The organism is Sphingobacterium sp. UME9 (assembly GCF_014170215.1).
GTDB lineage: Bacteria > Bacteroidota > Bacteroidia > Sphingobacteriales > Sphingobacteriaceae > Sphingobacterium > Sphingobacterium paramultivorum.
Window position 1 is genome coordinate 749,731 of sequence record NZ_LZZP01000005.1, and the last position, 57,671, is coordinate 807,401.

Consider the following 57,671-nt stretch of genomic DNA (forward strand, 5'->3'; position numbering starts at 1 on the left):
GTTCATTCGACGTTCTTTTCTTAAATATTTCTTGCATCCAATCCACATTAGGATACACATCCGGATCCACTTTATTCACGTACTTATTTATTTCTTCTTGTGTTAATGGTACTTTACCAGAGGCTTCAAAGTTGATATCATTATAATAATCTAACCATTGCGTAGCATTGGCCAATTTCGGCAGTCGTGTAGGCTCCAACATCCCCCGTTCGACACGAGCATTAATTGTTGGTTTGGCACTTTTCTTTCCTCTTTTTGTTGTAATGATCACAATGCCATTCGCTCCCCTTACACCGTACACGGCTGTGGCTGTTGCATCTTTCAAAACTGAAAAAGACTCTACATCCTCAGGATCAACTAAATCCATCGGACGTTCGATACCATCGACTAAAATCAATGGGCTATTACTTCCAGCAAAACTACTAACCCCCCGTATCCAGAACGAAGTTGCGGAGCCCGGCTCTCCCGAACCTTGCACCGTGACAACCCCCGCCATCTGTCCCGCCAATGAGCTACTAAGTTTTGCGACCGGGGTTTTCAATTGCTGTGGAGAAACACTACTAATTGCGCCCACCACACTGATTTTACGTTGTTTTCCATAAGCAACCACAACGGCTTCCTCCAAATCGCTTACTGCAGGCTCCAAAGTGACATTCAGCTGATTTGACGTACTAATATTACGCTCAGACGACTGAAATCCTACCAGCGAAAACTGCAGCACCTTATGCTGATCTTCAATTTCCAAGGCAAATTGTCCCTGCGCATCGGTCTTCGTTCCAATATTTGTCCCCTTAACCGAAACAGTGACACTTTCCAATGGCATCCCCTTAACATCCGACACAACCCCTCTTATTTTACGCCGCTGCAAGATCACCGCGGTGCTGGGAGAAACTGGCAGAGAAGCCGCTTTGGCCATAATCAATACCGTGTTCAGATTCAATTCGTAGGTCAGATTTCTTTCCGATAGAAACTCTTGCAGGACCTCTTTAAAGTTTTTGTGATTTGCTTTAATGGTCACTCTTTTCTGTTTATTGATCAAACTGTTATTGTACAAAAACTCGTACCCCGTTTGTTTTTGAATCTCATCCAGGACGTCCACCAAACGTCCATTTTTTATATCCAATGTCACTTGTTGACCAAAGCTAGATGCATGAACATGCACCATGGAGATGATGAGGATTAGTATGCATACTTTCATCCTGATAAATGCTTTTACAAAGAATTTTTGTGTAAAAAAGCAACTTTTGCTATTCCTTTTATACATTTGTATAGGTTTGGTGTTAAATGGTTTATAACTCAATTAGGTTTATTTAATTGCTAAACTACGATCGGGAGTGTTGCGAGCACTTCCGATTACTTTTAGCTCAAGGTCTCCTTATTACATAACAAGGACCCTCCCATCCTGAATTTTAAATTTATAATTGGATATTTTTTCCAGCTGCCGCAATAAATCCGAGAGCTTTTTGGTCCTCTTTATCATCCCCGTAAATTTATCGCTGGACGATGAATTCACCTTGACTTCCTTGATATCATACCATTCACCCACTTTTTGCAAGACAGTCTCAATATTATCTTCGGTAAAACGAAAGAAGCCATCCCGCCATGCGAGAACCTCTTTTAAGTCGGCTTCCTGTACCACAATTTGTTTCGTATGCAGATTAGTTTGTGCCTGCATTCCTGGGCTTAAAATCTGTTGATTATGCCCCGCAGCTACAGCAACTTTACCTTTGATTAAAGTAGTCAGGATTTTAGTTTTACTGAGATCAGAGGCGATATTGAATTGCGTGCCCAACACTTTAATCTGGGTTTGTTTTGTCTGAACAATAAAAGGTTTGCTACTGTCGTGAGTGACATCAAAATAGGCTTCACCATCCAAGGATACCGTTCGGGTGTGATCATCAAAATGCGTGGGATAGGTCAAACTAGCGCCCGAGTTTAGTTGAACTTGTGTGCCATCAATCAGCTTCACGGTCAATGAACTACCTTTTGGACTAAGGAAAGTTCTCATCTCGGACTTGCCTTTGCCATTATTTCTAATTTGATACACTACTGTGCCATCTGTTGCTTTAACGATGCTCAGATCGTTTTTATCCAAGGTTTCAGGATGTTCTTCTGAAATTGAATATTGATCACCATTTGAAAGTTTAAGTATAGGTGCACCGTTTTCCGGCAAGGCGATTTCCCTTGGCGAGATGGCTTGTTTAGACGTTGTTTCCTGCGCGTTTTGCTGGACCAGAAACAGAATTGAAAAACAAAAGACAACAATTGCAGCTGCAATCGCCCCCCATTTGATGTAGCGCAGCTTTGATTTTCTTTCATCTCCTATCTCTTCATGATGTTCCCCTATTCGACTTGAGATCTGATTTAAAACCTGATCCCTGTTAAACAGCTCCGAGCGTTCAGGAATTCTTTCGCCCATACGTTCAAAAAGATCTGAAAATTCAGCTTCTTCCAGCTGATCTAATTGATCGAGCATCTCTTTCAATTCCGAACGAGAGATTGTATTTCTAAAATAATGGGTTAGCAAATAGCGTAGTCTTTCTTCTTGCATGGTCAAATTGGTTCGTACTTTCTAAGTATTGATTTTAAACAGTACACCGCAAAAACAGAAAAGGACTACACTGAAAAATATTTTTTTAAAAAATTTTAGATCAAGCCGAAATCACCTATGGCCATAATAATTTCTAAATAGATCTTAAGCCTTGCCATAAAAAATGTAAACTGGCGCTTAATATAGATACATCAATAAATGAGATCCTTTTTCAGAAAAAATAAAAAAATAGGGATAATAGCGGATTTCGTCCAGAACGGACTTGTTTTAAATGTTTCGATGCTCTGGCAAGATGGTTTTTTACAGTGTTCTTAGAAAGATTTAGTTCCTCTGCAATTTGATTGTGAGGTATTCCTTCGATTCGGCTTAATGTAAAAACAAGTTTTTGTTGTTCAGGAAGTAGGGCAAGATAATTTTCTATTTCACCAGCAAGTTCCTTTCGTTCTATTAAACCGTCGGCGCTATCCGAATGATGTTCAATATGGTAATATAGAAGTTCAAAGGCCGAATGAGAACGTTTAATACTTCTTAGTTTATTGAAACACTCTCTTTTAGTCAATACATAGAGAAACGGCCAAAGATCCACATCCTGTTTTATACTTTCTCTATTGGTCCACAGTTTCACGAAAACTTCCTGCACGACATCCTCGCTCCAGCCTGTATCTTTCAACAGGTGGAAAGATACATCGAAAATGCGGTCTGCATATCGTTCGTAAAGTTTTGGTAAAACAGCCTGCTTTCCTATAGAGAGCGCCTGGATCAAATTGGCTTCATCGTTTTCTTTTCTCATAACTAAAGCGCCCAATCTTCAGTTTATTGGTCTTTGTGCTTTTCATAGGTAACAATTAGATTACAAGGCCAAGTTAACAATTATTTCAACATATTTATTTTAAAAAATCAAGCATATTAAATTTTTCCAAAGCGATCTTCTAACTAATAGATCGCTTTGGGTTCGGATTTTTCTTGCGCTTCTTTGTAGCGCAATACCTGCGATAGAATTGCTGGATTTTCGATCACTTTAGGTCTAAACTTTGTACTGTTCATATACGTTAAAATAGAGCTCAACAGCTGTCTTGCAACCGGCCTATTGGCTAGATCCGCCTCCAGATCAAACGTAGCGATCATCAGCTTGCCTGACCCTACCGTTCCTTCAAAAAGAGATGCTAATCTTCTATTATTGGCAAAGTTATCAATGAGCTCTACAACTGCATTTCCGCCTTTGACCTGATCCGTAATCATCGTAGTCGATTTAATTTGGAGATCCCACCATTGCCAATCTGTATGATTATCTGTCGGGAAATCGGCAAATACAGGGTGTTTAGGGTCACAAAGCAAGCCCATTGTACCTGCCTGTTTTGGAAAATGTACCGGACTCCAAAAAACAGGAACGAACTTCCCTTCAATACCGTTTATTTTCTTCCAATCGGGATTTAAAAGTACCTTTTTCCCTTCTTTCAGCAAGTGCAATGCTTCCTCCAATTCGCGCGTATAGCTAACTTCCCCAAAATCAACGGCTACCTTTTGAGGATACACCCAAATATTCCAATGATTTTCGTATGAAGTACCCGCAAGTTTAAGTTGAATCGTCAATTTCTTCGCCTGTCCAATTGTTTGTAATGGTATTTCTAAATGCCCCACATTGCCTTGATGTCCCTTTCCAATGGTTGACTGAAAATGTCCTTGTGCGACTATTTTTCCCGCATCTTTCAGGAACCAACTAATCCCCTGATTCTTCAAAATCTCCTGTCCATAATTACTCACATCTATAGAAGCTTTGAACGTTTCATCGTTGGTATATACCGCTTTCGCAAACTGGAGCAAAGGCACTACTGGAGCGCTAAATTGTCGAAATTCGGCCGCTGAGAGAATATGTTTGCTGTCCCAAAAAGCATCTAATAAGCCCACCAACGCCGTTCCCTGACCAGGGAAATCGTGAAGATCAAGGAGCTGATAACCGCTGATACCCGGTGTCTTCAACGCTCTTTCCATCTCCTCTTTGTACAGAATAGCTGCCAATTTCCCCGAGGACATCGTATATGCTTTGGCCTTATGTAATAATCCTTTTTGTTTTAGATCTTCTGCTACAGAAATGAAGTTTAATGGTTTTAAAACACCTTTATATTTTTTGATTTCGGCGAGATTGGGATAGACAGCATATTGTCCAATTTCGTGCGTCACGACCGGAATCGAAATTCCTTCCAAAGAATTGCTGTAGTTTTTATTGAATGTAGGTGCTTCGCTATTAAATACACCTTGTCCCCGCACCCAGCCCTTGGCTGTCCACTGGGTAATCAGATAATCATCATAGGGTTCTTCCTTCACACCATGCCCTTGCTGGAATGTAAAAGAAGTTGCCGTATAAAGATGCCGTTTGTCTTTTTCCTTTACGTATTTTACCAGATCATTCAGCGCATTGAAATCACCACTCAACTCATTACCCATACTCCAAAAACAAAAGGACGGATGATTTCCATAAGTCTGCATTATTCGATTGGCCTCTTCATAGAGAAAATTCATCACTCCCTCGTCTTTACCAAGATTATTCTCCCAGATTGGCAACTCAATTTGAAGATAGAATCCCAATTCGTCGGCAATAGCAAAGGCGGCCTCAGGAGGACACCATGAATGAAACCTCAGATGATTTAGCCCCCATTCGCGTGCTGTCACAAAGACTTTTCTCCAACCGGCCTTATCCATCGGCGGATGTCCCGTTAACGGGAAGATACTGCACTCCAATGTTCCCCTCAAAAATAAAGGCTCACCATTGACTTTTAGCATGGTCCCATCCGTAGAAAGCTCACGCATACCTATTGAGGTACTCAATGTTGATACGGCATCTATGGTTTTCAATTCCAGACTGATGTCGTACAAATGCGGTGAAAATTCGCTCCAAAGTTTCAGTCTGTCACCAAGAAGGTAGTTTAGATTGATCGCTGAATCCCCTGGCGACAGCTGAATGGTTCTTTCAACGGGTGGTAGGGAACCCATTTTGTCTTTTACCTTTATTTTCAGTTTACCGACAACGGCCTTTGCAAGTTTATTACGGAGATTGATCTGCAGATTGATTTCCTTTTTCGCTAGATTAGGGCTCGCATACACAGACTTCAGACGCACCGCATCGTAGGCCTGAATAGCAATCTTTCCAAGAATGCCATTCCAAATAATTTGGGTGTGATCGGTATAAGCATGCGCCATATCATCAACGCTGATTGGGAGCTTCTTCCTGTTATCTACGCGGATTGTCAACCGATGCTTCTTTCCTGTTTTCAGTAGTGAACTTAAGTCAAACTCATGCGGACTGACAAGGCTACGTTGCTTTTGTACTACTGCTATCCCGTCGATCCAAACCATAGACTCCCAAAGAACACGCTCGAGGGTTAAGATCATCTCCTTACCTGCCCAACCTGCCGGGATTGAAAGTTCCCGTGTATACCATGCGGCCCCCACATAACGATGTGTTCGCGTTAGATGCGAAAGCTGAGGTTTGGCAAGAGCAGGTGTCAACGTATTTACGGTTCCTAAACCCGCATCATCTGTTGTTCCTGGTAATTTAATCGATGTTTCGAACGATTTACCAGCCCAACCATGCTCGATACCGATATCTTCGGGATCAAGCCGAACTTTCCACTCTCCTGCAAGATCAAGACGATTTAGTCCATCTGCCCAGACGGTATAACTTTGAAATAAAATGACGAATACAATGATATAGCGATACATACTGAAATTAATTCTTTAAAGAAGTTTCACCTAAGAAAGAATGTATAATGGCTTGGCTCCCTTGGTGATTTGGATCTAACTGCTGCACTTGTACCAAATAATCCATTGCCAAAGCACGATCTCCATTCCCCAAATACCCCAATCCCATGACATACAGACAATGTATTTTATTCTTATGATCCAGATTTTCCTCCCAAATATCCATATCAGGCAAGGAAACTGCAAAATAATCTATTTTAAAGGGCTTGTCAATAAATAACTTTCCATGATCTATTAAACATTGAAAACGTTGTTCAGCTCGCACCGGATCACCAAGCTCATGCCAGGCTAAACCTTGATAAAATATCTTATCTGGTTGTGGATCATTATAGAAAAGGGCTTGCTGGGGTTCATCAGCACCTTCTGTTGCTTTATAGAAATAAACCTTAGCTTCTTCGTCCATACCCAATAAACGATGGACAAGTCCCTTATAATAGTGAATATCGTTTTCTTCCATTGTAATCAGCTTACCTTCACCAAGGTTATGTGGATAATAATCAATCGCCTTTAGTAAGGAAAGCGCCTGCTGCAGTTCATTTTGCAGTATCGATTTTTTAGCCAATTCCAGCTGACATATGGTATATTGACGAGAGACCTTACCTTCTCCTCCTTCCCAGGGCTTAAACTGCCGGGAAGCAAGCAACGTTTTCGCGCTCTCGTATTCACCCAAGAGATTAAATAGGGTGATGCGCTCCAAGAATAGATCATCCCTAAGCGTCACCAAATCCGGATATCGATCGAGTAACGCCAACCTTTCTTTGTAAGAGCGTCCCTCCTTCTTGTAGAGCTGATGAAGCTCCATGAGTAAACGTGCATCAGTTTCATCCAATGAAAATGCGCTCTCCAATAGGGGTACAGCTTCTTTCTTCTTGTCTATCCGATTATAATAAGCTAGGGCCAAATTACGATAAACGGTAGGAAACTGTCCATCCAATTGGATCGCATGCTCCCAACAGTCAACAGCATCCTGATGCTGTCTTTTACCATACCAAAGATTGCCCAAATAATACGAGGCCTTTGCGTCAGCACTATTTAAAACTATGGCATGTCGGAGAATTGCAATCTCTTCCAAACGATTTGGAAAACAATAAGTCGGATCCATAACGACGGCTTGGTCACAATAAGTTTTTGCCTTGTCATGCAAGCCCAAATGAGTTGCGAAATAACCTAGTGTATAATATACCATAGGGTAAACTAAGGTTACGTCTTCAATGGTTTTTTCCAGGAGTAAAGATGCTTCTTCATATAGACCGGCATGAGCAAAATCCAATGCATACTCTATCGCACTATGAATATTAACGCGCGCTAAATCGAGAATAGGAGAAAATATCGATTCTTCTTGTGTTAACAGGTACCATTCGAATCGACAGCCCATATTAAACGGATCCAATTCCATTGATTCTTGAATACATGCTAAAGCGGCATCTTTTGCCCCGAGTTTTCTTAAAATAGAGGCCTTCAGCTGCCTTCCTTTATGGTGATACCAGTTTCTGCTCAATGAGTGATCTATTTTCTCCAAAGCAGCTTTCCAATCGCCTCTCTTCGCATCAATTTGTGCCAAACCAAAATAGCCAGAATCCTTCCATGCGGCATTCCATGTTGCTTTGTAGAAAGCTGCATAAGCACCATTCAGATCCCCAGATAATTGCAGAGCTACACCAAGGTTGTAATAAGGTTCTCCATCATAAGGATTGGGATTACGCTCGGTAGCGCGAGCGATCGCGGTCTCAAAATAAATAATGGACTCCTCTATCTTACCGTTCCGCAACAAGAAAGCGCCCATTGCATTATTACATCTGATGTCGCTCGGTTCACGTCGCAGAGCTTCCTTATAATAATCCAATGGGTTATAAGTTGCATGTCGGTACTGCTCCAGATGCTGTCCTGTCAAAAACAATTCTTCGATAGAACAAATATCTTCGGGCAGCAATGCTGCCTGTGCTGGTTTGGGTATATCTTTGGCATCCTTCGGCTGTTCTTGCTGGTAGACCAATATTTCATGGTTATTTTTATCATACACGGTCAATATGAGTTCGGTTGGTACACTGTCCAATCCAGCAACACTTTGGGTATAAATATTCCGAGGAGAACAAGTCACTTGTTCGTCCAAATAGACTTTACCGGCCGTATTACGTAACAAAACACGTATACTTTCATACGTCCCTGTTGTATACAGGACAATGTGAGCGGTCTGCTCCCGAATCTCCATATTGAGCACCGCATCTTTTGTTGCATTTTTCACCTGTCCGACTTCTGCGTAAGGCATAAAATACTGCGACCAGGATTTCACTTCGTAGGGTTGTAACCAAGCAAAATCAGGCTGATTATCTGTATATACACCAGCCATCAATTCAATATACGGTCCATTTTCATCTGTCAGGTTTCTATCCCAAGCGACACCAAAGTCACCATTTCCCCAGGTCCACTGTTTTTTCCCCGGTGAAATGTGATGGTCGGCCACATGTAACATCCCCGCATTGGTAGCACCAGCCTCATAGCCGCCAACGAAGTTGTATTTCGATTGAATGGCCATATAGGATGTCGGAACAGGAATATTCTTGTATTGTGCAATATCAACACCTGCCGAGTAATCGTACTTGTAATAGGTCCCCGTAGCAATCGGGAAAGAAGAAACCTCTCGCTTTCCATGATCAAAAACGGCATTGACATCGGGAGGGAACACGGAATAATAGTCGTCATTCACAACAACAGCTGGATTGGCCCACCACAGAAAAGTTTGTGGCAATGCTGTCCGATTATACACCTGAACCTTGATTTCCAGATACGCTTTGTCGGGATGCAAAGTAAATCCCTGCATGGCCTTCGTCCGAAACATACGCTCGATTTCGTTGCACCAAACCGTAATACTTCCATCGCTGTTGTGTTCGATTAAATGCTCTGTTGGCATAAAAGTAGTCGGTCGATGATGCTGGGGCCAATTAAATTCAATCCCTCCGGAAATCCAAGGACCAGTGAGCCCAACCAAAGCGGGCTTGATAACTTCATTATAGTAAACGAAATGTCGTTCTCTAACTTTATCATAAGCCATATGAACCCGTCCACCTAAAGCTGGAAGAATCATCACCTTGATATATTCATTTTCAAGAAATAGCGCTTGATAGATCTTGTTTCGCTTTTGATCGCTAATTTTCTCTATGATAGGATAGGGATATACTGCCCCCGAGCTACCTTGGTATACGCGCTTTTCGGCAAATATGGGATTCTTCTCCATCGTCCCAATCTCGTATGTTGGAATCGCAACCTGCTCCTCCCATGCTTTTACGATCCCTTTCTGGTCAACTGTTGATTTTATGAGGTTACGCGTCAATTCTGTCATTTTCTTAATACACTAATAGGTTTATATAGGTCGAGTTGATTATCCTGGTGCCAATTATCCTTCCAGTTCTTGTTCAATTTCTTCTAAGCTTTTTCCTTTGGTCTCTTTCAGTCGGCTCCACAGAAACAGATAGCCAATAAAACAGACTCCACCATACAGCCAGAATGTACCAGCTGCGCCCAAATTTTGATTCAGTAAAGGAAAAGTATAAGTGAGCACAAAACATGCAATCCATAATAACGATGTCGCAATCGCCATGGCCTGCGCCCTTACAGCGGTAGGGAATATTTCGGCGATGATTACCCAAGTAACAGGTGCCAAGGTCATTGCATACACCGCAATTCCGGCTAACACAAGCAGAAGCACGAAAATTCCACTGCAATTGAAATAATAGCAAGCTCCTAAGGCAATATAAATCACAAAAAGTCCTGCCGATCCGAAGAGCATCAATGCACGACGACCAATACGATCAACCAGATACATGCCGATAAATGTAAAAATTACATTGATCACTCCAGTGATAATAATATTGAAAAGCATCCCCGAAACTGTATATCCAGCAGCCGTAAAAATTTCTTGGGCGTAATTAAAAATAACATTAATCCCACACCACTGTTGAAAGACCGCAATAAAACTCCCTAGCAACAACAAGCGCAGCAACTTGCCCTGAAATAAATTTCTTTTTCGAGCTTTACCCTTACTTAGCTCAGCCGCCTCGGCAATAGATCGTATATTTTCTGCTGCATATTCATCTCCACCCATGCGTAAAAACACGCGCTTTGCCTGTTCGTGCTTCCCTTTCGTATACAACCAACGGGGGCTTTCGGGAATCAGGAAAAGTAATACCAAAAAAAAGACCGCTGGGATCGCTCCTGCCCAAAACATCCACCTCCAACCCTCTTGCCCATTCCAGGTTTCTAGAATAGATTCTCCAGCTAAAACCGGCTTAGCAATGAGCCAATTAACCACCTGTGCTGTAAGTATGCCCAGTACAATGGTTAATTGATTGACTGATACAAATTTTCCCCGACTTTCTGCAGGGGCGATTTCCGCGATATACATCGGAGCCAAATTGGAGGCTACACCAATACCTATCCCGCCCAAAATCCGATAAATAATAAAGGTGTCAAGTTCGGACGCCATGCCGGTTCCCAATGCAGAAATTATAAATAAAATTGCGGCTGTATAAATCAGTGGTTTTCTACCATAGCGATCTGCCAGTCCCCCGGAGAGCAGTACACCAACAAAGCTTCCCACAATCGCCGAAGACATGGCCCATCCCTGCAATGCAGGATCGGATTCCAAATGAAAATAAGCCTCATAAAATGGTTTTGCACCTCCAATAACTACCCAATCATATCCAAATAGAAATCCACCAATAGCAGCCACAAAAGTGATCAATAGCAGATAGGTCGTCGCAGTCTTTTGCATAAGAGTTTACATATTTAGATTTACTTAGGTAAAATTAATGGATTACTTGGGGAGAATCATGTAAGTGAACACGATAAACATGTAAAATATTACTATTTTTATAAGGATAACCAAAAACAAGCTCGATTTATGAAACAAAACCAAGATGTCATCGCTGAAGGATTCAAAGGAGAAAAGGCGATTGTCCTTCCCTATGCCGTATGCAATTACTTGGCAGACAATAGCATTACATCAAAATTACACATCACACATATCGGCTATTATCCCAATGCAAAAAAACACTACCGTGATCGTCAAGAAGGATGTAAGGAATATATTCTGATTTATTGCGAAGAAGGAACTGGTTGGATAAAACAGGATGAAACAACGCACAACCTTAAAAGAAACGATGTATTTATAATACCGAGAGATTGTGCACATTGCTATGGCGCAAAATCAAATGATCCCTGGAGCATCTATTGGATTCATTTCATCGGGACAGATGCGGCTCTTTTTAAACATATCATGGGCGAAGTGATTCATATAGATGACGCGGATTCAAACAAACATGCCAACCGCATCCAGCTCTTCGAGAGCATCTACAAAAACCTCGAGATGGGATACAGTCCAGAAAATTTGGAGTATACGAGTTTTTGCTTTCAATATTTTTTAGCTTCCATTCAATATCAGGCACAGTTTAGAGAAAGTAACCGAATCCAAGTAGACAATATCATACAGGACATTATCATATTTATGAAAGACAATCTGGAGACCAATATCAATTTGGATGATATTTCAGCACATTTCAACTATTCCAAATCACATCTTATTAACTTGTTCAAGCAGAAAACATCTTACCCACCCATGGTATATTACAATCAACTCCGTATGCAAAGAGCTTGCTCTTACCTACAATTTACACTACTTAAGATTAAAGAAATCGCATTCAAACTCCACTTTTATGACCCCTTTCATTTTTCAAAAGCGTTTACACGAGAAATGAAAATGTCGCCACAAGAATATCGCAAAAAATATCAAAAATAAAGTCGGTTAAACCCTTCGGATTCATAAGCCATCTAGACCAGCTACCTCTAAACGATTGGTTATAAGCGATTAGCTCTCCATTCGAACATCTTTTCTTGGCGCTATCTCTCACTCTTCATCGACACTCAAACCTGCCAATACACAACGTATAGCGTTTAGCGAAGTATTGCGGCATTATTCAAAATTGGGTGTCCTTTTCCCTAAAAATGCTGAAACACCTTCTTTGAAATCTTCTGTTCCGAACAAATGTCCGAAGGCATCCATTTCCAACTTATTTCCGTTTTGTTGTCTATCCTCAGCAGCATTAATAGCTGCAATAGCATTTGCCACTGCAACGCGCGAGCGCGTAAATATCTTTTGGAGTATTTCCTCCGCTCGGGCAATTAGTTTATCCTGTGCGATCACCTCATTGACCAGTCCTAGTTCATAAGCTCGCTGCGCATCAATCATATCGCCCGTTAAAATCATTTGCATAGCCTGTCCTTTTCCGATCAATTTGGGCAAACGCTGTGTACCTCCGTAACCCGGAATCAGGCCTAAAGAAACCTCCGGAAGTCCCATTTTGGCATTTTCAGAAGCTATACGGATATGGCAAGCTAAAGCCATCTCCAACCCTCCGCCTAAAGCATATCCATTTATAGCAGCAATAACTGGCTTCGGAGAACCTTCGATAAGATCCGTAAAGATAATATGCCCTCTTTCACTAAGCCATCGCGCCTGAATCACAGACAAATCCATAAATTCCTTGATATCCGCGCCCGCGGCAAATGCTTTATGTCCGGCGCCAGTCAGAATAATACCCCTTACATGATCATCGGAATTGAAATGTTTGAAGATATCTTGCAATTCATCAAGCGTTTCCTGATTTAAGGCATTCAGTTGCGGCTCGCGATTAATGATGACATAGCCAATACTATCTTTAATGGCATACTTTAAATTTGAATATTGAACCATAATTGCTAAAAATTAAAATGTAAGGATGCCGTAAAAGTATCAGAAGGAACTCCTTCTCCGCCTTTATAGCTTAATCTCTTTTTATACTCTAATCTAATCAATTTAAAGATATTATCCACCCCCACAAGTCCTTCTACATAAGGTTTATTTCGCACGGCTTTTGTTTGAATAATACCATCTTTGTCCGCTTCAAACTGAATATTTTCGGGCGTAACAAAGGGATTGTTGGCATCGCTTAACTTTCCATAAAAAGCCTTGAATCCTGTTACTTCACGCCACTTTAACCGTCTGAACAAAGGAATTCTATTAAAAAAGAAACCATTCCAATTGTGGTAATAAGTCAATTTCAAAAACTGGTCTGAAACAAATTCCGAGGTAGCCATCAAGTCAAAATTCACCAACGGGCCCTGCTTATCTTTAGTGACTTCTGGAAGTTCCAGTAAGGTATAAGGCAGGTGTTTCCCCCAAATTCTCCCGCCTGAGAATTCAAAATCAGCCTGTCCTGCTGGCGATAAGAACAATCGTTTGAACACACTGAACCGCAACGCATCATAACTATAATCTGCACCCCAAAATCCTTTCAGGCCTTTATTATATTGCAGGGTAAAAATGGGATATTTATTTTCTACTGTTCCTCTGTCGAGATTATGATAAGTAAATTCTTCATTCGGAGCCCAACGTAAAATCAGCTGTAGATCGTTTGTATTTACTTGGCGGACTGTATCCGGTATAGGTAGACTATTGATATAAAACAAATCACCGCGAGGCTGTCTGCGGGTATGTGTAAATGCCGTTCCTACACTAATATGGTTCCCAAATTCGATCAGATGATCGAGACGATAGATATCATTAAACTGCCATTTATTCGGTCTGTTTTTCCCAAAAGAACGGAAGAAACCATCTCCTTTTAAAAAACCCAAACCTCGCCCCGGTTCCATAACGTCGTGCTGTACAGTAAAACGTAAATAATTTGCCGGAAACTGAACAATACGTTCTCCATTTAAAGTAAATGCCGTACTCAAGTAGTATTTTAGTGCTTTGTCTTTATCGCCATAGGCTGTGTATCCTTCAATGTAGGCCTTTTCCGAAAACAAGCGTGTTGTTCGACCACTCATCCTAAAACGATTCCCTTCGTAATTATTACGGCTATAAAGATATTCCAGAGGACCAAACTCAACTTTCCCGGCATTATAATACCCCTTTGCCAATAAATAGCCCAATGCTACTAACTGATTAAAAGAACGCATATTCTGTACCGAATCAACTTTTTGATATGCCCCTAATTCAGCATGGCTTAATGGGCTTGGTCTGACCCCTACTATGGGTACATGCGGTGCGGACTGGAGGAGATACCTTTTTTCAACAGGTACACCCGCAAAATTCTCATTCGAAATAGAATCGGTGCGATGTCCTAAGTATTGGGTTTCCCTGCGCCCATACAATACATCCGACTTGCTCCCGCCAAATAACATTTTCAGGTCTGCATGAACGGGAAGCATGCTACCGTTTTTAAATTCGCTATAGCTGAGATCTATCTGCACGTCATTTATCCAATTGATATTTGCGGTACGTCCGATATTCAATGTCGCGCGATGAACCGCATACCTTGTATCATCTGAGATTAGTAGATCACCATAGAAGAGCAGATCAATTTCCGATTTACCTTCAAAATGGAGCTCAATATAATCCTTCCCCTCGATCTTTATCGTATCTTGAATTTTGTACCTATAAAACGCTGTAGCACCGGAAGCAATTGGACTTAAGACACCCTTGTTCGTGATCTGAATTGTATTATCATAGAGATCAACATCACGGAGTATCGTCTGGAAGCGTGTCTGCCAATTATCATTGTTAAAAAAGCGTGGATTTAATTCGGTCTGATTGTGGCTGATGACAATCTTCTTACTCCGATCTGGATTATGGGATGAATAGATATTAGCATAGTTTTCTTCCAAATAAAAGGGTGCAATGGTCTGCCCCCGAAAAGCTGTAGAATCGACATTTTCAAAGAGGAATCGGAATGGTTTCGGAAATTTTTTTGCTTTATCCTCAGGATTGACAAAACCAAATTGCGTCTTCTCGTATTCGTCAAAACGAATTTCAGGTATTCGGGTATAATGATTTTGTGGTCGATGCGCTATCACCTGTTCGATCAGTGCAATAGCTGGATCTTTAGGCTTTTTGTTTTTTCGATTGACCACGACCTCCTCTAATGTATTATTCGAGGCAATTAAATGCACCGTCAGCATAGAATCTTGTAAACGACGAACATCCACCGTCCGCCGCTCATATCCCACTGCTCCAAATACAAGTTGTCTGTATTTCTTGATGTCTAGAATCTTAAAATACCCAAGGGTATCACTACTACCACCACTATCTTCCCCAAGCCAGTTGATTGAAACCCTTGAAATGCCCTTGCCTGTTTGTGCATCAACAACCTTTCCACGAATAAAGTCCTGTGCAATTACTTGTCCGCAGATAACGAAGAAAAGTAACACACATAAAACATGAATCGAAAAAGATTTAACACACACTTTAAACGCCATCTGCAATTTGATAGGATTTCTTTTTTACAATATACAATTTGTATGCAAGAGTTATACCAATAAAAATAAAAAAAGCACAGCGAAATCGCCATGCTCTAATAAACAACAAGTATTTTAACAGAAACTTTATATTAATTTTAAAAGGCAGTCTGGATATACCCCAATTAAGATGGTAAGCATTACGGCAAGGAATAATACCAATGAATAATTCCACTGCACATTGACACAGGATTCGTCACTGTCTCTAAAGTACATCGCAACGACAACTTTTAAGTAGTAATACACAGCAATGCCTGCATTGATTACCGCCAATACGAGCAAAACAATATGATAATTTTCCATAACAGAAGAAAACATCATAAACTTACCGATAAATCCAGCTGTCAGTGGTATTCCCGCAAGAGAAAGCATGGCTATCGTGATGGCAAATGCGAGCAAAGGATTTCGTTTGCCCAAGCCATTAAAAGCCTCAAAATGCTCGGAGCCCGTCGTTTTCTTGACAAGGATCAATCCCGTAAAGGCAACAATGGTTGCTAGCGAATAGGCAAGGCCATAAGCAAAGATACTATTAGCCGAAGTAGCCCCAACTGCTACAATCGCAAATAACATATACCCAGCATGCGAAACACTTGAATAAGCAAGCATACGTTTGAAGGAAGACTGCATTAATGCAGAAATATTTCCAACAAATAAGGTAAGAATGGCGATCACTAAGAAAACCGGAGTCCAAAAATCTTGTAAAGGCAATAGACTATAACTGAATAAACGTAACAATCCAGCAAAAGAAGCAACTTTAACGACCGTACTCATATAACTCGTAATCAGTATCGGAGCTCCATCATAAACATCTGGTGTCCAGAAATGAAAGGGAACAGCCCCCACCTTGAACGTCAGTCCCACAATGAGGAGCAATATACCTCCATAAAACAAAGGCGAAATTGCCTGCGGGTTATTGACAACATAGTTTTTGATTTCACCTAAATCAAATGATCCTGTAGCACCGTACAACAGGGCAATACCAAACAGTAGAAACCCAGTAGAGAAAGCTCCCATCAAAAAGTACTTTAATGCAGCTTCATTTGATGCTTTGTCTCTTTTACGTATACCGACCAAAATATAAAGCGCTACAGACATAATTTCAATACCTAAAAAAAGCATTGAAAAATTATGATAACTATTCACAAGAACAGCACCTGTGAGGGAGAAAATCAATAACGAATAATACTCCGCAATTTGTCCCTCCTCATCAAAATATCCCTTTGAGATTACAAAGATGCACAAGGTAACCGCGATACATAAGACCGAGAAAGCAATAGCATAATGATCAAAATGAACCATCCCACTATAGAGAGGTCCGCTGGTAGAAGTCCAGTCATTCCATAAGAAACCAATAGCGACCAAGAAGCCAAGAATAGAAACAGGCAGCAGCATAGATTTCATCTTGAATAAACCAAGATAAAGGACGACTAATGCTAATATCGAAAGTGTAATTATTGCACCCATACAATTAAATATATCTATTATCTGCCTAAAAATGTACTTAAAACTTCCACAGAACCTGCAGAAAGGTTCAATAGGAAATTAGGGAATATACCAATATAAAGGATCAATACAGAGACCACTGTCAATACAATAAGTTCCGTTCCTTTTACATCTTCAAATTGTATAGTTCTTTCGGTCGTTTCTCCCAACATCGTTCCTTGATAAAGCCTAAGGATATAAACTGCACCCAGAATTAAGGTTAAACCCGCGAAAACCGCAAACCAAAATCCATATTGAAAGACGCCTTTCAATAATAAAAACTCACCAATAAATCCATTCGTTAATGGTAACCCCACTGCTCCCATACAAATAATCATAAAGAAGATGGCCAACCGAGGCGCCTTGCTTGCTATTCCGCCGAGCTCAGTGAGACTACGTGTCTGTGTGCGTTGCTGTATAATATCCAACACATAAAAAAGCCCTATCACAGAAATACCGTGATTTAACATTTGAATAGTTGCACCACTCAGGCCATTCGTATTCCATGTGAAGACACCAGCACTAATTAAGCCAACGTGGGCTATTGATGAATATGCGATCAATCGCTTCACATCATCTTGTTTAATTGCAATAATGGAAGCATAAACGATCCCAATAACGCATAAGATCATTGCAAAATGTCCGTATAGAGCAACACCAGCTGGTGCAATAGGCAATAGCCAACGCATTAAACCATAAACCCCCATTTTGAGCATGATACCCGCCAACAACATCGTACCTGCTGCAGGTGCGTTTGTATACGTATTGGGTTGCCAGGTATGAAAAGGAAAAATTGGTATTTTGATGGCGAAAGCAACAAAAAAAGCCCAAAATAACCATCTCTGTGTATTTTCCCCCAAATCTAATGCTATAAATGAAGTCCATTCAAAATCACGATTGGGCACTTGTTGATAGAGATAAAGAATACCGATCAACATCAAAAGGCTACCCAAAAAAGTATAAATAAAGAATTTCAAATTTACGCGAATACGATCTCCTTCACCCCAAAGTGCACAAATAAAATAAATCGGAATCAAGGCAATCTCCCAACCCACATAAAAAGTAAACGCATCCAAGGCCATAAATACGAGCAATAAGCCCGCTTGCATAAAAGCCATTAATGCATAAAAGTTTCCTTTATAATCCTTCTTAAAGGTTGTAGCAATAATTAAAGGCATCAGTCCATTCGTCAATAATATCAGCGGCAAGCTAATTCCATCAACGCCGATATGAAAATGAATATGCAATGAAGAAATCCATAGCCAATTTTGTTCAAATTGCATTCCGCCATTTGCGTCAAAAGTACAAAGGAAAGGAATAGTCAAGGCCAAAGACAGTAATGATAAAATCAAGGCAATAGACTTTGCAGCATTGGTCTTTAAGAACGTTAGAATCAACGCGCTTATTAACGGCAATAAAATAAGTAAAAACAAGTTATCCATCGATTACACCAAAATTAAAGACTCAACAATCCATAGATGAAAATGGCAATCACCCCAATTACCATCATCAATAAATAAAAACCAACATTACCATTCTGGAGCAAACGCAATACTTTTCCTGTATCAAATGTTGCTTTCCCGGCACCATTAACAACACCGTCAATGCCACGTTGATCCACAACATTCCCGAAGAAAGCCGAGAGCCAATTGATGGGACGTACAATGATGCTATCATAAAGTTCATCCACGTAAAACTTATTGTAAGATAGATTCGCCAAGAAACTTCTGGTACCTTCTCCCGCTTCAGGTAACTGTTGTCGTTTAACATACTTATTAAAGGCTAAAGCAACCATAATCAATACTCCAACAACAGAAACGGCCATTAATAAATATTCAGTACTGTGTTCCAAATGATGAGTTGCAGGCATTATTGCTTTTCCCTCTGAGAACACCGGCGCCAGGAAATCCTCAAGCCAATGATTACCACCCAAAACAGCTGGTAAGTTGATCACACCTCCAACCACAGAAAGTATAGCCAATACAATGAGTGGCATTGTCATACTCTTTGGAGATTCATGCAAATGATGTTTTTGCTCTTCCGTACCACGGAATGTTCCAAAAAAGGTCATAAACAGCATCCTAAACATATAGAATGCCGTCATTAATGCACCAATAAAACCTAAACCCCATAAGACCGGACTAGCGGCAAAAGCCCCTGCCAATATTTCGTCTTTGGAGAAGAAGCCAGAGAATGGTGGAATTCCTGCAATCGCGATTGTCCCCATCAACATCGTCAGATAAGTAATAGGCATTGCTTTCTTCAAGCCGCCCATTTTACGCATATCCTGTTCCTCACTCATACCATGTATAACAGATCCGGCCCCTAAGAATAGTAATGCTTTGAAAAAGGCATGAGTCAATACATGGAAAAACGCTCCCGTAAATGCTCCGACACCGAGGCCAAGAAACATATAGCCCAATTGTGAAACTGTGGAATAAGCCAATACTTTCTTAATATCATTTTGTGTCAATGCAATCGCGGCAGCTAACAGGGCTGTACAGATAGCTATGACAGAAATGAGCTGCAAGGTAAACGGTGAAAGAATAAACAATACATTGGAACGTGCAATCATATAAATACCGGCCGTAACCATCGTCGCCGCATGGATCAGGGCCGACACGGGGGTCGGGCCAGCCATGGCATCTGGCAACCAGGTAAACAAAGGTATCTGCGCCGATTTACCTGTTGCAGCAATAAATAACAAAATGGTAATGCTAACGACTGTGATATCACCAACAGCAAAATTCTTGGCCGCTGGAAATACAGTCGAAAATTCTAAGGAGCCAAAAGTCCCAAGTATTAAAAATACCGCAAGCAGAAAACCTAAATCCCCTATTCTATTCATCACAAATGCTTTTTTTGCTGCATTTGCATACGAACTATTTTTATACCAAAAGCCGATCAATAAATAAGAACATAGTCCTACACCTTCCCAGCCTATGAACATGACCAGGTAATTGGATCCCAATACCAATAGCAACATAAAAAAGATAAAAAGATTCAAATAAGCGAAGAACTTACCAAATCCATTATCATGATGCATATAACCAATAGAATAGACATGGATAAGGAAACCAATTCCCGTAACGATTAAGAGCATAATCGCACTTAACGGATCTACCAAAAAGGACAGACCGATCTTGAGATTGCCCACTGCAATCCAATCAAATACATGTTGTTCAATGATGCCTGCTTGTCCAGCTTGTCTCGCTTGGTAGACTTCGGAGAAAAGAAGGCAGCTACATACAAAAGAAATAAGCACTACAGCACTGCCAACAGCGCCTATCATACCTTTGGAAAAGGTATTCCTACCCAATCCATTCACTATAAACCCGATTAAGGGCAAAAGGGGAATCAACCAAACTAATTCACTCATCGTATTTATTTCTTAAGTTCTACCAACGAAGTTTATTTAAGGAATCGATATCCACAGACTTCGTATTCCGATATACCATAATAATAATCGCCAGGCCAACGGCAACTTCTGCCGCCGCCAATGCCATGATAAAGAAGACAAAGACCTGTCCAGACGCATCGCCATGCTGCACGGAAAAAGCAGCTAAAAGAAGATTCACCGCATTCAGCATCAATTCAATAGACATCATAATAATAATGACGTTACGGCGAATAAGAACACCGATAACACCAATAACGAAAATAATCGCACAAAAAATCAGATAATGATTTATTGGCACCCCCTGCAACTGTTGAACAACTGTTTCCATTAGATTTGTTTAGGTTCTTTCTTAGCTAATAATATTGCTCCAATCATTGCCGTCAATAACAATAATGATGATAACTCAAAAGGAAGCAAAAATTCGTTAAACAACACCTTACCCAGATTCTTAACCAACCCGATTTCTGGATTAACAACAGTCAAGGGATTAGAAATATCAAATACGCGGTATACACCGAAGAAAGTCACCAATAGGCAACAGCCGGCGATAACCCCCATAAACTTAACCAAGTTGGATTTCATGGGTTCGGTATCCTTATTCAGGTTGAGCAGCATCAATACAAATAAAAACAAAACCATGATGGCTCCCATATATACGATGAAATTCACCACAGCCAAAAACTGCGCATTCAAAAGAATATAATGTATTGTAAACGTAAAAAACGTAATGACCAGATACAGTACACTGTGTACAGGATTTTTTGTAAAAATGGTCAGCAGCGCAAAGAAAATAGACAAGAAGGCTACAAAATAAAATACTGTCATAATTTCCTGTTTTAGCTCTTTAATTTGGTAATATCAAAAGTTGGTTCTACCAATTTATCTTTTCCATAGATAAAATCCTTACGGAGATAATCTGCTGTCACATGCGGTCCATCCAGATAAATCGCTTCTTTCGGACAGGCCTCTTCACATAGACCACAGAAAATACAACGCAACATATTGATTTCATATACCGACGCATATTTTTCTTCGCGGTAAAGATTTTCTTCACCTTTTTTCCGCTCGGCAGCAGTCATTGTAATCGCCTCTGCAGGGCAGGACAAAGCACATAATCCACAGGCTGTACATCGCTCACGCCCTTCCTCATCACGTTTGAGCGAATGTTGCCCCCTGAAGTTTTTCGAATAAGGTCTTATTTCCTCAGGATATTTAATGGTTGGAATTTTCTTGAAAAAATGCCTTAATGTAATGCGTAAACCTTTGATAATAGCCGGAAAGTAAATTCTTTCCGAAAATGTCATCGGTTTTTGTTCAATTACTTTTTTACGATTGGTTAGTTGCATAAAAAGTCCTTTCTTATGAGAAATAAGTATCTTTAATCAATGTAAATACACCTGTAAGTACAATATTGGCAATCGCCAATGGAATCAACATCTTCCAGCCCAGATTCATCAATTGATCGTAGCGGAAACGTGGTAAGGTCCAACGCACCCACATAAAGAAAAAGATAAACAGCAATATTTTAATGAAGAATGCAACCACCCCAATGATCGTGATCATATTGGCCGACCATCCCAGATCATTCATAAAAGGGAAATTGTATCCGCCAAAATAAAGAGATGCCATCAGCGCGGAGGAAACAAACATATTGATGTATTCGGAAAACATATAAAGTCCCAATTTCATGGAGGAGTACTCCGTATGGTAACCACCAACAAGCTCCGTTTCACATTCCGGCAAATCAAATGGAACCCGATTACATTCGGCAAAAGCACAGACCATAAAAATGATAAAACCCAAGGGCTGTGACCAGATATTCCAATTGACAAAACCAGACTGTTGAGCAACAATTTCTTCCAGTGTCAAGGTACGCGTCACCATCAACAGAGCGATAAGCGACAATCCCATTGCAATCTCATAGCTGATACTCTGTGACGCTGCACGAATTGCACCCATAAGCGAGAATTTATTATTGGAGGCCCAGCCACCCAACATAATACCATATACGCCAAGTGCAATCACACCAAACATATACAACACCCCAACATTGATACCTTGCGCAACCTGCAAAGAAATTGTGCGATCTCCAATCTGCAATTCCTGTCCCCAAGGAATAACGGCTGAACTAATACATGCCGTTATAATCGCAATTGTAGGCCCCAAAATAAAGAGCACCTTGTGTGCGCCTGCAGGGATAATTTCCTCTTTAAAGAAAAACTTCCCCCCGTCACATAAAGGTTGTAAGATCCCGAAGATACCTGCCCGATCGGGGCCATATCGATCTTGCATAAAGCCTGCAATTTTACGTTCCGCAAGTGTCGAATACATCGCGATCACCAAGGTGATAACAAAAATAACAGACACCAGTATTAATTTTTCTATGACAAAAGACCACTCCATATTTGTGATTATTTCAATTTTTCTGTTCTAGCCAACTGTTCGCGATTTTGTTCCTGTAGTATCGGATTCTCCTTAACAACTTTCGGCGGATTAAATAACTCGTAGTGATTGGCAGAAATGACGGAATGTCGGTCTATTTCTGTCGGTTCCTCCAACACCCAATCGCTTGTTTTTTTCTGATCAAAGCGACAGGTATTACAGATAAACTCTTCCACTTCACCAAACTCATCCTTTCGAGCAGTAACCCGAATGACCTCTTCTCCCTTATACCATAAGGTTACCTTACCCGAACATGTCGGACAATCGCGATGAGCATCGACAGGCTTCGTAAACCATACCCTGTTCTTGAAACGGAAGGTTTTATCTGTCAATGCCCCCACAGGACATACATCAATAACATTTCCGGAGAAATCATTATCGATTACATTTTCAATATAAGTCGATATCTCGGCGTGATCTCCTCGTCCTAAGATACCGTGTACACGCTGGTCGGTCAACTGATTTGCGACATAAACACAACGGTAACATAAGATACAACGGTTCATATGCAATTGGATCTTATCGCCCAAATCAATGCGTTCGAAGGTACGTCGATCGAACTCGTAGCGTGTATTGGCACTGCCGTGTTCATATCCAAGATCCTGCAATTTACATTCACCAGCCTGATCGCAGATTGGACAATCTAAGGGATGGTTAATCAATAAGATTTCAACGACACCTTTTCTCGCTTCCACCACCTCTGGCGAAGTAATATTTTGTACTTCCATACCGTCCATCACCGTTGTACGACAAGAAGCCACCAATTTCGGCATCGGTCTTGGATCTTTTTCAGATCCCTTGGAGACTTTTACCAAACAGGTACGGCATTTACCGCCACTTCCCTCCAGTTTGGAGTAGTAACACATTGCCGGAGGGACTATATCGCCGCCGATCTGTCTCGCTGCATTTAATATGCTTGTCCCAGGAGCAACCTCTACCGGTATACCATCGATGGTGACCTTAAACTTTACATCTTCCGCTTCTGCCATGATATGATTAATTTATCGTTACAGCTTCTATTATGATACTATTGGTTGTAAAGGATCAGCATAATGTGCCAGTCCATAATTTCTTGTTTGTGACTCTTCCGGATGCAGGATATGCCATTCAAATTCATCCCTAAAGTGTCGTATTGCAGCTGCCACAGGCCATGCCGCAGCATCCCCCAATGGGCAAATCGTATTCCCTTCTATTTTTCGTTGAACGTCCCACAGTAAATCAATATCTTCCATAGCACCATGACCGCTCTCGATCTTATGCAGTACCTTCTCCATCCAACCCGTTCCTTCACGACAAGGCGAGCATTGACCACAGCTTTCATGATGATAGAATCGAGCAAAGTTCCAGGTATTACGCACCACGCACTGATCCTCATCAAATACGATGAAACCACCTGATCCAAGCATTGTACCAGTTTGGAAGCCACCATCAGCCAATGACTCATAAGTCATCAATCGGCTATTTCCAGCAGCAGTTTTCAAGATTAGATTAGCCGGTAAAATAGGCACCGAAGAACCTCCGGCTACGACAGCTTTCATTCGTTTCCCATTGGCAATACCACCACAATATTCGTCCGAGTAAATAAATTCTTCAACGGGCAGACCAAGTTCGATCTCATAGACCCCTGGTTTTACAATATTTCCGCTAGCGGAAATTAATTTTGTTCCGGTACTACGCTCTACACCGATCTTAGCATACTCTTCACCACCCAAATTAATAATGGGAACTGTCGTTGCAATAGACTCCACATTATTCACCACTGTCGGGCAGTTATATAAACCCGCTATCGCTGGAAAAGGGGGTTTAATACGTGGGTTACCTCGTTTACCTTCTAAGGACTCTAATAAAGCCGTTTCCTCACCGCATATATACGCTCCGCCTCCCGGTTGAACATAGATCTCTAGATCATACCCCGAACCCAAAATATTTTTACCCAAAAACCCTTTCTCCTTGGCTTCAGCAATAGCACGCTCCAGAATTCTGATCTGTGGCATCATCTCTCCACGCACATAGATATAAGACGTGTGAGCCCCCAAAGCGAAGCTGGATACAATCATTCCCTCAATAAGTGCATGCGGAATATGTGTCATTAGATAACGGTCTTTGAATGTCCCTGGTTCAGACTCGTCGGCATTACAGACCAAATAGCGCGGCACCCCCTCAGGTTTGGCCAAAAAGGACCATTTCATCCCCGTAGGAAAACCGGCTCCGCCACGGCCACGTAATCCAGACTTCTTAACCTCTTCGACAACATCCTCAGGAGACATTGTCTTTAATACTTTTTCAACAGCAACATAACCACCTTTTTGTCGATAGACCTCAAAGGTATTGATGCCCGGAACATCTATATGAGTCAACAAAAGTTTACGTGCCATATTATTCTGTTTTAGCTTTTAAATTATCAATCAATTCGTCGACTTTATCTTCTGTCAGATTCTCATAGAATGTATATTCAGGACCGATCTGTAAGACTGGTCCAAAACCACAGGCAGCCAAACATTCTACACCACGCCAAGAGAAAAGCCCATCGCTTGTGACCTGCCCCTCCTTTACACCTAGCTTTTGTTCTAAATGCCCCATGATACGTTCTGCACCGACCAAACAACAGGGGCCCGTACGACAAATCTCCAGTACATATTTTCCTTTAGGTTGCAACAGGAACATGGTATAGAAGGTTGCCACCTCATATACCTCAATCGGTAATATATTCAGGTAAACAGCAACCTTATCCATCGCATCTGCGCTGACCCAGCCGTATTCCGCCTGAACCAAATGTAAAATGGGCAATAAGCCTGATTTCTGCTTTCCTTCGGGGTAACGGCTTACCACTTCTCCAAACTTGGCTAACAATTCTGGAGAAAACGTTACATTTTCATTATGTTGTTTTACACTAAGCATCTAATTCTCCAGCTATAACGTTAAGACTACTCATATTTATAATGGCATCTGAAATCAGCATTCCTGCACTCATTGGTGCAAACATCTGATAATTGACAAAAGAAGGTCTCCTAAAGTGAAGACGATAAGGTGACCGCCCACCATCGTGAATCAAATAAAAACCAAGTTCGCCATTTGCACCTTCGACCGCATGATAGACTTCTGCTTTTGGTGTGTCCACCTCACCCATGACGATTTTAAAATGGTAAATTAAAGCCTCCATATTGGTATACACCTGTTCTTTCGGAGGTAAATAGAAATCAGGCACCTCTGCATGGAAGACGCCTTTAGGTTCTTTCTCAATTTTCTCTAATGCCTGTTCAATAATCCGAAGTGATTGCCACATTTCGGCATTCCGAACCATGAAACGATCGTATACATCACCTGTCGTGCCAACAGGTACATCGAAATCAAATTCTTCATACGAGCAATAAGGGTTCTGTACACGAACATCGTAATCTACACCTGTCGCCCGTAAAATAGGGCCAGACCAGCTATAATCCAGTGCATCTTCTGCTGTTACAGCAGCAACACCCGACGTTCGTTCTATAAAAATGCGGTTACGAACAAACAACTCTTCAAACTCTTGCAATACCGGAGGATAGCGTTTCAGAAATTCACGTATTTTCTCAAAGGCTATAGCATTGAAATCACGCTCGAAGCCTCCAATACGACCAATATTCGTTGTCAGACGAGCGCCACAGATTTCTTCAAAGATTTCATAGATAAACTCGCGTTCCTGCATCACATACAAAAAGCCCGAAAAAGCACCCGTATCTACTCCCAAAATACCATTACAAATAATATGATCCGCAATACGGGCAAGCTCCATGACGATAACACGCATGTACTGCACCCGCTTAGGAATCTCTATCTTGAGTAGTTTTTCAACGGTCATATGCCAGCCCATATTATTGATTGGAGACGAGCAATAATTTAGACGATCAGTCAAAGGCGTTATTTGATAAAAAGGTCGATGTTCAGCAATTTTTTCAAATGCGCGGTGAATATAACCGATCGTGGACACGCCACTCACAATACGCTCGCCATCGATTTGTACTACGTTCTGAAATACGCCATGCGTAGCTGGATGCGTGGGACCAATATTAAGGGTAATCAACTCGTCTTGCGGATCGTTGTCTTCGAAGACTGGCTGATTAGATGTTATCTTGCTTATAAATTCGCTCATATCGTATAAATTAACGGCCGAAATACAAATCTTTCTTATCTACGCGATTTGGATCCTCTAAAGGATATTCCTTACGCATTGGAAACACCTCCATATCATCTACATTCAGAATCCTTCTCAAATCGGGATGCCCTATAAAATTGACACCAAAAAAATCAAAAGTCTCACGTTCCATCCAGTTCGCACCTTTCCAAACAACGGTTGCCGTTGGAATTTCAGGATTCGGTCCATGCAAAAAGACCTTTATCCGAATTCGAATATTATGAACGAGACTATGGATATGATAGACGACAGCAAATTCCTTTTCTAAATGCGGATAATGCACCGCCGTAATATCGGTCAGATGGATAAACTGCAACTCCTTATTCGATTTCAAGAAACGAAGTACTTCGATCACATTTTCCGTATCCACGACAATCGTCAATACATTGTGTGCATCTTGAATTTCGTTAATCTGTGCCGGAAAATTTCCTTGGAGCTTATCCAATAAAAAACTGTTTTCCATCATCTATTTATTTATATGTATTCCGTACTTTTCAAGCAGCGCTTTGTATTCGGGTGTATTTCTCCGGTTCAATGATTCATTCTTTACAATATCCTGTAGACGCAACACGCCATCCAAAATTGCTTCTGGACGGGGAGGACAACCAGGTACGTACACATCAACCGGTATGATTTCGTCTATTCCTTGTAAGACAGAATACGTATCGAAAATACCACCACTAGATGCACAGGCCCCTACAGCAATTACCCAGCGCGGCTCAGCCATTTGCACATACACCTGCTTTAACACCGGAGCCATTTTCTTAGCAATGGTACCCATCACCAATAGCATATCGGCCTGACGCGGGGAAAAACTAGGGCGCTCGGCACCGAATCTAGCCAAATCGTAAGTAGAGCCCATCGTTGCCATAAACTCGATACCACAGCAGGATGTGGCGAAGGGCAAAGGCCATAACGAGTTGGCTCGGGCCAAGCCAATGGCTTTGTCCAAACTTGTCGCAAAAAAACCTGCGCCTTCTACTCCCGGAGGAGCTTCTGCCAATTTTATATCACTCATGAAAAGTCGATTTTATAAAGGTTTAAGTATCATTGACCCCAAAGAGCCAACCATCACGGGAATATCTAATCCCAACTCAATGCTTTTTTCTTGATCACATAGATAAAGCCCAGCAAGAGCAGTCCCATGAAAATAAACATCTCGATCAAGCCCTGTAGCCCCATTTCCCGGAAGTTGACTGCCCATGGATACATGAAAATAACTTCAACATCAAATATGACAAACAGGATAGCGACCAAAAAATATTTTATGGAGAAAGGCTGCCTGGCATTTCCGACAACTTCAATTCCCGACTCAAAAGCTCCAAGCTTGTTTTCTGTACGGACTTTCGGTCCGATAAGATGTGTAATAATTATGGTACCTACTCCAAATCCTACAGCTACTAAAAGCTGTATAAATATAGGCAAGTAATCTATCGGCATACTATTGGCTTGCTCCATCTCAATTAAAATTTATATTGGTAACTGTCTCTAAATATAGAGATTCCAAGGTAAAAAACAAAACAAAAAAGGCGTAGATATTACTATCTACGCCTAATTTAGAATGATTTTACTTAAGCTTATTTCAATGCACCAAGGTACCCTTGAACAGCTTCATTCGTTGGATCAATTGCCAATACTTTTTGGAAGCTTTCCTTCGCTTTAGGAAGATCTTGCTTCACATAATAGTAGAGACCGATATACGTGTTTGCATCGATCAAATAATTCTTATTCTTCTCTTGTGCCCCACGTTGATTGATAGCTTCGATCAATTTTTGGAACGGCGCCACGAAATCACCTTTAGGTTGCTCCAAGTTGTCCGCGGTTAAGGCAGCAAAAGCTTTATAATAAAGTGCATTGATCAAATATTTATCTTGTGCTTCTTTATTGTCTGTTGTTTCAATAACAGATAAGAAAGTCTGTGCTTTTAGCAAATCGGCAATTGCTTTGTCTCTCAATTCTTGATTAACTACCACTTGTTCCTCATTCTTGCTACCAGCATCTTCTTTAGCTCCGATTTGGTAATAGGCTTCTCCAGCATAATAGTTTGCATCAAACAAATACGTCTTATTGTCTTTATAAGAAGCTACCAATTCAAATAAAGAGGCTGCTGTCTGCAATTCTTGCTCTTGATATTTAGCAAATGCCAACTCAGCTGTTTCTCCCAACAATTCTTTGTCTAAATCAATTGCTTTCTTAATATCGGCAATACCCTTTTGAATATTCGCTGTATTCTCTGCTGTCAACACGCCAGCCGTACCATCAGCCGCTGGCTTAGGACTATTTGCCGCGATTTCAGACATACCTAGATACATATAATCCAATGGAATTACACGATCCTTCTCCATTTTACTAAACATCTGGTTTAAGTATTCCAAAGCCTTCGGATAATCCTTTGCTTTTTGGAAAGCGATATAACCCAAATAACGATAGATTTTTGGATCTACAGAAGGGTTTTTAGCTAATTCCTCAGAAACTACCTTCAAATCGTCATATTGACGCGCGTAAACCAAGAAATCGGCGTAACGGATTTTAGCTTCCAATGAATTATCACCCGCAACTTCAAGATATTTCTTGTATTGTTCAACACCTTTCTTATTTAACTCGACATATTTCTCGTCAGAAGTACCCGGTAATCTAGACCATTGATTGTATGTTTCAGCCAATTCACGGTAAGTCGGCGCGTATGCCGGAGTTTCCGCCGCAATAGCTTCCAATTGTGTGATAGCCTCATCAAATGCTTGCGCGCCACGTACGATCACAGCCTGTCCAACTTTCGCTTGTACTGAATTTGGATCGATATCAGTCGCTTCACCATAGCTTGTATAGGCTAATGAACCTTCTTTTAAACCACGGTATGCATCACCTAATGCGATAGGAACTGCAACATCTTTTTTGTTTTTTTCTTTCGCTTGCGTTAGGTATTCCAAAGCTTTCGCATAATCGGGCTCAGGCGTTTTTATATATGCACGACCGATTTCCAATAATGGTTCATAATCTTTTTTACCTAATTTTGCGGTTGCCAAAGCAAATTTAGATTCAGCGCTCGCTTTATCCTTTTTCATTAAGTCAACATAGCCCAAACCTACATTATTGATTGTAGCCTTTGGATCAGCAGCCAAACCTTGGTTGAAAATCGCAGCGGCAGAATCCGCTCTGTCGTTTACCAAATAAATTTGACCCAAATAGAAATAATTATCTCCATTCTTAGGTTGCTTAGTCACTAACTGTTGAAGGATAGTTTTCGCTTTACCATAATTCTCAGCCTCGATGGCTGCTCTAGCATCTTTCAAACTTTGTGCACTTACTGTGCCCACAGATCCCGCCAATAAAAGACTAAATAATAATTTACTGTTTGTCATAATCTATTTTTGTACTATTTATTATCTATTTAATATAACTTTCATCTCTAATAATGATCTCCCGTCCAGGCATTGTGGCAGGAACCAATCCAGCTTTCAATACAATACGTTGTCCACGATCTCCTGTCAAAAAGGCACTGAAGCCCAAACCTAAGCCCATATTCGGCTGATAGTTCATAATGTAGACAGGTCTTACAAAAGGATATAAGCCGTCGGCGATAGTCGATTGGGACGGTCGATAAAAACTGACCTTTTCTCCCTCCTTACCAACACTTTCGATGCTCAATGTACGAATTTTCTCCAATAAATTCGAATTTTTTTCTACTGCTTTTAAATACCAATTATAACCAATAACACCCACTGTATTCGCATTCTCGCTCACATATTTCATCACATCTTCACTATCTTTCAAAGCAGAAACAGCTTTCGGATCGATTTTGTTCAATTTAAAATAATCTTTCAAATAGCGCAGTGTACTTGAATTGGCGTTGTCAAAGATCAATCGTTGTCCTGCTAAGTTACCTTCCAACAAAGACTTAACGTCCTTTTGAGGCATTATAGTATCTGCACTGTTACGATTATTGATCAATACAACTGCATCCGACGCCATTTGGAATATTTTGGGTTGAATCCCTCGCTTTTTAAAGTAGCTATCTTCCTCATTTGTCAGCTTGCGCGTCAAAACAACCACATAGGCCGAATCGCCAAGCAATGCATTCACCGCTTTAATTTCAGGACGAGCGATAAGCTCCAAATTCGAGTTTGGATAAGAGCTCTCAAACACATCCGCAGATTCCTGGACAATAGGCAACAAAGTTTGATCCACAATAACAGGTAGCTTACCTGTTAAAATATCATCGCCCTCTTTCGCTTGCTTTGTTTTATTTTTGCAGGAAACAAAAATGCCCATACAGATGCCAAGCATCACAAGAACCATTTTATATTTTCTCATATGATACATCATAAAATAAGACAGTTTAATTAAAAAATAGTTTAATTTTTGAAGAGAGAATTGGTTGTAGCCAAAAAGAAGAGGGCAGTTAATTAAAAATTATTTTGCCAAAGCCGTACAAACCGCATAAAAGAATACAGAATCAATACGACACCAAAGATTGTTTTGTAAGTTGGATTAATTTCAATGGGAAAATTATCCCAGAATATAATCAAAAGGCCCAAAACAAAATAAAAGCCAAACATAAATAGTCCCAAAATAGACAGAAACCGCTTCAGAGGCGATTTCTGTCTATAATTTGAACTATTATTCGAATTAAAATCTGTCATTCTAATTTTGAAGGTTCAATCGAATTGGTAAAGTATACGCTACACGAACTGGACGGCCATTTTGAATACCAGGCTTCCATTTCTTCGCTTTCTTAAGCAACCTTACGGCTGCATCACCAGTACCATATTTCAAATCGCGTTTGATATTGATGTCTGTCAGGCTACCATCTTTTTCTACAACGAAGGATACCTCAACGACACCATTTACACCATTTTCAGTTGCAGCAGCTGGATATTCGTAGTTTGAACCAACCCAAGACATAAATGCAGCCATACCACCGATAGGCATTGGTTGAACCTCAATGGCATTAAATGGAAGAATTTCATCTCCATTACCATTTGGATCGCCTTTTGCAGCCCCAGTGATTGCACCATCTTGTTTCTTCGAACCAAATTCACCACGTGCAACAGAAGTACCAGTCGGGCTACCTTTCAAGGTAATACGTGCTGGCGTTTTATTTGGATCTTTCAATTCTTCCTGAGAAGCAACTTCTTCCACAACTTTGTTTGCAGGAGCTACTTTAGGTTCAGGGAAACGAACCAAATCTTCTTTCGGTACATCCATAGCCACTTGTTGAGGTTTTTCTTCCGGTTCTTGTGGAAGCGGCTCCTCTTCAGGCTCTGGTGGTTTGATTTCTTCAAGGTCTTCCAAAGTAACTTCAGTTACTGCTGGAGGTGCCTCAACGGCTTTCTTCGGGAACAGCTTACTTCCATAAACACTAAGGAAACTGGCTATGACTACAATGCCGATAACGACAAGAAGTCCCCTGTTAGTCGCTTTAGGCGCTAGCTTACGAAGCTCATAAGCTCCGTACTCCTTATTGCGGCCTTGAAAAACGACGTCAAGCCATTCTTTCTTAAAAATATCTAATTTTGACCCTATCATCTTATTTTAGTTTTTTGTGTCAATCTAATAACTAATCATTATAGATATTGTCACGTTTTAACACTTCCACTTCCTCTGGAGTAATCTTTCCGATCATATAGCGTTTTACGTCTACAATTTTCATCTCGTCAAGAATGTCAACAAGATTACGTTGTGTACATTTATCACTAGGTCTTATGATTACGATCATGTCTTTACCGCCTGAAACGCGAGGTATATATGCCTTTTTCTCCATTAAGACCTTACGAATCCCATCCGCACCGTAACCGGCAACAGTAGGACCTTCGATCGGACGAGCAACTTGACCATACACCCAAGAGACTTTATTGTCAGAACCCAATAAAATTGTAAGTGAACGATTATCTGCTGTAAGCAATTCATCGCTTTGTTGCTCCTTAATTTTATTTTTGTCTGGCATAGCCACATCCATCGCTTGCGGTTTATTTAAGGACGTAGTCAACATGAAGAAGGTAATCAACAAGAATGCCAAATCCACCATCGCCGTAAGGTCGACCTTACCGCCATTCTTCTTGGATCTTACTTTCCCGCCTTTGCCTTTTTTACCACTATCCTGATTTAATTCTGCCATTGTTTGTTCTTATTAAATCGTCAATTATTTCTCCTCAGCACGCATGCCTGTTATGAAACTAAATTTGTTTTGCTTTTGATTGCGCAACGTTTCAATAACTAAATTAACCGAAGGATATTTTTCATTCGCATCTGCTTTGATAGCCATCTTTAAAGGTCCTGGATGCACGAAGTTTTTATCAGATGCCTCCTTTTCTTTATTTACTTCCTCAGCTGCAAGACGGGCATTTTGAACCCAGTAATACAACTCATTTGAAGTATTCTCTGTACTATCAACCGGGATACCAGTTTGCAGACCTTTTTCTGTACGCTTACTTCCATCCAAGGCCAATAATCCTTTCAATTTAGACATTGGTACACCAAAGTTTTCCATCAATTTGAAACGATCATAATCTTCTTGTGAAAAGCCAACGCCATATTTTGCTGACATTCTTTCTAGTGCTTTTACGCGAACTTGTTGATCAGTCGTACCGAAGAAAACTTTACCTTGATCGCCTATTGTGATCATACCCACATTTGAATCAGGTAACTTATCTTTCGTAGTCGATGCTGGGGTATCCACCGTCAATGCTTCCGGTTGGCGCGCAGTCGCCGTTAAGACGAAGAACGTAAGCAGTAAGAACGATACGTCACACATCGCTGTCATGTCGATCGACGTACTGGCTCTTTTTACTTTTGCTTTACCCATTTTAAATTCTTCTTTTTAAATTAAAAACTCAATCTTCTATCCTATGATGCTTTTGATTTTTGATTTCCATAAAATAAAATCAAAAACTTTCATCATAGTTCTTATTTGTGGTTTGCAGCGTATGTTTGTACGATTGAGAAACCAGCTTCGTCGATAGAGTAAGTTAATTTATCGATTTTTGCAGTAAAGATGTTATACAATACGATAGCGAATGTTGAAGTCGCGATACCAGTTGCTGTATTGATCAAGGCCTCAGAGATACCGTTTGCCAATTTAGCTGAATCTGGAGCACCACCTGTTGCCAATGCCGAGAAGGCTTTGATCATACCTGTTACCGTACCCAATAGACCACATAATGTACCGATAGAAACTAATGTAGCGATAACGTTTAAGTTTTTCTCTAACATTGGCATTTCTAATGCTGTAGTTTCTTCGATTTCTTTTTGAATTGCAATAGCAGCTTTTTCAGTGTTTACTTCAGGATCTGCAGATACTGATTTGTATTTCAATAAACCAGCTTTTACAACATTTGCTACTGAACCTTTTTGTTTGTCACACTCAGCGATCGCTGAATCGATGTTTCCGCCATTGATTAACGTTTGGATCTTACGAACGAAGTTCCCTACGTTACCTGTACCAGATGCTTTGTTGATAACGATAAAACGTTCTACGGAGAAAACCCATACCATTAAGAATAAACCAAGCAAAACAGGAACGATAGCACCAGCATGGTAAACCATTCCTAAATAGTTACCTGGATTTGGAGCATTTTCATTATTGTTGTCAACAAAGTTTGTAGGGTTACCCATTACAAATTTCCATAAACAGAAACCAACGATGAAACAGATGATGATTGCAGCTTGAGCGAAGAAAGATCCTCCGTTGTTGCTCTCTTGTTTTGCAGCAGTTTTAGGTGCGTTTGCCATTTTTCTAATTTTTAGTTTTTTACTGTTGTTTAAATATATAATGTTGTTTAAATTATATGCACTCTTATTCGCTTTTGAAACCAATTTTGCAAAGCAAATTTAATATTTAATGTCAAATTTAAAATATTCCTCTTAAATATATAAAAAAAATCAAATTTGTTTTTAAAACTGAATACACCATTAATCAGTGTTATTTTTCTCAGCAGTTCCCGTTATATAATCATTGTTAGTTTATGCTAAATCGCTTATTCGCAATAATTATTTTACAATGAAAGCCATTTTTTTTTTGATATGCAAAAAAATCAAGGATTTTAAACGACAAAAAGTAAGTGATTACTCATGTTTTTGAACAATCAGACATCCTACACCTAAAGCATACTTGCCTAATAGACAATTCATTAGATTTGCCACTATTATCCCTGATATACTTGTTTAACCACCAACTAATTTTACGCGATACCCCTCTTTAAGTAACAAATCATAGATCTTTTGTTTAAACTCTCCCTGAATGATGACCTCCCCGTCCTTCACTGTTCCACCAACTCCACACTTCGTTTTCAACAATTTACCTAAGTTTTCCAAGTCTTCTACTTTTCCAACAAATCCCGTAACCAACGTAACAACTTTCCCCTTCCGCATTTTCCGATCAAGCTGTACTTTTAAGTTTTGCTGATTTACAGGTAACGTATCAGTTTCCTGAAAAAAATCAGCCAGCTGATAGCTGAAGCTGTCATCTGTTGAATATACAACGCCCTCATAGGACTGTTTCTTATTTTTACTCATGATCTTAACAAATTATCTTTAACGCTTTTGGCATAATTGAAATATCCAATTTATCGCCAAGTTCGATCGGCTCCCCATCTACATGAACCGGTGAAACCTTATCGACCTCAATCTGTATATTTTTTCCCGGAATAATTTCGACATAACTGGATTGATCTGCCGATTTATTAAAAAGATGGAAAATCATCTTTGGCAAAATGTAAAGCGGGAATTTGTGCACGATACAGACATCTAAAATGCCATCGTTAACCGAAGCCTGTGGTGCGATATAGGCATTATTTCCATATTGGGGAGAGTTCGCTACACTGATCATAAACGCTTGCCTTTCGTATACCTTTCCATCAATCGTCAATTTGTAATGTGCAGGCTGATACTTGCTGAGCACATTAAAAACGGACTTCATATACCCCAAAGGTCCACGAATATTTTCATTGGCAAAATTTTCACTTACAGATGCATCAAAACCTAAACCCGCGATATTAAAAAATCGTCTATCATTAATTAGACCACAATCCACCTCTATCGATTCAAAACGATTAATCCGACGGATAGCAGCAGCTTCATTCATTGGAACCCCCAAGTAGAGCGCCAAGCCGTTACCAGAGCCTTCAGGAATAATACCCAATGGAATTCCAGATCCTACCAAAGCGGATCCCAGTTCATTGATCGTGCCATCACCACCGACCGCGATAACTGCATCATAACCCTCTTTGACCGCTTTCAGCCCAATTTCGTAAGCATGGTTCGGTCTCGCGGTCTGCTGAAAAGTAGGATCAAACTTCTGCAAATCAAGCACATCCAGCACTTGTTTTTTAAAGGAAGTTTTATTTTTCCCCCCTGAAATAGGATTAATAACAAACAGTATTTGTTTACGTTCTGACATATCCAAAGATAGCGGAAATTACCAATTTCTTAAAATAATGTAATCTTTATACTAATTAACGCACTTCCCTATGCTTTTAAAAGTTAAAATATAAATTTGATTTTAAATAATCCTTAAAGTATTGTAGCTTTGTCGCACAAAAAATAGAATGTGGACTGATTTGCGTGCTGTTGCGTTACAAGGCAACGACAAGGAGATTGCAACCACAGTAAAAAAGTGCTAAAAACCCTTCGCTATCACGGCTCTTATCACTTTGCTGTTATTTCATTCTAGCGCAAATCCAATATTAAAAATTACGTAAAGCATGGCTTATTTATTTACGTCAGAATCTGTTTCTGAAGGGCATCCAGACAAAATTGCGGATCAAATTTCAGATGCATTAATAGACAATTTTTTAGCATGGGACGAGGATTCTCGCGTCGCTATTGAAACACTAGTAACCACAGGACAGGTTGTCCTTGCCGGGGAAGTTAAATCAAACATATACCTCGATGTTCAGAAAATAGCCCGTTCGGTGATCCAAAAGATTGGCTACACCAAATCTGAATACATGTTCGAGGCAAACTCCTGTGGCGTTCTTTCGGCGATTCACGAGCAGTCTGCTGATATCAACCAGGGTGTAGACCGCAAGACAAGGCAAGAACAAGGTGCGGGCGACCAAGGAATCATGTTCGGTTATGCAAACAACGAAACTGAAAATTTTATGCCTTTGGCATTGGACCTATCGCATCGCTTACTTTATGAATTGGCCGAGCTACGTCGCGAAAATAACGAAATCAAGTATTTGCGCCCGGACGCAAAATCTCAGGTTACCCTTGAGTATAGTGACGATCACAAACCAAAAAGAATCGAAGCAATCGTAATCTCCACACAACATGACGACTTCGATACGGAACAAGTTATGTTGGATAAAATTACACATGACATCAAAACGATCTTAATTCCACGTGTTAAAGCACAATTGAAACCAGAACTTCAGTTGTTATTTAACGATGAAATTAAGTTTCATATCAATCCAACTGGAAAATTTGTTATCGGTGGACCTCACGGAGATACAGGACTTACCGGCCGCAAGATCATTGTAGATACCTACGGTGGCCGAGGCGCACATGGTGGAGGGGCTTTCTCAGGAAAAGATCCATCTAAGGTAGACCGTTCAGCTGCATACGCAACGCGCCATATTGCTAAAAACTTAGTGGCAGCAGGTGTAGCAGATGAAATTCTCGTACAGATTTCCTATGCAATTGGTGTAAAAGATCCTATGGGAATCTATGTAAATACCTATGGAACGAGCAAAGTAAATTTGACCGATGGTCAGATTGCTGAAAAAATTGCTCATTTGTTTGATATGACTCCCTACGGAATTGAAACGCGTTTGGGTCTGAGAAATCCAATTTATTCAGAAACGGCTGCCTATGGACACATGGGAAGAACACCAAGAAAAGTAACCAAGGAATTCGAAAGCTCAACCGGCGAGAAAAAGCAAATTGAGGTTGAACTTTTTACTTGGGAAAAACTGGATTATATCGATAAAGTGAAAGAAGAGTTTGGGATATAGCATTCAACATCTATCAAAATATAAGAGGGAGGCATAACGTCTCCCTTTTTGTTTGCTGAAAACGTCTATTTTTCGCTAACCACAAAAACCCTTCTCTCACGATAAGCGTCATTGCTATTGGTGAATTCACGAAGGTTTTGTATCTTAAAGCTTCTAAACCGTTTCAATCATGAAAAGACGCAACTTTCTTCTAGCACCCATGGTGCTCGTAACTGCTCCCACATGGGCAAATACAGTTCAATCGGATGAGAATATCGAGTCCAGCACCATTGTACACGTTGTTAATTTTTGGCTAAAAAAAGATCTCAGTGAAAAAGAAAAAAAGAATTTTGTTGGATTTTTTGACGACCTTCGAAAAATCGACGTCATCAAAACGCTTAATTATGGCGTTCCGGCGCAGACAAACCCGAGACCTGTCGTAGACAACAGTTTTGATTATACGTTGATAGTCACTTTCAAAAACCTTAAGGATATTACAACGTACGAGACGCATCCAATCCATTTAAAAGCGATCGATAAATATCAACATCTCTGGACAAAAGTAATGGTTAAAGATACCTCCATCATTAAATAAGGCCGCGTGCCTTAATTTCCAAATATTTATTGATGGAGTTAATGGTCAGGTTTTCCGGTGCTGTATAGATTGTCTGAAACCCATTGCGAATCAGTTCCTGTACGATAAGTTGTTTCTCATAGATAAACTTTTCAGCAATGACCTGGTTGTAAATATCTATTGTCTTTTTCGGCGTACTCTTCGCTAAATCCTCTATTTCTACGTTTTTAAAAACAACAACGACAATAATGTGGCTTCTATTTAACATCGACAGATAATTTATCTGACGTCTTAAAGAATCTAAGGTCTCAAAATTTGTATAGACAAAAATCAGCGAACGTTTGTTAATATGTGCATTGGCATAACTATATAATCTTCCAAATTCCGACTCCTCAAATTTAGTCGACACCTGGTATAGTGCTTCCGAAATCTTGTGCATTTGATTATTCCTCTTCTCAGCGGCTATAAATGCATTGATATCATTCGAAAAGGTTAATAACCCGGCTCGGTCCTGCTTTAAGATGGTCGCATTGGAAAGAACGAGTGCTGCATTGATCGAGTAGTCCAATAAGGTAAGACCGTTGAATGGCATACGCATTGCCCGACCTAGATCAATAAAAGAATAAATTGGCTGAGACTTCTCCTCTTCGTACTGATTGACCATCAGCTTCTTTACTTTTGCAGATGCCTTCCAGTTCATGTGTCTATAATCATCCCCCTGCACATACTCTCTAACATGGTCAAATTCCATAGCCGAACCAATCCGTCGAATACGCTTTATACCCAGTTCATTCAACCGATTACTTGTTGCCAAAAGCTGATATTTTCGCAGTTGAATATAGGATGGATAACAGGGTATTTCCTGTTCTTGATTGGTAACAAACCTTCTTTTGAAAAATCCAAAACGCTTAACCAAAGCCATACAACGACCAAACTGATAAACTCCCCTTTGTGTGGGTCGCAAGGAAAACGAAATTTCCGAGCGCTGAAAGGCCGGCAAGCTTGTCGCAAAATCTTTATCTCGAATTTGAAGCTGTACCGGAAACTCCTCCAAAATATCCACTTTTGTCCCAAACGGGTAAAAAGAATTCACAATCAGTCGCATCGGGTTTTCATCGCCATTGGATAATTTTTCAGGATATATCCTTGTGATCTCAATTCGCCCCTTTCCTGAAAACAAGACAATAAAATCAAAAGCCAAAACAGCCAACCATATCCAAAAAACAATCCATGCCACAATCAACAATCCTTTAACGAAAAAAGAAAATGTAAAGAGTGTTGCTACACCTAATAGGGAGTAGAAGAATTGATTTGTTAGAAAAAGCTGCTTTAATTTCTTCATTATCTTGGAATTTCTACAGAATTAATGATTTGGTCGATGACATAAGCGGTGGTAAATCCTTCCATTTCCCTTTCTGGAGTCAACATGACACGGTGGCCCAATACGGCAGATGCTACCCTCCGAATATCCTCAGGAGTAACAAAGTCTCGACCTGTCAACGCAGCTGAAGCCTTTGCTGATTCCAATAAAGCAATAGAAGCCCGCGGTGATGCCCCAAGGGTCAAACTTGGATTAGTTCTTGTCTTTATAATAACTTGAGCAATATAAGTTAACAACTCCTCGTGAACAAAGATAGATTTGATCAATTTCTGGAATTCTAAAATTTCTGCGGCCGAGACTACAGCCTGAACCTGATCCTCTTTATTCTGTGCTTTTTGGGCATGGTGCTCCTTTAATATTTCCAGCTCCTGTTCAAGTTCAGGATAATTCACATTGATCTTAAACAAGAAACGATCGAGCTGAGCTTCCGGCAATCGATAAGTACCTTCGTGTTCGATGGGGTTTTGTGTCGCAAAAACAACAAACGGTCCTGGCAATCTATAAGTCGTTCCATCGACCGACACTTGTTGCTCCGCCATACTTTCAAAAAGTGCAGCTTGTGTCTTTGCCGGAGCACGGTTGATTTCATCGATTAAAACAATATTTGCAAAAATAGGTCCTCTACGAAATTCAAATTCATTACTTTTCAAATCGAGTATCGACGATCCTGTTACATCCGAAGGCATTAAATCCGGTGTAAATTGAATCCGCTTGAATTCACTGTGAATAGTTTTGGCAATCAATTTTGCGGATAATGTTTTTGCTACCCCAGGTAAACCCTCGATCAAAGAATGCCCTGAAGCCAAGATCGAGATTAAGAGCATATCAATCAATTGATCTTGCCCAACGATTACTTTTTTCACCTCCGACTTTACCTGCGCCATTTTATCGAATAAAACTGACACATCTATTCGGTTTTCAAAAGATATATATTTATCGAAGTCACTCATATCATTTTTGCTTTATGTTTAAACTCTTCTATTGTATCATTAATCAATTTGAGATCAGCCACATCATGTTGTTTAGCATCTTCCATACGAACAATCAGCCGGATTAAAGATTGTGTCTCTGCGAGCGAAACCCCAGAACGCTCAGCCAGCTCCTCACTGAACTCTTCTTCCCGCAACATCAGCGTGTCCAAATGAAACCGCATCCGAAGATCGTGCAGGAAGTAATCTATTTTTTTTGCGACCATATTACCTGGTGCACCATTTTCATAATATAAAGTAGCGATGGTTCCACAGAACTCCTTCGAGAGATTTGGTTCCGGGCTCACTACCGCCACAGCCCGCTGCTCACGTCTACTTCTAAACACAAGCAAAAGGACTAGCCCCGCTAACAAAACATACCATGCTTGCCTAAGACCGTCATTCATAAGCAATACACGCAAAGGAGTCCGATATTGCCCCATATTCGCTTTAAAATCATACCAAGCGATCGGCTTATCATTTAGATAAGATAACGACTTAGCAACATAGGCATATTGCGAGGCGGAATTCAGCAAGTAATAGTTCCCAAATAAATCAGGGGTCAGGTGAAGATAGAACGTTCCTTTACCAAATTGAACCGCGATGAAGTTCGGTAGCGCAAATTCCTTATAGGTGATCGAGCCCAAAATGGTCGCATTTTTAGGAAGTTTTTTAAATACTTCGCCAAGATCTGATTTACTGTAATGAATTTTATTGTTATCGTTCATCAACCGCACGCGCAACTGACTTTTTATATTTACACCTTTTTTAAAACCATAGAAATTATCTGCTTCCAAACCCAGGGAATCCAATAGATAATTATCAATATCCTCGGCTACAATCATTGCTTTCCCACCCCGGTTTACATAATCCAGTAACTTATCTTCCGCTGCTTCACCCATCGAAAAATAGGACGTATAAAAAAATAAGTTAGCGTCTGTTTTCTTTGTGCTATCCAGATACTCATACAATGGTCGCTCAATCGTTGTATTCTTTTGATCAATGATATGCTTCAGTTCTTGACGCAATACATAAGCTCCAAAGGGATTTTTATCCTTTGCATCAAAAGTCCGATCCCAGATAATAGGTTTCTTACTCGTTGCATCGATAAGAGCTATTAGCACTAACACAACAGTCAATAATATCAATCCAAATTTTACCGATCCCTTCATTTAATCTGTTTTTGATATTGGTGAAACAATTGCTGATATTGACTAAAATTGTCTTCTGTCAATTCAAATTGACCAAACCAGACATAATCAAATATTCTTGTACATTCAGCAAATCCACGACGGAGCTCCTCGTTTTGAATCTCTTCTGCAAATTCAGCATTTGTTTTGCTCAGCTTCCATTTTATATGATCTGATTGCGCTAGTTTTTGAATATTCAATAGCTGTAAGTATCGGATTCCCAATGCATAATTCCTTTGGGCAATAGCCTCTTGAATATAAGGTTCTAGGTTGCTATTCATCAGATTACGCTCCACATAGGCTAAAACGTCAAGTTCACTCTCCTCTTCACTATGTTTAATAAAATATTGTTTCCTGTTGTAGAGTACTTTATAGAGGATAAACGCTAATGCAATAACAGCTAAAAAGGCAAATACGTAGCCAAACTCTTCCCGAAATTTATAGGGATTATCTGGCATGATGCTTCCAATCCAATCCGCGAGTCGGGCAAGGATTCGCTGTAATGCTCCTACCCGATCTTTAATATTTTCAGAATAAACAAAATCGTCCGTCTCGTATCTTTTGATGATATCCTGATAAGGATCCATTTTAAACGAACGTTCTTCGGTATATTTTGGAATCGAATCAAATAATGTTGGATCCCACAGGTCAATTTCGTCCTTTTCCTGTTGCCCATTAGGTGCCTTTACGGCTATTGAGTCAATAGCGACAGAATCGGCTACCACTAAGGTAGAATCTATTTGCACATTAAGTGAATCAATCCTATCGCTGTTGGATTCTGTATTCCTTGGTTTGGGATCACAGGCATACATAATCGACAAACAGGCAATGCAGAAAAAAGACAAGAGTTTATTCATCTTTTCCTCCTATCTTTTCGATCATGCCATAAATACGTTCTCCAAATTTGAGATCCTTGGCCGTTTCGTAAATAATACCGTTGGCCAAAACACCGGACATATAAAGAAATAGGGTAAATAGTGTGATAAATAAGCCCCCAAATGTCATCAGCAGTTTTCCCCAGGATGAGTCAAAGAAGGCAGCATCTATTCCAAGGAAGTTGAATGACAAAAGCCCCATGATAATCAATGGCACAATGGAAATCATCATCACAGCCATTTGGAAAATAAAATTCACGATATAGGTGGCAATACCATACTGAATCAATTTTTTGCTCAGCATCACATAGGCATCCGTAAAACAACTGCCCAGATCCGAATAGCCTTCACGATAAAATAAAAATGAGCAAAATAACCAGATGCCAACCATGGACCCCAAAATACCGATCGCAAAACTTCCGACGAAAGGGATAAAAGCACAAATTGCAGCGACGATGGCCAGGGGAATAAAGACGACAATTAACGCCAATATCATGGCAATTAAAAACATAAAGTATTTCCCGAGGTTTGATCTGAAATTCTTCAGCACCTCCGCGCCCGAAAATGCTGTACTTTTGCGTTCTTTGAGCAATACAAAATATTCGATAGAAATACCATAAACGTACAGCCCTAAAGCTATCAGCGCCAGAATGAGTAATCCAGCCCAAGTAAAAGCATCGATATCCTCAAAAGAATCACTGTTGGCAGAGAACGTGATTTTTGTAGACAGAAAATAATAAACCAAGGCAATCCCCGCCAGTGGCAGAGCAGATAAGCCAAAAATAGTAGAAACAAAGTGCCTATAGATCAATTTAAAAAGGTCTATAAAACTTTGGACAAAGTCCCCTATCTTCCGTTCTTTTTGAAATTCAAAGTCTATTTCCATTGAAATCGTTTTGCTAGTCGATAAGGATTAATAACATAAAAATAAAGGATAGCCAGTAAGGATAAAACGATTATCAATAAACATAACCAAATTGACACATTATAATACCGTGTTACAAAACCTTCCAATGTACCAGCGATAATAAAAAAAGGAATTGTGCTGACGAGAACTTTCATCGCAATCTTTGCTGTACGGACAAAAGATGTCAAACGTGTAAACGATTTGGGAAATAGAATGCTATTACCGATGGCCAACCCGCATCCTCCAGCCACAATAATTACCGAAATCTCAATAGTGCCATGAATCCAAATCGCTGACATGGCTTTCCCCATAACGCCATACTGGAAAAACATATGGTGAAATGCACCAAGCATAATACCATTGCTAAACAAAACATAACCTGTACCTACACTGAAAAATAGCCCAGCAGCAAAGGCCATAAAAGCAACCCGAACATTATTAATCGTAATCCAAATTGCTGACCCAAAGTTACTTCCCTTTCCATATACCGCAGCAGGATCTCCTGCTTTTATGCTTTCTATCGTCGAATCGACATAGTAGTCACCTAAAATAAGCCGAATAAAATCCATATCGTATACAGACGATACAAAACCAATGACCGAAGCCAAAACAAAAATTAAGAATGAATACAGCAAGGGTCGGCGAATCGACCAAATCGCCTGCGGTATCTCTTCATTGATAAAAGATTTAAACTTATTATTGGAAGCTTTCTGATCTTTATAGATTTTCTGATGGACGGTTACGGCCAGTTCATTCAGATAAGCCTTTACCTTACTTTCAGGATAAAAGGTTTGTGCATACGCCAGATCATTTGTGAGCTCAATGTAATTTGAGGCCAATTCATCTGGATCAACCTGCATATTAATTGATAAATTATTTTCAATTAACGTCCATTTTTCTTTATTTCGTTCTACAAAGGATGCTTCTCTCATTAATTTTTTTAACTGGCATAACCAAATATAGGAAATATCCATGATTGAAAAGCACAAATTAGAGCTAAAATGACCTAGATATTCTATATTACATTAAATTCAACTAATTTGCATATGAATAAGCTTGAGATAAATACGGCACAAAATGTAAAAATCGAATATAATCTTGCCAGTCTTGGCTCAAGAATGATCGCATTTGCAATAGATTATTTTATTATAGTCTGTTATTATTTCTTTTGCTTTTTTCTCTTGGACAGCATAAACATGAACGCAGGAGATCCCTATCTCTTTTATGGGATTATGATGGCATTGACCTTACCTGCATTTTTTTATACTTTGATTACCGAAACAGCTTTCGGAGGCCAAACAGTAGGCAAGAAAATAATGAAAATAAAGGTCGTCAAACTTGACGGCTCACGTGCCAACTTCTATCAATACTTGTCCAGATGGAGTCTATCTATCGTGGATATCTGGATGACGATGGGTGGTGTCGCCATTACTTCGATCGTTTTATCCAAAAATGGACAACGCATTGGAGATATTGCTGGTGAAACTTCTGTTATCAGTCTCAAACCCACCTTAAAATTGAGCGACACAATCTACGAAGAGACATTCGACAATCACCCTATCCTATTTCCACAAGTGATTAAATTGAGCGACAAGGATGCTAATTCGGTCAAAGAGATCTATCAAACAGCTTTTGATAGAAGAGATGTAGGAATTTTAACTGCTTTAGTACAACGCCTGGAAACGGTGATGGAGGTTAAACATCCGGAAAAAATGACCCCCAATGATTTTGTCCTGCAAGTCATGAAAGATCATTACAGTATGTTTAAGGATAAATAGTTTTTAAGCCCATAGTTGATTCGGCATTCTCTCGGTTAAAAAACGGATATCGATCGGAGCTCGTTCGGTGTTTCTTCGCTTGCAACCGAAGAAGCACCGAGTAATCTCCGAAAATGATCCCTACGTCTTATCCATTTTTACAGGGAATTCTTGATGTGATTCCGATTTTTCGTTCATAAAAAATGCCCTCAAAAAGTTGGACACTTTTTGAGGGCATTGCAAAATAATTCCTTTTTTATACTGAATATTTTGTTACGCGGTCACTGATGCTGCGGAAGTCTGAACTTGACGGTCGACCTTCTTAACCAATCCCTGCAATACATTTCCTGGACCAACTTCTACAAAAGCTGTTGCACCATCGGCCAACATATTTTGTACTGTCTGCGTCCATCGTACAGCGCCAGTTAATTGCGCAATAAGATTTTGCTTGATAATCGCTGGATCTGTCTGTGGTTTGGCATCGATATTTTGATAGATCGGACAGCTAGGCGACAAAATGTCTACAGCTTCTATAGCCGCTTGCAATTCCACTTTGGCAGATTCCATCAATGGTGAGTGAAATGCTCCACCCACGTTTAATTTTAATGCGCGCTTAGCACCAGCCTCGGTCAATAAAGCACAAGCTTTATCCACACCTTCAATAGATCCCGAGATAACCAATTGCCCAGGACAGTTATAATTTGCAGCTACCACGACATCATCAACCTGAGCACAGATATCTTCCACTATAGCATCTTCCAGACCTAATATCGCAGCCATCGTTGAAGGTTGAAGCTCACATGCTTTTTGCATCGCATTAGCACGTTGTGCAACCAATTTCAAGCCATCTTCAAAGCTCAATGCACCGGCTGATACCAAAGCCGAAAACTCACCTAATGAGTGGCCTGCAACCATGTCCGGTTGAAAAGACTCTCCCAAGGCTTTCGCCAAAATAACCGAATGCAAGAAAATAGCAGGTTGGGTTACTTTCGTTTGTTTCAATTCCTCATCTGTACCGGAAAACATGATATCCGTGATGCGGAACCCTAAAATATCGTTAGCCTGTTCGAACAAGGCTTTCGTTTCATCATTTAAATTATACAGGTCTTGCCCCATTCCAACAAATTGGGCCCCTTGACCAGGAAATACATATGCTGTTTTCATCCCTTATATTTTTTATTCATTTATTTGTCTGCTACCATAGGTATTGAATCTGCCTTCGGCAGTCAATGGTTGAGAAGAACGAATTCCCGTAAGCGCAAACTTAGATAAATTGCTTTTTATATGCAATATAAATTCATGTCAGCCAGCTATTATTCCCATCGTCGGCCCATCGATCTCATATTATTCATCTCCTCTGAAGAGCCTAAATCGGTCCTTAAATTCAGTCTTCGGGAACAAAACTTAGCGACAACATCTTCTTCGGATCAAATACATCTTGTGCTATTTCCAGCAGCCCTGTATTCGTCAAATCCTGAATTTTTTCAATTACTTCGTCCAATAAGATGACACGATCATAGTCCATCACGTTTTTCGCGGCAGAGATAATCATACTCATACGGTTCTCTTCGGTCAAAGCAATCTGCCCAATAAATTTCTGCTTCGCCTTTTTTACTGCAGTTTCGGATAGCGGTTGCTCGCTCAGCTTCGCAAGTTCTTTAAAGACGAGTTTTTTAGCTTTTTCAACTTTTTCTTCATCGGTACCGAGGTAAATACTAAATAACCCTGTATCCGAAAAAATAGTATAATTAGATTCAATGGTATAGGCTATTCCATATTTCTCCCGTATGGAAAGATTCAGGATAGATCCCATTCCCATTCCACCAAGCATATTATTTAAAAGCAGCAGCCCCGTCTTACGGTCATCTCGATAATTATAAGCTAAAGAACCGAGCATATAATGCACCTGATTGATTGGTTTGCCTACGGCAACATGCTGTTCAATAAGCGGTCTGACATCATTGCGGAGACGTTCTATCGTATTTGAAGGCACCGTCCCAAACACTTTGTGCAACAATCGCTCAACTTCTTTTAGTGTATAATTTCCCGTGATACCAATGACCATTTCATTTGTATCATAATTTGCCCGCATAAAATCGACAATATCACCCTTTTGCAGCGCAAGAAGCTGATCTTCCAGGCCCAAAATATTATGCCCTAAACCCGATCCCTGAAAAACCAGATCTTCAAAATCGTCCACAATAGACTCTTCCGGGCTATCCAGATAAGATGCCATTTCATCTACAATGACAGATTTTTCTTTATCCAATTCTGTGTCGGGAAAAGTGGAATGAAAGAAGATATCTTCAAAAAGATCTAACGCACGATTTAAATAAGGCTGAAGAATAGAGGCATGCACACAGGTATACTCCTTCGTCGTATAGGCATTTAAATCTCCGCCAACGGATTCCAAATGATTTATAATCTGTTGTGTAGAGCGTCTTTCAGTACGCTTAAATAAAAGGTGCTCAATAAAATGGGCTACACCATACTTCCCCGCAGACTCGTCCCGAGACCCTGCGTTGATGACCATGCAGACATGTGTAACCGGTAAATTTTGATATTGAAATACTACGCGTATTCCGTTTGAAAGTCTAATAATTTCGTATTCCATGCAGTACAAACTTGCTGTAGCTTCTTTTAGTTTATCTATTTTTTGTGCCCATTAACCTTGACAGTCTTCCCTAAAACAAAAAATATAAAATCTTACATTTTTTGTTACGTTGCTCTATCTTCAAAATCGTATGGGCATATGAAGTCTTCACAAAACTAGGCATTTTTAAATGCAAAACGGTCATAGCGAAATCACTATGACCGTTTTTATATCCTATAGGAATCAGATTACATACGCGGAGGTCTCATTCCGCCCGGAAATCTATTCTCTCCTTCTGGATTTCCCATCGCAAATTTTTGGAATTTATAGGTAAACAGAATCATAAAATATCGACCTAAACGGTTGGTACGGCTATCTGTAATCATAGACTCACTCACCGTTCTTGAAACATTCGTTTGCTGATTTAACAAGTCAAATGCTTGTAGACGTACCGTACCACGTTGTTGACTCAAGAACTTCTGCTCCAAGTATGTGTTTATGACGAAAGGATTTGCATTAATGCCGGCGCCATAACCATTATTGAATTGCTTGGATAGATCCGCTCCGAAAATGGTTGTTTTTGTTATGTTAACAGAGCCAATCAATGTTGGTGTCCAAGAAGAAACATTCGTCGTACGATTTGTCAATGAATTCTCTGTATGATTAAATTGGTAGCGTACTCCCGGATTTATTTCTAAATTCTCGGAAGGATTATATCTAAACATTAAACCTTGATTTAATACAATATTCCGGGCGACGTTCTTTTGACCGATGTTATCATCTTTCTCCGTGGAAACATATCCAATATTTTTATTGTAGGACACACCACCCATTAACATAATATTATATGTTTTTTCTTTCAGTGATTTACCATAATGATAGAAAGAACTCACATTAAATGGCTTATCGCTTGTTTCATTCAAATAGCGGGTTTCGGAAACTAGCGTTGAATTTGTCTGTCCTGTTTGATAATCCATTAGATCATCAAAATAGCTTTTGCTCAAGCTCACAATCTTGTTGTTAGTCAAACCGGCATTAACGAACGCAAAAAAGTTGTTTCCCTTTTGAAAATCATTCTTACGGAATCTTACATTCAATTGATGGCTAAACTCCGGATTCAAATTTGCATTACCGATCACGATACTGGTCCGGTTTGTACTCATATCAAACGGCAAGATCTGCGTTACTGAAGGCTCATTCGGTGTTCCCGAATAATTGACAGAGATATTGGACTGTCTCGAAAATTTATACTCAAAACGTGCAATAGGCATCCAGTTCATGTTGTTCCGATGAATTGGAACCACTAATCCTGAACTGATCGCATCGCCTCTTAATTGAGAAGGCTGAGCCGCTGCTCCAATGGAATAGGTTATTTTATCGCCACTATACAAATAGTTTGCTCCGATTTTATGTGTTGTGAAGGAATAATCATAATTATAATCAAAATTCAACTTGGGATCTTCTGCAATAAGGTTTCCATCGCGATCAAACCCTTGTTGTTTATTCGAATTGTCATACTTATTTTTGTTGAAATCATAGGTAAACTCTACTTTTCCTTTCTCGGAAACAGGTTCAGTATAATTCACCGAAGCCCCCCCATTCCAACTTTTATTATTTGCTTCCAGAATCGTTTTTTCATAAATCGAGTCTAAAGGAGCATTTGCATTGTTGGGATCAGCCAATAGCCTATCTAAAATTGCATTCTGATCCTTCGTTGTTTTTGCATTATTGAAGTTCATGTTTACAAAAACATTCCTTCCTTTATCATTAAATTTATGATTATACAATCCGCTAATCCCAAATCTCGGTGCAGTAGAATTTGCAACAATATCTTGGGCCTGTGAATTATTAAATACGTTACTACGGTAAGTTAGCGAATTAGTACCTGTCGTTACATCACTATTGTCGTAACCAAACTGAGGAGAAATTTTTATATAGTCTTTCGTTGTAGGCTTCCATTCAACATTTGCTTCAAAACGGTGGCTTGCTCCTACTGTATTGGAATTAGATTGAACACTATCCGTTTGCATAATATTAGGCAGTGTATTTTCCTGAAAGCGCTGCGAGATTGTTGTATTGTTGCTATGGCTATAACTGTAACTACCGTAAACCGTCAATTTATCATTAAAGTCTTTACGATAATTCAGCCCGATAGAACCGATTTTAGTTAAACCGTCCGATCCGCCAAACATGCCGCCGCCACGACGGCCGCCGCCACCTTGGCCACGACGCGCACCGCCACCTACAGTACTAAAATCAAATAAGGGTGCATTGGTATTGTTCAAATTTCCCAATACAGAAATTTGTTCACCTTCGCGCATTCCCATCCACATCCCTGTAGCTTGGTAACGATCTTCGGTTCCCACGCCTGCCCGGAGGGTAGTCATATGTCCTGTATTGTATTTTGGGTCAATCTGAATATTTAATACTTTTTCTGAATCACCCGTTTTATTACCGGTGACATTGGCCATATCGCCATAGTCATCGATGACCTGCATCTTTTGGATAATATTTGCCGGTAGATTTTGTGTTGCTGTCTTGACATCCCCACCGAAGAAATCTTTTCCATTTATACGAACCCGCTTAACAGACTCCCCTTGTGCCGTTACATTACCATCCTTATCGACTTCGACCCCTTGCAACTTTTTCAAAGCGTCCTCGGCAACCGCGCCATCGCGGAGTTTTAGATCTTTCATGGTATATTCGAGGGTATCACTTTTGACAACGACTGTAGGAACACCATCAACAACAACTTCTTGTAGCATCTGTGAGTTCTGTTGTAAAGTCAAACTTGGAATAATATGCTTTGATTCGCCTTTAGGGATACTAAATTCCTGTTCAAAACGTTCGAAACCAAGGTTTGAAACCGTAATTTTAAAGGTGTCCGCCTTGACTTTATCAAAGATAAAAATCCCGGCCATATTAGATCCTGTCGTCATGGAATCCAATTTTGACGTTAATTTCACTGTTGCACCGGCGACAATTCGATTCTTGTCGTCCTTCAACATTCCCTGTACGCTCTTCGTCTGGCCATAAACGGTCCATCCCATCAGCATACTAAACAAAAAAAGCACAAAGCCTCTCATAATACGTATTTTTATATTTCTATAATTGATAAATCTTTGACTCTAAAACTATTGCTCAAGTTTAATTTGAAACAATATGGCCTAGACAAGAACAAACTTTTATTTTGTTAATGGAAATTATTCCAACGTTTTAATAGTCTAGCGCTCTAAATCTTTACAAAAGAAGACATTATTAGTGTTAATTAATGTAAACGGTCGATATTCACACAGAAGTTACAATAGATAACTCTAAATTTATTTGTATTTTCGGCTATTTTAAAGAACTGAACATGCTATTATCATATTATCAGGAGCAGTGGATAGAGGCCGGCTGTGACGAAGCGGGAAGAGGTTGTCTGGCAGGGCCAGTTTTCGCTGCAGCAGTGATTTTCCCCACAGACTACCATCACGAGCTTCTTAATGACTCCAAACAACTAAGTGAAAAAAAGAGGATGGCTTTACGCCCCATCATTGAGCGCGAAGCCCTTGCTTATGCCGTTGCGAGCGTCTCAGCAGAAGAAATAGATCGCATAAATATCCACAAGGCGAGCTACCTAGCGATGCACAAGGCACTTGATCTCTTAAAGACCAAAGCCGAGTATATTATTGTTGACGGGAATAAGTTTATTCCTTACCAAGAGATACCTTATTCATGTATTGTGAAGGGGGATGGGAAATACCTATCCATTGCCGCAGCTTCGATTCTGGCTAAAACTTACCGGGATGAATACATGGACAACATCGCCTTGGATTATCCCGATTACGACTGGCTCAACAACAAAGGGTATCCGACAGTTAAGCACAGAACAGCCGTATTGGCACACGGCTCCACTCCACATCATAGAAAGAGCTTTAGAATAACCGATCCGCAGCTCAAATTATTCTAAAGCTCTAAAATGCTTCGAAAAGAAACAGCTTTAAGCCGCTGTTTCTTTTTTATTCCCTCTAAAGGAGAAATATGTCGCCGCTCCTATTCCCAGTACAAGAACAATAGACGAGATTAATGTCAATAAATTACCAAATTTGTGCGATTCAGGATCAAAGATAAATTCTACCTTATGTGTACCTGCTGGCAACTGTAATGCTCTTAGGATATAGTCGGCACGAATAATTGGCGTTTCCTTTCCATCCACATAGGCTTTCCAACCTTTATCATAAAATACTTCAGAAAATACCGCAAATGCATCACTAGCCGCTGTATATTCATATTGCATTTTATCCGGGTGGTATGATGTCAGTTTAATCTCGCCTGATGTCGACGCATTCGAAGTCTTCGCTTTTACTTCATTTTGATATTGCTGGTTGACAAAAGCTTCTTTATGCGGATCAAACGAGCTGATAGCCTGCATCTCCTCGGCATTTCCTTTCACAAAACTTACCCGATCCACAAACCAGGCATTTCCTGCCGCGGTACTTCTGCGCACAATACGCTGTGATTGATTTTGAGGATCTGTTGTAATCAGATAACGCACATTAAACATATCCAACACATCTTCATTGAGCGCACCATTAAATTGATTTTCCAGAATTTCCTGGAAGCGCATTAATTTTGCAGCATGGTATCCACCTAGAGATTTATGGAAGTAGGATGGACGGGCATCCGAAAACGGGTCCGAAGTCAAGTCTAGTACGCGGTAGCTTGGATCTTTATCCATTAAGATCAATTGATCCACTTCACGTTGTTGGAATACTTGCTGTGCAGTAGCTCCTTTTTCCATAAAAGATTTATCATTCAAGGAGCGTTTATCTATGCTCCATAAGTCAAACAGGAACAAGACCAATAAAGCCCCCAGTAGTACACCCTCACTCAACTTTTTCTTTAAAAAGACCCAAACGAATCCGAAAGTTAAGAGGACAATGAAAAAAGAACGATAGGCATCTTTGCTTGCGATATCTTTGCGATCTAAGACCAATTGATTTGCTAATTCGGTCGCAAAAGCCTTGTCGCCTATCTGGTGCTCAAAAGTTGCTACTAAATTGCTATGCTCCGCATTCCTAAAACTTAAAAATAGATCTGGCATTACAGCAATCAACAGACAGACTCCACCGACTCCAATAAAGGTATACAGGACTTTTTTATCTAAGTTTGGTATCTCCTTAGCACGTGTCAAAAGCTCGTTGACAGCCAGAATTGCCATCATAGGCACTGTAATGGAAACCAAAACAAGTATAGATTCAACAGCCCTAAACTTATTGTACATTGGGAAATAATCAAAGAACAGATCCGATACAAGTGTAAAGTTTTTTCCAAATGACAAAAGCAATGCTAAGATGGTGGTTGCCAAAATCCACCACTTGATCCGATCTTTGACAATAAAAAGGCCTAAAACAAATAGGAAAAAAACACCGGCACCAAAATACCATGGTCCCGAAGTAAAACGTTTGTCGCCCCAATAGGTTGGCATGCCTTGAGCCATCTGACCAGCTTGAATCTCCGACGCACCTCCTCGTTCCATTAGGAATTTAGCGACATGTGATTTTTCGTCCAATTGTCCGCCAGTTGAACCGCCATACGCATTGGGGATCAAAAAGGTAATGGTTTCACCAATCCCTTGGCTCCACTCATAGGCATATTCTTTATCAAGCCCTTTCTCTTTACTGTTGTTATTATCAACCTTCGTGATATTGGCATGTCCACGCGTACTCAATTTACTATATTCCCAAGTTGGTAATAAAATTGATGCATTTACCATCAAAGCGATGACCACTGCAAGAATCTGCCTACCCGAAGCAATAAAAAAACCTTTTAATTGTTTTTGTTTAATTGCATCTACGAAAGTGAAAATCACATATACCATCAGGACTATCAACAGGTAATAGGTTGTTTGCAAGTGATTTACACGAATCTCCAGCGAAAGAAATAGAGCCAATAATACAGGGCCCCACAATTTACTTCCCCGATAACACATAATAACCGCAGCAATAACGGGTGGAATAAATGCAATTGCATTTGCCCGGGTAATATGCCCAGCCTCAATATAGATAAAATTATAAGAGGTAAAAGCGAAGGCTATTGCGCCTACCGCAGCAAGCCAGGGTTTGATCCGTAAGACACTGAAAAGAAAATAAGCCCCCAGCAAATAAAATAGCACCGTATCCATAGGGCTTGGAAAAGCAAATTTAACCGCTTTTAAGAAATAGGTACCAATGTTATTCTCATTTTCCTGCCAAATTTGATAAGTCGGCATTCCGCCAAACATAGAGTTAGTCCATAAGGGCGCTTTACCATCCTTTGCCTTAAAATCAAATAATTCCTTCTGTGCCGCCTGCGCTTGTACCACATCCGACTGCGCCAGCGTTTTTCCTTGCCAAACAGGGGTAAAATAAAAAAATACGAGCGCAATGAATATCGCAATAACGATCAAATGTGCCGAATTCGCCTTAAACCAATTTTTCATCCGTATAAATTTGTCATTTAAAGGTGATGAATATATCTAATTTATTCAACTTACCAAATAATCGTTCATTCATAACTTGCCTTTCGTTGTATTTATGAACACATTACACGCGGTTTGATAAAACTCGATGATTTCATTTACCTTCTTAGGTTGTTTAAAAGTCTTAAAAGCCAAACTTAGATAAATTTGTTTTTATATACAATTATAATTATCGCTCAGTGCCCTGTTAACAGAAAGTTTATAATAGGTATTAAATACGATCGATCCATGTCACGTCTTTTAAGCACTAAAAAAGCCCTAATGTTATTTAGGGCTTTAGGTAATTAAGATCTCATTTTTACGGCCGTTCCCGTTGCGCCTACCATCATCATACCCCCTGTTCCTACGGTTTGAAAGTCCAGTCGGACGCCAACGACCGCATCAGCCCCCAAAGCGCGAGCGCGGTCTTCAAGTTCACGTAGCGCTGCCTCACGGGTTTCCTGGAATGCACGTTCATAAGAATTGGATCTTCCGCCAAAAAAATCACGAAAACCCGCCATCATATCCTTGATTGCATTCGCTCCCAGAACCACTTCGGAAGAGACTATCCCCAAATAACGTTCAATTTGGTGCCCCTCAATAGTACCAGTTGTTGTCAATAACATATTTTATTCTCCTTTTTGAATTAACTTATTAATATTGGATAACTCCCCAAAAACAACCAAAATATCGCCTTCTTCCATGATCGTTTCCGAGGCAGCAATTCCAGAGGCTTCCTTTTGTTCTTTGGTCACACCGTCCTTCTTCGTTTCTGTGATCTTCACAGTGGTCAACACGATAACCTTGTATAAATTGGTCAGGTTCGCTTCACGTAATGTCATGCCCACATAACGAGCAGGCACTTTAGTCTCCACAATGGAATATTTATCCGAAACCTTAAACGAATCGACAATATCAATATTGTCCAAGCGCATCGCCAATCGCTCAGCAGCTTCTTCTTCGGGCATAATATATTCATTGATTTCCATTGCCTCCAAAACAGTCTTTTGTAAATCTGAAACGATACGGCCAATGATACGTTTGACCTTCAACTGTTTTAAGAGGGCCACGGTCATAAGCGAAGCTCCTTCATCTTCTCCAATAGCAACAATGACAGCATGCGCATCTTTAAGGGGTAATGACGATACCGCTTCGCGGTCGGTTGTGTCTAGGCATACCGTGTGCGTTATCTTGTCCTTTAGTTGTTCAACGATACTGAGATTTCGGTCTGCCCCAATCACCTCATGTCCGAGCTCAGTAAGATGTATTCCTAAAGAACGTCCAAAATGCCCCAATCCTAAAACAATATACTTCATATCTCAAACTAAAATAAATTTACTTTTATTTCCAAGCTCTCTTTCGATTTATATACTTATATTTCTCTGATAAGGCCTTCAAGAGTTAATCAAAACACCCTTCTATGTACCTAAAACAAGATCTTTTCTTCCGGAAATACAATATTTCTCCGTGTTGTATTTTTAATAAAAGCGACCAGCAGAGTCAGCATACCCACACGTCCGACGAGCATTGTTAAGGCAATAATCAATTTTCCGCCCATACTGAGTGATGGTGTAATCCCCAAACTTAACCCACATGTTGTATAGGCTGATAGTGATTCAAAGAGGAGTGCTTTCATACTCTTATCCGGATCTGTAAAAATGAGCACAAAAAAACTGAACCCAACGACGAATAGCGACAACAGAATAATAGCAAACGCTTTGTTAACAGACTCGCCGGCTATCCTCCTTTTAAAAATCTCAATATATTCTTTTCCCTTAGCCAGAGAAACAATATTCAACAGTGAAACAGCAACGGTAGTTACCTTTACTCCCCCACCAGTAGATCCGGGAGAAGCCCCGACCCACATCAGAAGCATAATCAAAAAAACAGTCGGTGGCCCGACAAAACTCAAATCAACACTATTATATCCTGCCGAACGCGCTGCATTGGCCATAAAGAAGGAAGTCGCCCATTCACCATCGATTCCCCGCTCAAGAGAAAGTGTGTTACCTCGCTCCAAAAAGTAGAAAAACAAAGTTGCACCTACAATAATAATCGCGTTACAAATCAGCACCAATTTAGAATTAAAGCTAAAGCTCCATGCTTTATGCTTATAGTTTTTCTTTGTGATCCATCGGTGATAATAAAGCAATATGGATTCTTTAATATAGGTGTAGAAATTCAATACAATTCCAAAACCCAAACCGCCAAGAATGAAGAGCGAAGATAACGCCAATTGGAATGGGTAATTGAATTTATAGGCTTCATTGGTAATTCCCCCAGATAAGATCGAAAATCCAGCATTACAGAATGAAGAAATAGAATGAAAGATCGAAAAGAAAACCATGCTCCCTAAATTTGGAAAATTAGCACTTTCTAGGGTACTAAAGATCAGTATAGCACCAAGAAACTCAAACAGCAGCGTAATAAATATTATGGTCAATAGGGTTTTAATGACAGAGGCTACTTTATTTTCACCTAGAATTTCACCAAACATCAATTGGTTCTTAAAAGAAAATCCCCCGGAGAAAAAATAGCCAAAAAAACCTGTAAAGGTCATAATGCCCAATCCGCCTACCTGTATCAGGACAATGACCACAGTTTGTCCGAACATGCTAAAATTGGTTGAAATATCGGCAACCGACAAGCCAGTGATACAAACAGCACTAGTTGCCATAAATAAAGCATCCACAAAACTTAACGGAGCTTCTACCGTGGTACGGGGCAGCATCAAGAGTACGGTCCCGAGCAAGATAAGAACCAGGAAACTGATGACAAATAATATGGTCGGATTAAAATAAAAATTGTCAAAGAAAAGCGTGCTTTTCGATAACTCCGCGATAAAAATAAGATAGATTCCTAGATAAACCCACTGTTCTCTTGAA

Annotated in this window: 48 protein-coding genes (2 of these 48 only partly in view); 5 read left to right on the forward strand and 43 right to left on the reverse strand. The window is 40.1% G+C overall.

The features are described from left to right. From A9970_RS11685 to A9970_RS11710, 6 genes are all read right to left on the reverse strand, one after another. Positions 1–1,198: the start of a TonB-dependent receptor gene (locus A9970_RS11685; RefSeq protein ID WP_220801584.1), read on the reverse strand. 2,105 nt of this gene lie to the left of the window's left edge; 1,198 of the gene's 3,303 nt are visible here — the first part of the coding sequence; it begins with the start codon at positions 1,196–1,198; its stop codon lies beyond the left edge, outside the window. A gap of 180 nt (positions 1,199–1,378) precedes the next feature. Beyond that, complete coding sequence (locus A9970_RS11690) at positions 1,379–2,551, reverse strand: FecR family protein (protein WP_182982382.1); 1,173 nt, start codon at positions 2,549–2,551, stop codon at positions 1,379–1,381. A gap of 211 nt (positions 2,552–2,762) precedes the next feature. Beyond that, the gene (locus tag A9970_RS11695) at positions 2,763–3,341 is read right to left on the reverse strand and encodes an RNA polymerase sigma factor (RefSeq protein ID WP_120335201.1); all 579 of its coding nucleotides are present in this window, start codon (positions 3,339–3,341) and stop codon (positions 2,763–2,765) included. Between the two features lie 143 nt (positions 3,342–3,484). Then, positions 3,485–6,268, reverse strand: coding sequence for a sugar-binding domain-containing protein (locus A9970_RS11700; RefSeq protein ID WP_182982383.1), 2,784 nt, complete (start codon positions 6,266–6,268; stop codon positions 3,485–3,487). Between the two features lie 7 nt (positions 6,269–6,275). Then, positions 6,276–9,644, reverse strand: a complete 3,369-nt coding sequence (locus tag A9970_RS11705; RefSeq protein WP_182982384.1) for a DUF5107 domain-containing protein — start codon at positions 9,642–9,644, stop codon at positions 6,276–6,278. Positions 9,645–9,698: 54 nt separating this feature from the next. Then, positions 9,699–11,075 (reverse strand): sugar porter family MFS transporter, encoded by a 1,377-nt coding sequence (locus A9970_RS11710; protein ID WP_182982385.1) that lies wholly within the window; start codon positions 11,073–11,075, stop codon positions 9,699–9,701. Between the two features lie 129 nt (positions 11,076–11,204). Between A9970_RS11710 and A9970_RS11715 the strand changes: the two genes are divergently transcribed. Next, positions 11,205–12,098: an AraC family transcriptional regulator gene (locus A9970_RS11715; protein ID WP_182982386.1), complete on the forward strand. Its 894-nt coding sequence runs from the start codon at positions 11,205–11,207 to the stop codon at positions 12,096–12,098. 174 nt (positions 12,099–12,272) lie between these two features. On the opposite strand, the gene A9970_RS11720 is transcribed toward A9970_RS11715, so the two are convergent. From A9970_RS11720 to A9970_RS11835, 24 genes are all read right to left on the reverse strand, one after another. Then, complete coding sequence (locus A9970_RS11720) at positions 12,273–13,052, reverse strand: enoyl-CoA hydratase/isomerase family protein (protein WP_153844494.1); 780 nt, start codon at positions 13,050–13,052, stop codon at positions 12,273–12,275. A gap of 5 nt (positions 13,053–13,057) precedes the next feature. After that, the gene (locus tag A9970_RS11725; RefSeq protein ID WP_182982387.1) at positions 13,058–15,598 is read right to left on the reverse strand and encodes a DUF5686 family protein; all 2,541 of its coding nucleotides are present in this window, start codon (positions 15,596–15,598) and stop codon (positions 13,058–13,060) included. 126 nt (positions 15,599–15,724) lie between these two features. Beyond that, on the reverse strand, positions 15,725–17,101 hold the full coding sequence (locus A9970_RS11730) for an NADH-quinone oxidoreductase subunit N (protein WP_182982388.1): 1,377 nt from the start codon (positions 17,099–17,101) through the stop codon (positions 15,725–15,727). 17 nt (positions 17,102–17,118) lie between these two features. Continuing rightward, positions 17,119–18,561, reverse strand: a complete 1,443-nt coding sequence (locus tag A9970_RS11735; protein ID WP_153844497.1) for a NuoM family protein — start codon at positions 18,559–18,561, stop codon at positions 17,119–17,121. Positions 18,562–18,575: 14 nt separating this feature from the next. After that, entirely contained in the window at positions 18,576–20,498 is a 1,923-nt protein-coding gene (gene nuoL, locus A9970_RS11740) for an NADH-quinone oxidoreductase subunit L (RefSeq protein WP_182982389.1), read from the reverse strand. A gap of 19 nt (positions 20,499–20,517) precedes the next feature. After that, on the reverse strand, positions 20,518–20,847 hold the full coding sequence (nuoK, locus tag A9970_RS11745) for an NADH-quinone oxidoreductase subunit NuoK (RefSeq protein ID WP_153844499.1): 330 nt from the start codon (positions 20,845–20,847) through the stop codon (positions 20,518–20,520). After that, positions 20,847–21,344, reverse strand: a complete 498-nt coding sequence (locus tag A9970_RS11750) for an NADH-quinone oxidoreductase subunit J (RefSeq protein ID WP_046673083.1) — start codon at positions 21,342–21,344, stop codon at positions 20,847–20,849. Before A9970_RS11750 ends, nuoK begins: the two co-directional genes overlap by 1 nt. Before the next feature lie 11 nt (positions 21,345–21,355). Next, positions 21,356–21,865 (reverse strand): NADH-quinone oxidoreductase subunit I, encoded by a 510-nt coding sequence (locus A9970_RS11755; protein WP_070560982.1) that lies wholly within the window; start codon positions 21,863–21,865, stop codon positions 21,356–21,358. 13 nt (positions 21,866–21,878) lie between these two features. Beyond that, entirely contained in the window at positions 21,879–22,922 is a 1,044-nt protein-coding gene (nuoH, locus tag A9970_RS11760; RefSeq protein ID WP_182982390.1) for an NADH-quinone oxidoreductase subunit NuoH, read from the reverse strand. Positions 22,923–22,930: 8 nt separating this feature from the next. Beyond that, positions 22,931–23,950: a 2Fe-2S iron-sulfur cluster-binding protein gene (locus A9970_RS11765; RefSeq protein WP_120335211.1), complete on the reverse strand. Its 1,020-nt coding sequence runs from the start codon at positions 23,948–23,950 to the stop codon at positions 22,931–22,933. A 30-nt stretch (positions 23,951–23,980) separates the two neighbouring features. After that, on the reverse strand, positions 23,981–25,336 hold the full coding sequence (nuoF, locus tag A9970_RS11770; RefSeq protein WP_153844502.1) for an NADH-quinone oxidoreductase subunit NuoF: 1,356 nt from the start codon (positions 25,334–25,336) through the stop codon (positions 23,981–23,983). Between the two features lies 1 nt (position 25,337). Continuing rightward, positions 25,338–25,859 carry an NAD(P)H-dependent oxidoreductase subunit E gene (nuoE, locus tag A9970_RS11775; RefSeq protein ID WP_075990305.1) on the reverse strand — a complete coding sequence of 174 codons (522 nt, stop codon included), beginning with the start codon at positions 25,857–25,859 and terminating at the stop codon, positions 25,338–25,340. Then, complete coding sequence (locus A9970_RS11780; protein ID WP_182330600.1) at positions 25,852–27,087, reverse strand: NADH-quinone oxidoreductase subunit D; 1,236 nt, start codon at positions 27,085–27,087, stop codon at positions 25,852–25,854. The genes nuoE and A9970_RS11780 overlap by 8 nt, the downstream gene beginning before the upstream one ends. A gap of 10 nt (positions 27,088–27,097) precedes the next feature. Next, positions 27,098–27,595 (reverse strand): NADH-quinone oxidoreductase subunit C, encoded by a 498-nt coding sequence (locus tag A9970_RS11785; RefSeq protein ID WP_228280104.1) that lies wholly within the window; start codon positions 27,593–27,595, stop codon positions 27,098–27,100. After that, on the reverse strand, positions 27,596–28,147 hold the full coding sequence (locus A9970_RS11790) for an NADH-quinone oxidoreductase subunit B (RefSeq protein ID WP_153844503.1): 552 nt from the start codon (positions 28,145–28,147) through the stop codon (positions 27,596–27,598). Between the two features lie 65 nt (positions 28,148–28,212). Continuing rightward, entirely contained in the window at positions 28,213–28,587 is a 375-nt protein-coding gene (locus A9970_RS11795) for an NADH-quinone oxidoreductase subunit A (RefSeq protein ID WP_088163316.1), read from the reverse strand. Positions 28,588–28,706: 119 nt separating this feature from the next. Then, positions 28,707–30,488 (reverse strand): tetratricopeptide repeat protein, encoded by a 1,782-nt coding sequence (locus A9970_RS11800; RefSeq protein ID WP_182982391.1) that lies wholly within the window; start codon positions 30,486–30,488, stop codon positions 28,707–28,709. Positions 30,489–30,513: 25 nt separating this feature from the next. Further along, positions 30,514–31,440, reverse strand: coding sequence for a PstS family phosphate ABC transporter substrate-binding protein (locus A9970_RS11805; protein ID WP_227550073.1), 927 nt, complete (start codon positions 31,438–31,440; stop codon positions 30,514–30,516). Positions 31,441–31,770: 330 nt separating this feature from the next. After that, positions 31,771–32,655 carry an energy transducer TonB gene (locus tag A9970_RS11810; RefSeq protein ID WP_153844505.1) on the reverse strand — a complete coding sequence of 295 codons (885 nt, stop codon included), beginning with the start codon at positions 32,653–32,655 and terminating at the stop codon, positions 31,771–31,773. 31 nt (positions 32,656–32,686) lie between these two features. After that, positions 32,687–33,244 carry a biopolymer transporter ExbD gene (locus A9970_RS11815; RefSeq protein ID WP_153844506.1) on the reverse strand — a complete coding sequence of 186 codons (558 nt, stop codon included), beginning with the start codon at positions 33,242–33,244 and terminating at the stop codon, positions 32,687–32,689. Positions 33,245–33,268: 24 nt separating this feature from the next. Further along, on the reverse strand, positions 33,269–33,931 hold the full coding sequence (locus A9970_RS11820) for a biopolymer transporter ExbD (protein ID WP_075990315.1): 663 nt from the start codon (positions 33,929–33,931) through the stop codon (positions 33,269–33,271). 101 nt (positions 33,932–34,032) lie between these two features. Next, positions 34,033–34,857, reverse strand: coding sequence for a MotA/TolQ/ExbB proton channel family protein (locus tag A9970_RS11825; RefSeq protein ID WP_120335215.1), 825 nt, complete (start codon positions 34,855–34,857; stop codon positions 34,033–34,035). A gap of 432 nt (positions 34,858–35,289) precedes the next feature. Further along, entirely contained in the window at positions 35,290–35,640 is a 351-nt protein-coding gene (locus A9970_RS11830; RefSeq protein WP_182982392.1) for a translation initiation factor, read from the reverse strand. 4 nt (positions 35,641–35,644) lie between these two features. Further along, positions 35,645–36,523: a diacylglycerol kinase family protein gene (locus A9970_RS11835; RefSeq protein ID WP_182982393.1), complete on the reverse strand. Its 879-nt coding sequence runs from the start codon at positions 36,521–36,523 to the stop codon at positions 35,645–35,647. Between the two features lie 304 nt (positions 36,524–36,827). On the opposite strand from A9970_RS11835, the gene metK reads away from it, so the two are divergent. Next, positions 36,828–38,081, forward strand: coding sequence for a methionine adenosyltransferase (gene metK / locus A9970_RS11840; RefSeq protein ID WP_182982394.1), 1,254 nt, complete (start codon positions 36,828–36,830; stop codon positions 38,079–38,081). Between the two features lie 169 nt (positions 38,082–38,250). Beyond that, positions 38,251–38,655 carry a Dabb family protein gene (locus A9970_RS11845; RefSeq protein WP_182982395.1) on the forward strand — a complete coding sequence of 135 codons (405 nt, stop codon included), beginning with the start codon at positions 38,251–38,253 and terminating at the stop codon, positions 38,653–38,655. Here A9970_RS11845 and A9970_RS11850 read toward each other — a convergent pair. Genes A9970_RS11850 through A9970_RS11875 form a run of 6 tightly spaced genes read right to left on the reverse strand, consistent with a single transcriptional unit; the run spans position 38,648 to position 44,887 of the window. Continuing rightward, positions 38,648–39,976 carry a DUF58 domain-containing protein gene (locus A9970_RS11850; protein WP_153844509.1) on the reverse strand — a complete coding sequence of 443 codons (1,329 nt, stop codon included), beginning with the start codon at positions 39,974–39,976 and terminating at the stop codon, positions 38,648–38,650. The genes A9970_RS11845 and A9970_RS11850 overlap by 8 nt on opposite strands. After that, complete coding sequence (locus tag A9970_RS11855; RefSeq protein WP_153844510.1) at positions 39,976–40,965, reverse strand: MoxR family ATPase; 990 nt, start codon at positions 40,963–40,965, stop codon at positions 39,976–39,978. Before A9970_RS11855 ends, A9970_RS11850 begins: the two co-directional genes overlap by 1 nt. Then, a complete protein-coding gene (locus A9970_RS11860; protein WP_153844511.1) occupies positions 40,962–42,155 on the reverse strand; it encodes a DUF4350 domain-containing protein in 1,194 nt (397 codons plus the stop codon). Before A9970_RS11860 ends, A9970_RS11855 begins: the two co-directional genes overlap by 4 nt. Further along, complete coding sequence (locus A9970_RS11865; RefSeq protein WP_182982396.1) at positions 42,152–43,030, reverse strand: DUF4129 domain-containing protein; 879 nt, start codon at positions 43,028–43,030, stop codon at positions 42,152–42,154. The genes A9970_RS11860 and A9970_RS11865 overlap by 4 nt, the downstream gene beginning before the upstream one ends. Then, complete coding sequence (locus A9970_RS11870; protein ID WP_153844513.1) at positions 43,023–43,934, reverse strand: ABC transporter permease; 912 nt, start codon at positions 43,932–43,934, stop codon at positions 43,023–43,025. Before A9970_RS11870 ends, A9970_RS11865 begins: the two co-directional genes overlap by 8 nt. Beyond that, positions 43,925–44,887 carry a stage II sporulation protein M gene (locus A9970_RS11875; protein WP_075994555.1) on the reverse strand — a complete coding sequence of 321 codons (963 nt, stop codon included), beginning with the start codon at positions 44,885–44,887 and terminating at the stop codon, positions 43,925–43,927. Before A9970_RS11875 ends, A9970_RS11870 begins: the two co-directional genes overlap by 10 nt. 114 nt (positions 44,888–45,001) lie before the next feature. On the opposite strand from A9970_RS11875, the gene A9970_RS11880 reads away from it, so the two are divergent. After that, entirely contained in the window at positions 45,002–45,733 is a 732-nt protein-coding gene (locus A9970_RS11880; protein WP_075990326.1) for an RDD family protein, read from the forward strand. 252 nt (positions 45,734–45,985) lie between these two features. On the opposite strand, the gene fabD is transcribed toward A9970_RS11880, so the two are convergent. The 3 genes from fabD to A9970_RS11895 form a co-directional block, all read right to left on the reverse strand. Beyond that, the gene (fabD, locus tag A9970_RS11885; protein ID WP_153844516.1) at positions 45,986–46,876 is read right to left on the reverse strand and encodes an ACP S-malonyltransferase; all 891 of its coding nucleotides are present in this window, start codon (positions 46,874–46,876) and stop codon (positions 45,986–45,988) included. A gap of 220 nt (positions 46,877–47,096) precedes the next feature. After that, positions 47,097–48,326: a pitrilysin family protein gene (locus A9970_RS11890; protein WP_182982397.1), complete on the reverse strand. Its 1,230-nt coding sequence runs from the start codon at positions 48,324–48,326 to the stop codon at positions 47,097–47,099. 227 nt (positions 48,327–48,553) lie between these two features. Beyond that, positions 48,554–51,391: an outer membrane beta-barrel protein gene (locus tag A9970_RS11895; RefSeq protein ID WP_182982398.1), complete on the reverse strand. Its 2,838-nt coding sequence runs from the start codon at positions 51,389–51,391 to the stop codon at positions 48,554–48,556. Between the two features lie 269 nt (positions 51,392–51,660). Between A9970_RS11895 and A9970_RS11900 the strand changes: the two genes are divergently transcribed. Next, complete coding sequence (locus tag A9970_RS11900) at positions 51,661–52,257, forward strand: ribonuclease HII (protein WP_182982399.1); 597 nt, start codon at positions 51,661–51,663, stop codon at positions 52,255–52,257. A 30-nt stretch (positions 52,258–52,287) separates the two neighbouring features. Here the strand turns inward: A9970_RS11900 and A9970_RS11905 are convergent, their stop codons facing one another. The 4 genes from A9970_RS11905 to A9970_RS11920 form a co-directional block, all read right to left on the reverse strand. Continuing rightward, positions 52,288–54,768: a YfhO family protein gene (locus A9970_RS11905; protein WP_182982400.1), complete on the reverse strand. Its 2,481-nt coding sequence runs from the start codon at positions 54,766–54,768 to the stop codon at positions 52,288–52,290. Positions 54,769–55,091: 323 nt separating this feature from the next. Beyond that, a complete protein-coding gene (locus A9970_RS11910; protein WP_046673052.1) occupies positions 55,092–55,412 on the reverse strand; it encodes a YbjQ family protein in 321 nt (106 codons plus the stop codon). Between the two features lie 3 nt (positions 55,413–55,415). After that, on the reverse strand, positions 55,416–56,102 hold the full coding sequence (locus A9970_RS11915; protein WP_153844521.1) for a TrkA family potassium uptake protein: 687 nt from the start codon (positions 56,100–56,102) through the stop codon (positions 55,416–55,418). A gap of 110 nt (positions 56,103–56,212) precedes the next feature. Further along, positions 56,213–57,671, reverse strand: partial view of a TrkH family potassium uptake protein gene (locus A9970_RS11920; RefSeq protein WP_220801585.1) — the 3' portion only. 332 nt of this gene lie beyond the right edge of the window; only the last 1,459 of its 1,791 coding nucleotides appear in the window; the start codon falls outside the window, past its right edge; the stop codon is at positions 56,213–56,215.

Excerpts from the sequence above, each read along its gene's own strand:
- A9970_RS11815 (WP_153844506.1), bottom strand. The coding sequence starts at position 33,244 with ATGGCAGAATTAAATCAGGATAGTGGTAAAAAAGGCAAAGGCGGGAAA.
- A9970_RS11845 (WP_182982395.1), top strand. The coding sequence starts at position 38,251 with ATGAAAAGACGCAACTTTCTTCTAGCACCCATGGTGCTCGTAACTGCT.
- A9970_RS11825 (WP_120335215.1), bottom strand. The coding sequence starts at position 34,857 with ATGGCAAACGCACCTAAAACTGCTGCAAAACAAGAGAGCAACAACGGA.
- A9970_RS11805 (WP_227550073.1), bottom strand. The coding sequence starts at position 31,440 with ATGAGAAAATATAAAATGGTTCTTGTGATGCTTGGCATCTGTATGGGC.
- A9970_RS11735 (WP_153844497.1), bottom strand. The coding sequence starts at position 18,561 with ATGGATAACTTGTTTTTACTTATTTTATTGCCGTTAATAAGCGCGTTG.
- A9970_RS11755 (WP_070560982.1), bottom strand. The coding sequence starts at position 21,865 with ATGCAACTAACCAATCGTAAAAAAGTAATTGAACAAAAACCGATGACA.
- A9970_RS11860 (WP_153844511.1), bottom strand. The coding sequence starts at position 42,155 with ATGAAGGGATCGGTAAAATTTGGATTGATATTATTGACTGTTGTGTTA.
- A9970_RS11765 (WP_120335211.1), bottom strand. The coding sequence starts at position 23,950 with ATGGCAGAAGCGGAAGATGTAAAGTTTAAGGTCACCATCGATGGTATA.
- A9970_RS11780 (WP_182330600.1), bottom strand. The coding sequence starts at position 27,087 with ATGAGCGAATTTATAAGCAAGATAACATCTAATCAGCCAGTCTTCGAA.
- A9970_RS11865 (WP_182982396.1), bottom strand. The coding sequence starts at position 43,030 with ATGAATAAACTCTTGTCTTTTTTCTGCATTGCCTGTTTGTCGATTATG.
- A9970_RS11880 (WP_075990326.1), top strand. The coding sequence starts at position 45,002 with ATGAATAAGCTTGAGATAAATACGGCACAAAATGTAAAAATCGAATAT.
- A9970_RS11835 (WP_182982393.1), bottom strand. The coding sequence starts at position 36,523 with ATGTCAGAACGTAAACAAATACTGTTTGTTATTAATCCTATTTCAGGG.
- A9970_RS11695 (WP_120335201.1), bottom strand. The coding sequence starts at position 3,341 with ATGAGAAAAGAAAACGATGAAGCCAATTTGATCCAGGCGCTCTCTATA.
- A9970_RS11900 (WP_182982399.1), top strand. The coding sequence starts at position 51,661 with ATGCTATTATCATATTATCAGGAGCAGTGGATAGAGGCCGGCTGTGAC.
- A9970_RS11795 (WP_088163316.1), bottom strand. The coding sequence starts at position 28,587 with ATGGAGCAAGCCAATAGTATGCCGATAGATTACTTGCCTATATTTATA.
- A9970_RS11730 (WP_182982388.1), bottom strand. The coding sequence starts at position 17,101 with ATGGGTGCAATAATTACACTTTCGATATTAGCATTAGTCGTCCTTTAT.
- nuoL (WP_182982389.1), bottom strand. The coding sequence starts at position 20,498 with ATGAGTGAATTAGTTTGGTTGATTCCCCTTTTGCCCTTAATCGGGTTT.
- nuoF (WP_153844502.1), bottom strand. The coding sequence starts at position 25,336 with ATGGCACGTAAACTTTTGTTGACTCATATAGATGTTCCGGGCATCAAT.
- A9970_RS11705 (WP_182982384.1), bottom strand. The coding sequence starts at position 9,644 with ATGACAGAATTGACGCGTAACCTCATAAAATCAACAGTTGACCAGAAA.
- A9970_RS11910 (WP_046673052.1), bottom strand. The coding sequence starts at position 55,412 with ATGTTATTGACAACAACTGGTACTATTGAGGGGCACCAAATTGAACGT.
- A9970_RS11785 (WP_228280104.1), bottom strand. The coding sequence starts at position 27,595 with ATGATGGAAAACAGTTTTTTATTGGATAAGCTCCAAGGAAATTTTCCG.
- A9970_RS11710 (WP_182982385.1), bottom strand. The coding sequence starts at position 11,075 with ATGCAAAAGACTGCGACGACCTATCTGCTATTGATCACTTTTGTGGCT.
- A9970_RS11915 (WP_153844521.1), bottom strand. The coding sequence starts at position 56,102 with ATGAAGTATATTGTTTTAGGATTGGGGCATTTTGGACGTTCTTTAGGA.
- A9970_RS11725 (WP_182982387.1), bottom strand. The coding sequence starts at position 15,598 with ATGGCGTTTAAAGTGTGTGTTAAATCTTTTTCGATTCATGTTTTATGT.
- A9970_RS11810 (WP_153844505.1), bottom strand. The coding sequence starts at position 32,655 with ATGATAGGGTCAAAATTAGATATTTTTAAGAAAGAATGGCTTGACGTC.
- fabD (WP_153844516.1), bottom strand. The coding sequence starts at position 46,876 with ATGAAAACAGCATATGTATTTCCTGGTCAAGGGGCCCAATTTGTTGGA.
- A9970_RS11870 (WP_153844513.1), bottom strand. The coding sequence starts at position 43,934 with ATGGAAATAGACTTTGAATTTCAAAAAGAACGGAAGATAGGGGACTTT.
- metK (WP_182982394.1), top strand. The coding sequence starts at position 36,828 with ATGGCTTATTTATTTACGTCAGAATCTGTTTCTGAAGGGCATCCAGAC.
- A9970_RS11850 (WP_153844509.1), bottom strand. The coding sequence starts at position 39,976 with ATGAAGAAATTAAAGCAGCTTTTTCTAACAAATCAATTCTTCTACTCC.
- nuoH (WP_182982390.1), bottom strand. The coding sequence starts at position 22,922 with ATGGAGTGGTCTTTTGTCATAGAAAAATTAATACTGGTGTCTGTTATT.
- A9970_RS11715 (WP_182982386.1), top strand. The coding sequence starts at position 11,205 with ATGAAACAAAACCAAGATGTCATCGCTGAAGGATTCAAAGGAGAAAAG.
- nuoE (WP_075990305.1), bottom strand. The coding sequence starts at position 25,859 with ATGCTTAGTGTAAAACAACATAATGAAAATGTAACGTTTTCTCCAGAA.
- A9970_RS11830 (WP_182982392.1), bottom strand. The coding sequence starts at position 35,640 with ATGAGTAAAAATAAGAAACAGTCCTATGAGGGCGTTGTATATTCAACA.
- A9970_RS11790 (WP_153844503.1), bottom strand. The coding sequence starts at position 28,147 with ATGAGTGATATAAAATTGGCAGAAGCTCCTCCGGGAGTAGAAGGCGCA.
- nuoK (WP_153844499.1), bottom strand. The coding sequence starts at position 20,847 with ATGGAAACAGTTGTTCAACAGTTGCAGGGGGTGCCAATAAATCATTAT.
- A9970_RS11800 (WP_182982391.1), bottom strand. The coding sequence starts at position 30,488 with ATGACAAACAGTAAATTATTATTTAGTCTTTTATTGGCGGGATCTGTG.
- A9970_RS11905 (WP_182982400.1), bottom strand. The coding sequence starts at position 54,768 with ATGAAAAATTGGTTTAAGGCGAATTCGGCACATTTGATCGTTATTGCG.
- A9970_RS11855 (WP_153844510.1), bottom strand. The coding sequence starts at position 40,965 with ATGAGTGACTTCGATAAATATATATCTTTTGAAAACCGAATAGATGTG.
- A9970_RS11690 (WP_182982382.1), bottom strand. The coding sequence starts at position 2,551 with ATGCAAGAAGAAAGACTACGCTATTTGCTAACCCATTATTTTAGAAAT.
- A9970_RS11820 (WP_075990315.1), bottom strand. The coding sequence starts at position 33,931 with ATGGGTAAAGCAAAAGTAAAAAGAGCCAGTACGTCGATCGACATGACA.
- A9970_RS11700 (WP_182982383.1), bottom strand. The coding sequence starts at position 6,268 with ATGTATCGCTATATCATTGTATTCGTCATTTTATTTCAAAGTTATACC.
- A9970_RS11890 (WP_182982397.1), bottom strand. The coding sequence starts at position 48,326 with ATGGAATACGAAATTATTAGACTTTCAAACGGAATACGCGTAGTATTT.
- A9970_RS11875 (WP_075994555.1), bottom strand. The coding sequence starts at position 44,887 with ATGAGAGAAGCATCCTTTGTAGAACGAAATAAAGAAAAATGGACGTTA.
- A9970_RS11720 (WP_153844494.1), bottom strand. The coding sequence starts at position 13,052 with ATGGTTCAATATTCAAATTTAAAGTATGCCATTAAAGATAGTATTGGC.
- A9970_RS11895 (WP_182982398.1), bottom strand. The coding sequence starts at position 51,391 with ATGAGAGGCTTTGTGCTTTTTTTGTTTAGTATGCTGATGGGATGGACC.
- A9970_RS11750 (WP_046673083.1), bottom strand. The coding sequence starts at position 21,344 with ATGACAGTATTTTATTTTGTAGCCTTCTTGTCTATTTTCTTTGCGCTG.